The sequence below is a fragment of the Campylobacter armoricus genome (assembly GCF_013372105.1).
Classification (GTDB): Bacteria; Campylobacterota; Campylobacteria; order Campylobacterales; family Campylobacteraceae; genus Campylobacter_D; species Campylobacter_D armoricus.
In genome coordinates, this window is sequence record NZ_CP053825.1 from 691360 (window position 1) to 749030 (window position 57671).

At 27.7% G+C, this 57671-nt stretch carries 48 protein-coding genes (2 of these 48 only partly in view); 37 read left to right on the forward strand and 11 right to left on the reverse strand.

Annotated features, from left to right (window positions below):
• The 6 genes in view from CARM_RS03640 to mrdA are tightly spaced (at most 17 nt apart) and all read left to right on the forward strand, a layout consistent with a single transcriptional unit that may run on beyond the window.
• Positions 1-318, forward strand: the 3' portion of a protein-coding gene (locus tag CARM_RS03640) for an HAD hydrolase family protein (protein WP_139425125.1). 171 nt of this gene lie to the left of the window's left edge; 318 of the gene's 489 nt are visible here — the last part of the coding sequence; the start codon falls outside the window, past its left edge; it ends in the stop codon at positions 316-318.
• Between the two features lie 17 nt (positions 319-335).
• Positions 336-812, forward strand: a complete 477-nt coding sequence (locus CARM_RS03645; RefSeq protein ID WP_176300994.1) for a hypothetical protein — start codon at positions 336-338, stop codon at positions 810-812.
• Positions 797-1255 carry a lipopolysaccharide transport periplasmic protein LptA gene (gene lptA / locus CARM_RS03650; RefSeq protein ID WP_139425129.1) on the forward strand — a complete coding sequence of 153 codons (459 nt, stop codon included), beginning with the start codon at positions 797-799 and terminating at the stop codon, positions 1253-1255. Before CARM_RS03645 ends, lptA begins: the two co-directional genes overlap by 16 nt.
• Positions 1252-1851, forward strand: coding sequence for a ribosome biogenesis GTP-binding protein YihA/YsxC (gene yihA / locus CARM_RS03655; RefSeq protein WP_139425132.1), 600 nt, complete (start codon positions 1252-1254; stop codon positions 1849-1851). The genes lptA and yihA overlap by 4 nt, the downstream gene beginning before the upstream one ends.
• Entirely contained in the window at positions 1841-2332 is a 492-nt protein-coding gene (locus CARM_RS03660; RefSeq protein WP_139425134.1) for a hypothetical protein, read from the forward strand. The genes yihA and CARM_RS03660 overlap by 11 nt, the downstream gene beginning before the upstream one ends.
• Complete coding sequence (gene mrdA, locus CARM_RS03665) at positions 2333-4159, forward strand: penicillin-binding protein 2 (RefSeq protein WP_139425136.1); 1827 nt, start codon at positions 2333-2335, stop codon at positions 4157-4159. It begins immediately after the preceding gene.
• Here the strand turns inward: mrdA and queA are convergent.
• Genes queA through tatB form a run of 3 tightly spaced genes read right to left on the reverse strand, consistent with a single transcriptional unit; the run spans position 4152 to position 6305 of the window.
• Positions 4152-5183 (reverse strand): tRNA preQ1(34) S-adenosylmethionine ribosyltransferase-isomerase QueA, encoded by a 1032-nt coding sequence (queA, locus tag CARM_RS03670; protein ID WP_139425138.1) that lies wholly within the window; start codon positions 5181-5183, stop codon positions 4152-4154. The two genes, mrdA and queA, sit on opposite strands and share 8 nt — an antisense overlap.
• Entirely contained in the window at positions 5170-5910 is a 741-nt protein-coding gene (tatC, locus tag CARM_RS03675; RefSeq protein WP_139425140.1) for a twin-arginine translocase subunit TatC, read from the reverse strand. Before tatC ends, queA begins: the two co-directional genes overlap by 14 nt.
• A gap of 2 nt (positions 5911-5912) precedes the next feature.
• Positions 5913-6305, reverse strand: a complete 393-nt coding sequence (tatB, locus tag CARM_RS03680; protein ID WP_139425142.1) for a Sec-independent protein translocase protein TatB — start codon at positions 6303-6305, stop codon at positions 5913-5915.
• A gap of 156 nt (positions 6306-6461) precedes the next feature.
• Between tatB and CARM_RS03685 the strand changes: the two genes are divergently transcribed.
• Positions 6462-7970, forward strand: a complete 1509-nt coding sequence (locus CARM_RS03685; RefSeq protein ID WP_139425144.1) for a class I SAM-dependent methyltransferase — start codon at positions 6462-6464, stop codon at positions 7968-7970.
• Here CARM_RS03685 and hemW read toward each other — a convergent pair.
• Positions 7962-9008: a radical SAM family heme chaperone HemW gene (gene hemW / locus CARM_RS03690; RefSeq protein ID WP_139425146.1), complete on the reverse strand. Its 1047-nt coding sequence runs from the start codon at positions 9006-9008 to the stop codon at positions 7962-7964. The genes CARM_RS03685 and hemW overlap by 9 nt on opposite strands.
• 81 nt (positions 9009-9089) lie before the next feature.
• On the opposite strand from hemW, the gene CARM_RS03695 reads away from it, so the two are divergent.
• The 11 genes from CARM_RS03695 (at position 9090) to CARM_RS03745 (ending at position 23291) form a co-directional block, all read left to right on the forward strand.
• Positions 9090-9560, forward strand: a complete 471-nt coding sequence (locus CARM_RS03695; protein ID WP_139425148.1) for an RNA pyrophosphohydrolase — start codon at positions 9090-9092, stop codon at positions 9558-9560.
• Positions 9560-10762 carry an aspartate kinase gene (locus CARM_RS03700; RefSeq protein WP_139425150.1) on the forward strand — a complete coding sequence of 401 codons (1203 nt, stop codon included), beginning with the start codon at positions 9560-9562 and terminating at the stop codon, positions 10760-10762. Before CARM_RS03695 ends, CARM_RS03700 begins: the two co-directional genes overlap by 1 nt.
• A complete protein-coding gene (locus CARM_RS03705) occupies positions 10762-11298 on the forward strand; it encodes a HobA family DNA replication regulator (protein WP_139425152.1) in 537 nt (178 codons plus the stop codon). Before CARM_RS03700 ends, CARM_RS03705 begins: the two co-directional genes overlap by 1 nt.
• A 41-nt stretch (positions 11299-11339) precedes the next feature.
• Entirely contained in the window at positions 11340-11942 is a 603-nt protein-coding gene (locus CARM_RS03710) for a DNA polymerase III subunit delta' (protein WP_236633101.1), read from the forward strand.
• Positions 11939-13081 (forward strand): dihydropteroate synthase, encoded by a 1143-nt coding sequence (folP, locus tag CARM_RS03715; RefSeq protein ID WP_139425156.1) that lies wholly within the window; start codon positions 11939-11941, stop codon positions 13079-13081. The genes CARM_RS03710 and folP overlap by 4 nt, the downstream gene beginning before the upstream one ends.
• 2 nt (positions 13082-13083) lie before the next feature.
• Positions 13084-15039 (forward strand): NAD-dependent DNA ligase LigA, encoded by a 1956-nt coding sequence (gene ligA, locus CARM_RS03720; RefSeq protein ID WP_139425166.1) that lies wholly within the window; start codon positions 13084-13086, stop codon positions 15037-15039.
• Complete coding sequence (tlyA, locus tag CARM_RS03725) at positions 15029-15751, forward strand: 23S rRNA (cytidine-2'-O)-methyltransferase TlyA (protein WP_139425158.1); 723 nt, start codon at positions 15029-15031, stop codon at positions 15749-15751. The genes ligA and tlyA overlap by 11 nt, the downstream gene beginning before the upstream one ends.
• Positions 15717-16568, forward strand: a complete 852-nt coding sequence (locus CARM_RS03730) for a bifunctional riboflavin kinase/FAD synthetase (protein ID WP_139425160.1) — start codon at positions 15717-15719, stop codon at positions 16566-16568. Before tlyA ends, CARM_RS03730 begins: the two co-directional genes overlap by 35 nt.
• A complete protein-coding gene (cmoA, locus tag CARM_RS03735) occupies positions 16558-17274 on the forward strand; it encodes a carboxy-S-adenosyl-L-methionine synthase CmoA (protein ID WP_139425162.1) in 717 nt (238 codons plus the stop codon). The genes CARM_RS03730 and cmoA overlap by 11 nt, the downstream gene beginning before the upstream one ends.
• Positions 17275-17412: 138 nt before the next feature.
• On the forward strand, positions 17413-21393 hold the full coding sequence (locus tag CARM_RS03740; protein ID WP_176300995.1) for an autotransporter outer membrane beta-barrel domain-containing protein: 3981 nt from the start codon (positions 17413-17415) through the stop codon (positions 21391-21393).
• 134 nt (positions 21394-21527) lie between these two features.
• Entirely contained in the window at positions 21528-23291 is a 1764-nt protein-coding gene (locus CARM_RS03745; protein WP_139427272.1) for a tetratricopeptide repeat-containing glycosyltransferase family protein, read from the forward strand.
• A gap of 5 nt (positions 23292-23296) precedes the next feature.
• Here CARM_RS03745 and ychF read toward each other — a convergent pair whose 3' ends face one another.
• Genes ychF through rpiB form a run of 6 tightly spaced genes read right to left on the reverse strand, consistent with a single transcriptional unit; the run spans position 23297 to position 27742 of the window.
• Positions 23297-24397: a redox-regulated ATPase YchF gene (ychF, locus tag CARM_RS03750; protein WP_139427270.1), complete on the reverse strand. Its 1101-nt coding sequence runs from the start codon at positions 24395-24397 to the stop codon at positions 23297-23299.
• The gene (locus CARM_RS03755) at positions 24394-25845 is read right to left on the reverse strand and encodes a leucyl aminopeptidase (protein ID WP_139427269.1); all 1452 of its coding nucleotides are present in this window, start codon (positions 25843-25845) and stop codon (positions 24394-24396) included. The genes ychF and CARM_RS03755 overlap by 4 nt, the downstream gene beginning before the upstream one ends.
• Positions 25842-26435: a DedA family protein gene (locus CARM_RS03760; RefSeq protein ID WP_139427267.1), complete on the reverse strand. Its 594-nt coding sequence runs from the start codon at positions 26433-26435 to the stop codon at positions 25842-25844. Before CARM_RS03760 ends, CARM_RS03755 begins: the two co-directional genes overlap by 4 nt.
• Before the next feature lies 1 nt (position 26436).
• Positions 26437-26976, reverse strand: a complete 540-nt coding sequence (gene apt, locus CARM_RS03765; RefSeq protein WP_167507503.1) for an adenine phosphoribosyltransferase — start codon at positions 26974-26976, stop codon at positions 26437-26439.
• Entirely contained in the window at positions 26976-27308 is a 333-nt protein-coding gene (locus CARM_RS03770) for a hypothetical protein (RefSeq protein WP_139427262.1), read from the reverse strand. Before CARM_RS03770 ends, apt begins: the two co-directional genes overlap by 1 nt.
• Complete coding sequence (rpiB, locus tag CARM_RS03775; protein WP_139427261.1) at positions 27305-27742, reverse strand: ribose 5-phosphate isomerase B; 438 nt, start codon at positions 27740-27742, stop codon at positions 27305-27307. Before rpiB ends, CARM_RS03770 begins: the two co-directional genes overlap by 4 nt.
• Before the next feature lie 128 nt (positions 27743-27870).
• Here rpiB and CARM_RS03780 point away from each other — a divergent pair, with 128 nt between their 5' ends.
• Both CARM_RS03780 and CARM_RS03785 read left to right on the forward strand, forming a co-directional pair.
• The gene (locus tag CARM_RS03780; protein WP_139427259.1) at positions 27871-28422 is read left to right on the forward strand and encodes a CheB methylesterase domain-containing protein; all 552 of its coding nucleotides are present in this window, start codon (positions 27871-27873) and stop codon (positions 28420-28422) included.
• Between the two features lies 1 nt (position 28423).
• Positions 28424-29215, forward strand: a complete 792-nt coding sequence (locus CARM_RS03785; protein WP_236103568.1) for a CheR family methyltransferase — start codon at positions 28424-28426, stop codon at positions 29213-29215.
• Here the strand turns inward: CARM_RS03785 and CARM_RS03790 are convergent.
• Positions 29212-30405 carry an MFS transporter gene (locus tag CARM_RS03790; RefSeq protein WP_139427255.1) on the reverse strand — a complete coding sequence of 398 codons (1194 nt, stop codon included), beginning with the start codon at positions 30403-30405 and terminating at the stop codon, positions 29212-29214. The genes CARM_RS03785 and CARM_RS03790 overlap by 4 nt on opposite strands.
• A gap of 100 nt (positions 30406-30505) precedes the next feature.
• On the opposite strand from CARM_RS03790, the gene CARM_RS03795 reads away from it, so the two are divergent.
• The 17 genes from CARM_RS03795 to CARM_RS03880 form a co-directional block, all read left to right on the forward strand.
• Positions 30506-31552 (forward strand): dehypoxanthine futalosine cyclase, encoded by a 1047-nt coding sequence (locus CARM_RS03795; protein WP_139427253.1) that lies wholly within the window; start codon positions 30506-30508, stop codon positions 31550-31552.
• Positions 31552-32772 carry a M16 family metallopeptidase gene (locus CARM_RS03800; RefSeq protein WP_139427251.1) on the forward strand — a complete coding sequence of 407 codons (1221 nt, stop codon included), beginning with the start codon at positions 31552-31554 and terminating at the stop codon, positions 32770-32772. Before CARM_RS03795 ends, CARM_RS03800 begins: the two co-directional genes overlap by 1 nt.
• The gene (recG, locus tag CARM_RS03805; RefSeq protein ID WP_139427249.1) at positions 32762-34579 is read left to right on the forward strand and encodes an ATP-dependent DNA helicase RecG; all 1818 of its coding nucleotides are present in this window, start codon (positions 32762-32764) and stop codon (positions 34577-34579) included. Before CARM_RS03800 ends, recG begins: the two co-directional genes overlap by 11 nt.
• Entirely contained in the window at positions 34572-35174 is a 603-nt protein-coding gene (locus CARM_RS03810) for a Crp/Fnr family transcriptional regulator (protein ID WP_139427247.1), read from the forward strand. The genes recG and CARM_RS03810 overlap by 8 nt, the downstream gene beginning before the upstream one ends.
• Before the next feature lie 43 nt (positions 35175-35217).
• Positions 35218-35865: an amino acid ABC transporter permease gene (locus CARM_RS03815; RefSeq protein WP_139427245.1), complete on the forward strand. Its 648-nt coding sequence runs from the start codon at positions 35218-35220 to the stop codon at positions 35863-35865.
• A complete protein-coding gene (locus CARM_RS03820) occupies positions 35858-36517 on the forward strand; it encodes an amino acid ABC transporter permease (RefSeq protein ID WP_139427243.1) in 660 nt (219 codons plus the stop codon). The genes CARM_RS03815 and CARM_RS03820 overlap by 8 nt, the downstream gene beginning before the upstream one ends.
• 1 nt (position 36518) lies before the next feature.
• Entirely contained in the window at positions 36519-37256 is a 738-nt protein-coding gene (locus CARM_RS03825; protein ID WP_139427241.1) for an amino acid ABC transporter ATP-binding protein, read from the forward strand.
• 106 nt (positions 37257-37362) lie between these two features.
• Entirely contained in the window at positions 37363-38160 is a 798-nt protein-coding gene (locus tag CARM_RS03830; RefSeq protein ID WP_412842212.1) for a cysteine ABC transporter substrate-binding protein, read from the forward strand.
• A 2-nt stretch (positions 38161-38162) separates the two neighbouring features.
• Positions 38163-39395: an MFS transporter gene (locus tag CARM_RS03835; protein ID WP_139427237.1), complete on the forward strand. Its 1233-nt coding sequence runs from the start codon at positions 38163-38165 to the stop codon at positions 39393-39395.
• Between the two features lie 218 nt (positions 39396-39613).
• On the forward strand, positions 39614-42226 hold the full coding sequence (locus CARM_RS03840) for a hypothetical protein (RefSeq protein WP_176300996.1): 2613 nt from the start codon (positions 39614-39616) through the stop codon (positions 42224-42226).
• A gap of 32 nt (positions 42227-42258) precedes the next feature.
• Entirely contained in the window at positions 42259-49053 is a 6795-nt protein-coding gene (locus tag CARM_RS08425) for a two-partner secretion domain-containing protein (protein ID WP_244948522.1), read from the forward strand.
• Positions 49054-49167: 114 nt separating this feature from the next.
• A complete protein-coding gene (locus CARM_RS03855) occupies positions 49168-51111 on the forward strand; it encodes a ShlB/FhaC/HecB family hemolysin secretion/activation protein (protein WP_139452620.1) in 1944 nt (647 codons plus the stop codon).
• A gap of 72 nt (positions 51112-51183) precedes the next feature.
• Positions 51184-52590 carry a COG3400 family protein gene (locus tag CARM_RS03860; RefSeq protein ID WP_139425168.1) on the forward strand — a complete coding sequence of 469 codons (1407 nt, stop codon included), beginning with the start codon at positions 51184-51186 and terminating at the stop codon, positions 52588-52590.
• A 7-nt stretch (positions 52591-52597) separates the two neighbouring features.
• Positions 52598-53656 carry a 3-dehydroquinate synthase gene (aroB, locus tag CARM_RS03865; RefSeq protein ID WP_139425170.1) on the forward strand — a complete coding sequence of 353 codons (1059 nt, stop codon included), beginning with the start codon at positions 52598-52600 and terminating at the stop codon, positions 53654-53656.
• On the forward strand, positions 53653-55179 hold the full coding sequence (locus CARM_RS03870) for a mechanosensitive ion channel family protein (RefSeq protein WP_139425172.1): 1527 nt from the start codon (positions 53653-53655) through the stop codon (positions 55177-55179). The genes aroB and CARM_RS03870 overlap by 4 nt, the downstream gene beginning before the upstream one ends.
• On the forward strand, positions 55176-56432 hold the full coding sequence (gene mtaB / locus CARM_RS03875) for a tRNA (N(6)-L-threonylcarbamoyladenosine(37)-C(2))-methylthiotransferase MtaB (protein ID WP_139425173.1): 1257 nt from the start codon (positions 55176-55178) through the stop codon (positions 56430-56432). The genes CARM_RS03870 and mtaB overlap by 4 nt, the downstream gene beginning before the upstream one ends.
• Positions 56422-57671, forward strand: partial view of an AAA family ATPase gene (locus CARM_RS03880; RefSeq protein WP_139425175.1) — the 5' portion only. It continues 355 nt past the right edge of the window; only the first 1250 of its 1605 coding nucleotides appear in the window; it begins with the start codon at positions 56422-56424; the stop codon falls past the right edge of the window. The genes mtaB and CARM_RS03880 overlap by 11 nt, the downstream gene beginning before the upstream one ends.

Below are 57671 nucleotides of genomic sequence, written 5' to 3' on the forward strand. Positions count from 1 at the left end.
TGTGTGTATTTTAGAGCTAGAGATTTAAAGATTGACCTAGTATATCAAGGAATTAGTGATAAACTTGCTTGTGCTAAAGAAATTTTAGAGAAGTTAAACTTAGATTTTTCTCAATGTGCGGCTATTGGGGATTATTATAATGATATGAGTTTGCTTGAAGCAGTTGGATATAGCTTTAAGCCAAAAGATGCACATAAGGCTTTAAAAACTGATAAAGTTTTAAATAGAAAAGGTGGCAGTGGAGCGGTGAGTGAAATGATAGAGATTTTAATAGAGTATAATAATATGCAGGCTCAATGGGATAAACTTTGGCGATAAAAATTTTTGCTACATTAATGAGCTTATTTGTTTTTGTGATGGTTATTTTAAGTACTCAAGATCCTTATCTTTTTACTATAAAGCCACAAAAAATTGATATGGCTAATATGCAAGCATTTGATATATTTGATTATGAGCTTAATACTACTACCACAAAAGCAAGTTATCAAGCAAGTCGTTGGGTAAAATACCAAGATAAAGATATTTTTGATAATTTGAAAATACAAGCAATTGATTATAATTTAAGTTCAAATCTACTCATTAAAGACGAAGAGCAATCTATTTTAGAAGGCAATGTTACTTATGTTGATAAAAACCAAACAAAAATTTCAACTCAAAAGGCTATTTATGACACACAAAAAAGAATTTTATTCTCCAAAGAACAATTTAAAGCTTATGTTGGGTTGAATGAAATTATTGGCGATAATTTTATTTATGATATTAATCAAAAACAATTGAAAATACAAGGAATAAAAGCATGGTTTTTAGAATAATAATTTTTTTATGTATGATTAATTTATTTGCTTTTAGTGCACAAAAAATTGAAGTTTATGCAAAAGATTTTTATTTAGATGAGAAAAGTGAAACAAGTATTTTAACAGGTGATGTTGAAGTAAAAAAAGGAAAAGATATTTTAAATTCACAAAAATTAATTATCTATATGAAAAATAAACAACCACTAAAGTATATAGCTACAAATAATGCCAAATTTAAAATTACTATGAAAGATAAAACTTATCATGGCAGTGGTGATGAATTTATATATAATGTTAGTAAAGATACTTATGAAATTAATGGTCATGCTAAAATTATAGAAGAGCCAACCAACAAAGAATTATTTGGCGATAAAATCATAGTTGATAGAAAAAATATGACTTATAGGGTTTTTAGTAAAGATAAAAAACCTGTTAAATTTGTTTTTGAAGTAAAAGAATGATTTTAAGTGCTAAATTTTTAACTTCTGCTTCTAAAATAGATGAAGCACCACAACCAGCACTAACAGAGATTGCATTTTTGGGTCGTTCTAATGTGGGTAAAAGTTCTTTAATTAATACACTTTGTAAAAATAAAAATTTAGCCAAAAGTTCTTCAACTCCAGGTAAAACACAACTTATTAATTTTTTTGAAGTAGAGTGTAAAAATGATGATGATAAATTTAAATTGATGTTTATTGATTTACCTGGTTTTGGCTATGCAAAAGTAAGTAAAAAAACTAAAGCTATTTGGAATAAAAATTTGGATGAATTTTTAAATGAGCGTAGTTCTATAAAACTTTTTATTCATCTTGTAGATTCTAGACATGATAATTTAGAAATAGATAATAATTTAGATATATATCTAAATTCCTTTTTAAGAGCAGATCAAAAAAAAATAGTAGTTTTTACAAAAGTAGATAAGCTTAATCAAAGTCAAAAAGCTAAGATTTTAAATACAAATAAAAATGCAATATTGGTTTCAAATTTAAAAAAACAAGGCATAGAAAAATTAGAAAAAAAGATTATTTTAGAGAGCCTAGGAATCAATGAGGAGTAAAAATCTAGTAAAAAATAAATTTGATTTTTCTTATTTATTTTTTTATTTATCTTTGATATTTTATCAAGTATTAAGTTCTGTATATTATTGGATGCCACCTTTATTTGGTGTATTTTTTTGTTATATGATAGTTCTTTTAAAAGAAAAAGAAAGAACTTTAAACAAACTTGATTTTAGATGGTATTTTTCGTTATTTTATCTTTTATTTATAGATATTATACATGGTTTTTATCTTTTTAGCTCTTGGATAGCTTTTTTTGTCTTTTATCATTTTTTTGTAGATTGGTTTAAGAGCAAACTTAAATTAGGACATTATTTATTGATTATTTTTACTTTTTGTGCTTATGCGTTTATTTATTTTTTTGATGTTTTTTTGGCTTATTTAGATAATAATAAAATTTTAAATTTTGGTGTGGAATATCTATGGTTTTTTCTTATAGAGGCTTTAGTTTCTTTTGTCATTTTTAAAGGAAAAATTTAAATGCGTATGCGTTTGGTAATGGGTTTTATAGCTTGTTTTTTCTTGCTTTTACTTGCTAGAGTATATTATATTAGTATAAAATCAAATGTTTATTATGATGAAATTGCTAAACAAAATGCTATAAAAATACAATATCTAGCACCAGTAAGAGGGCAGATTTTAGATATAAAAGGAAGGCCTTTAGCGGTTAATAAATTAGGATTTTCTATATCTATAAAACCTTATTTGTATATTAAAAAAAATAATAGAATTTTTTTAAAACAAGAGTTGCAAGCTATAGTGCAAGCTTTCCCTGATTTAAATATCACTAAATTAGAAAGAGCTTACATAAAGGGTGATTCTTATTATAATCAAGATTACATAGAAGTAGTTCCTTTTGTTGAATATGATGCTATGATTAAGCATTTTACTAAGCTTAATTTGCGTGAAAATATGCAAGTTAAATCCACAACCCAAAGATTTTATCCTTATAATGATTTAGCTAGTCATGTTATAGGCTATGTTGGCAAAGCAAATTTAAATGATATGAATGAAAATGAAATAGCAAGACTTACTAGTTATGTGGGTCGCAGTGGTATTGAAAGATCATATAATGATATTTTGCAAGGTCAAAAAGGTGAAAAAACTAGTAAAGTTGATGCCTTAAATAAAGAAATAGAAGAACTTTCTTACAAAAAACCCATCTCAAGCAATATCACATTAAGTATCGATCTTGATTTGCAAGAGTACCTAGCCAAGCTTTTTGAAAATTTAGCAGGAGTTGCTATTATTATGGATATAAAAAATGGTGCTATTTTAGCTGCTGGGAGTTTTCCAGAATACAATTTAAATCCTTTTGTAACTGGTATTAGTCAAGAAGAGTGGGATAAACTTTCTAATGATTTAAACCATCCTTTTACTAATAAGCTTACTAATGGGCTTTATCCTCCAGGCTCTGTTGTTAAAATGGGAACAGCATTAGCTTTTTTAAATAGTGGAAGATTTAATGAAAAACAAAAATTTCTATGTGATTCAAATTTTGAATTAGGTGGTAGAAAATTTAGGTGTTGGAAAGCAATAGGGCATGGTTTTGTAGATATGAATGATGCTATTAGAGAAAGTTGTGATGTATATTTTTACAAAGGTGCTTTAGAAGTAGGTATTGATACCATTAGTTCTGTTTTTGAAAGAATTGGTTTTGGAGAAAAAACAGGAGTGGATTTGCCTAATGAATTTATTGGAACTGTTCCTAGTAGAATATGGAAAAAAGAAAAATATAATCGACCATGGTATCAAGGGGAAACTTTAAATACTAGTATAGGACAAGGAGATTTTTTAGCTACTCCTATACAAGTGGCTAAATTTACAGCTATGATAGCAACAGCAAAAAATATCACCCCGCATTTTTTACATAGTATAGATGATAATATCACAAAAGTAAATTTTGATAATAATAAAAGTATTTTTACTACATTCGAACTCTCAAAATTGCCACTTTTAAGGCGTGCAATGTATGAAGTTGCTAATGAACAAGGTGGTACAACCGCAAGATATTTGAAAAATTTACCTATAACCATAGCAGCAAAAACAGGAACAGCTCAAGTGGTAGGAATTTCACAAAGTGAAAAAAAACGCATTAAAGAAGAAGACTTAGAATATTTTTTAAGATCACATGCTTGGATTACTTCTTATGCTCCTTATGAAAAACCTCAATATGTTGTGGTTATTTTGATAGAGCATGGTAAAAGTGGTAGTAGCACAGGTGGTCCTATGCTTGCTAAAATTTACCAAAAACTTGTAGATTTAGGGTATGTAGATAAAAAATATGTTAAGAAAAAGATTAAATAATCAACATTCCATCGCCATATGAATAAAATCGGTATTTATTTAAAATGGCTTCATTGTAAATTTCTAAAGTTTTTTCTCTACCGATGAAAGAAGCTACAAGCATAATAAGGGTTGATTTTGGTAGGTGAAAATTAGTTAGTAAATAATCAAGCCTTTGCGGGGTATTTTGTGGGTGAAGAAATAAATCACAAAAACCTTCTTTAATTTTTTTTCTATAATAATATTCTATGCAGCGAGTAACAGTAGTACCTACACCTAGTATTTTCTTAGAAGAATTAATTAAAGTACAAGTTTTATCATTAATATAAAAAAATTCTGAATGCATTTTATGATCTTTGATATTTTCACATTCTACGCCTTTAAAAGTTCCTGCACCAACATGTAGTGTGATAGTGTGGATATTATGATGAGTTTTTTTAAGTTCATCTATCATTGTTTCATTAAAATGCAAACTAGCAGTGGGTGCGGCTACTGCTCCTTGATTTTTTGCAAAAATACTTTGATAGTTAATGTTATCTTGTACTTCATCTGCTCTTTTGATATATGGAGGTAATGGTATATGTCCTATTTTTTCTAAAATTTCAAAAACTTCATGATGATTGAGTTTTTTTTCATTATTAAAAAATTCTACCTCTCTTGTGCCATCATCATGTAATTTTTTGATTTTAACTTTTAGGGAATTTTCAAAATATAAAATTTGACCTTCTTTAATCTTGCCTCGAATTTGAACTAAAAAATCATTATGTTTTAAGGGGTTGTTGATAAAAAGCTCTATTTTACTTCCATTTTCTTTATTTCCATAAATTCTTGCTTTAATCACTTTTGTATCATTAAAAATAATCTCGCAAGGTGGTAAAATTTTAGCTAAGTCTTTAAAATATAAATGTGAAATTTGATCTTTATATCTTTCATAAACTAAAAGTTTAGCATTTTCCTTAGGTAAAATAGGGAAATTTGCTATGAGATTGTTTGGCAAATCATAATCATAACTAGAAAGTAAAAGATCTTTATCAATCATTTTCATCATCTTCTTTTTGACTAGGATTGACTTTTTTTGCTATATAAATAGAAATTCCATAAAGCCCGCATAAAGGCACTGCCATTAAAAATTGTGAGATAACATCAGGTGGTGTCATCATAGCTGAAAAAACAAAAATCACTAAAACAGAAACTCTAAAATGCTTTTTTAAAAATGTATCATCAACAAGTCCAAGTTTTGCAAAGAAAAATGTAATTACTGGCATTTCAAATGCTAAACCAAAGGCAATTACAAGTTTAGTAAAAAATCCCACATATAAACCTATGCTAATTAAAGGTTTAAAATCTTGAGTTTGCACACCAAAGTCAATTAAAAATTTAAAAGCCAAAGGTATAACTATATAGTAACAAAACAAAGCCCCAAGAGCAAACATAATACTAGCAAAACTTACAAAAGGTATTACTAATTTTTTTTCATTATCATAAAGTCCTGGTGCTACAAATTTCCAAAATTGCCAAAAAATTACTGGTAGTGAAATCAAAAAAGCTGTAAAAAATGAAACTTTCATCGCGGTAAATAAAGGCTCTTGTAGCTCAACGAAAGTCATTTGTTTTGAAATCTCAGGTAAAGCAGCTTCAACTGGAGCTTTAAGTATGTTTATAATATAACTATTAAAACTAAAGCACACAAAAAACATTACAACAACACAAGATACACTTATAAACAATCTTTTTCTAAGTTCTACTAAATGTGGTTTTAATTCTTCAAACATTCTTAATTTTCCATTTTTTGAGTATTTTTTTCATCTTTTTGAGCTTTTTCTTCTATGCGCGAAAGCTCTTGTATATCTTTTTCTAAATCATTGATTTCTGTTTTTAATTCTTTGGTGTTATTTAAAATATCTTCTTTGAGTTGATCAAATTCTTCAAAACTTAATTTTTTTCTGATGTTTTCATTAGTTTGTGAAAATTCATCTTTATATTTTTGCGCTTCATCTTTTAATTCTGCTATTTTTAGTTCTTTATTAATACTTGCTTTTGCATCATCAATATTGCTTTTAATGGCTTTTAAAATTTTTGCAATCTCTACAATAGTTGAGGGTAATTTTTCAGGACCAAGAACTAAGATTGCCACAACTAAAATGACTAAAATTTCACCAAAACTCATTGTATCTTCTTTCAAGTAAATATAATAAATACATTTTACATAAAATTACTTAAAATTTTTATTACTCTTAAAGCTGTTAGTTTGTTTTGATTTTATTGCATTGGATTTTAATTTTTAATTTTAATATAATTAAAATTATTTTTAAAAGGAGATGTGATGAAAGGTCTTAATTGGAATGATGGATATATAGTAGATTTAGAATACAATGATTTATATATTCACCAGATTAATCCTACATTTATTAATCTTAATTTAGTATTTGCTGGAATTAAACCAATAAAAGATACTAATTTTAACTATCTTGAATTAGGATTTGGCAAAGGTGCAAGTTTATTTACTCATGCCATGGCTAATGATTCTAAATTTTATGGTGTTGATTTTAATCCAAATCATGTTGTAGTGCTTTCAAATTTGATTGATAATTTTGATGTTGATTTGCAAATATATGATGATAGCTTTGAAGAGTTACTAAGGAGATTGGAAAGTAAAGATATTCAGTTTGATTTTATTTGTTTGCATGGGATTTATAGTTGGGTTAATAGAAAAAATCAAAAAATTATATTAGAAATAATTAGAAAATTTTTAAAATGGGGGGGGGTATGTTATGTAAGTTATAATTGTTTGCCAGGTTGGGATGGTAAGCAAAGTGTTAGACATCTTTTAAAACAATATAGTGAATTTTATAAAAGCGATCAAATGAAAGAAGCTGCCAAAAATGCTATCGATTTTTTTATAGATTTTAAACAAATTAATCCTATGTATTACCAAAAAAATAGCATTTTAGTAGAATCTATGATTGAAAAATTAAGTGATTCTAATTTGACTTATTTGTTACATGAATTTTTTGGAGATACTTGGGACAATAAATACTTTACAGATGTGGTAAAAGATTTTGATGAAGCAAAATGTGAATTTGCTACTTCTGCAGATATTATGAGGCATTTTGTTGATATGCAATTAAATCAAGAAGAGAAAAACTTTTTTTCGAGAATAAATAATCCTATCTTTGCCGAACAAGTTAAAGATTATCATTTTAATACTCAATTTAGAATGGATCTTTTTGTAAAAGGAAGGGTAAAATTAAACCAAAAAGAATTATTTGAGCAGTTTTTAGAATTTGATTTTATACTTACAAAATTGCCAAATGTTTTTGATGAAAAAACAATAACAAACCTAGAACAAAGAAAAAAATATAAAAATATTTTAGATTTTTTGCAAAAAGATTCTTTTAGTATGAAAAAAGTAAAAAGTATTCAACAAGAGTTTGATTTTGAAATTTCAGAATTAGCACAGATTTTATCTACATTGATTTCACAAGGTATGGTATATCCTGCTAAAAAACCGAGTAAAAAAGTAATAGATAGAGTAAAAAAATATAATCAACAAACTTTAAAAAAATTAGATAAAAATGCTTTTATATCTGCACCGACTGGGATTGTTATTGTTGTTAATAAAATTGATAAATTGTTTATGAGTTTATATTCTGAGGAAGATTTTGTCTATACAGATGATAAAGTTTATAAACAGATGAAATTAATGGATATAAATTTATATGAAGAGGATCGTTTGTTAGAATATAAAAAAGCAGTTGAAGAATTGAGGAAATTTCATAAAGCATTTTTAGAGAATTTATCATTTTTTAAAGCACATTATTTTTTAGCTTAAAAACAAAGCTAGCTCATCACTTAAAAGATAATTAGTATTATAAAAAAAACCATTTTTATAGACTAATTTTCCTTTTTTGCTAAGGAAAAATGCTTTTTCTTTTTCCAAGGGTTCTAATTTTTTTTCATTTATACCTATAATACTTCTAAGTCCTAAAAAAATATGCTCTAAATGCAAATCTTGTAAATTTAAATTTTCTATCTCTCTAAAAGTAGGATTTGCTATATAATCTTTCAAATTTTTTTTGGTATAAAATCTTTGATTTTTTAAAAATCCTACTGCACTCAACCCACAACCTATATAATCTTTCCCTTGCCAATAAGCAAGATTATGCTTACAAATTTGACCAAAGTTACTAATTTCATATTGTTTATATCCAAGATTTTCAATGGCTTTTATAAAGTATTTTGCAAGGCGAGGTGCATTTTTTTTAAAATGGTATTTTGTAGCAAATTTTGTTTTTTCTTCTATGGTTAAATTGTAAGCACTTACATGATTGATATCTAATAAAGCTAAATTTGAAATTTCATAATCAAGCATTTTTTTATCATCAAGTTTTGTGTCATAAATTAAATCTAAATTGATATTGTTAAATCCTGCTTTTTTAGCATTTTCTATACTAGTAAAAATACTTTTTTTATCATGAATGCGTCCGAGAAATTGAAGTTTTTTTTCATGAAAACTTTGCGAGCCAAAAGAAATGCGATTAAAGCCCAAATTTTTCATCTCTTTAAGCCATAAAAAATTACTTGAATTAGGGTTAGCTTCAATAGTAATTTCGCATTCTTGTTTTAAATACTCTTGTAAAAATATAAAAATTTTTTCATAAAAACTAGTTTCCATTAAACTAGGAGTGCCACCACCTATAAAGATAGTTTTTATAGAATTTTTATTAACTTTGAAAAAATTTAGTTGATATTTTATATCTTGCATTAATGCGTTTAAATAATTTTTTTCAAAATCCTTTTTTTTGAGCGAAGTGAATGAGCAATAAAAACATTTGCTCTCACAAAATGGTATATGTATATATAAATGCATAAAACTTCTTTTAAAATATAATTATAAATTCGTATTTTTTTGTTAGAATTATATTATTAAAAAGTCAAGGATAAGAAAATTATGGAAAGAGAAAAAAAATATAGGCCAAATGTAGCTGCTATCGTGCTATCATCAGCTTATCCTTTTGAATGTAGATTTTTACTTGCTAAACGCAATGATATGGAAGATATATGGCAATTTCCTCAAGGTGGCATTGATAAGGGTGAAGATGCTAAGAGTGCTTTATTTAGAGAATTAAAAGAAGAAATAGGTACTGATGAAATTGAAATTTTAGCTGAATATCCTGAATGGATTAGTTATGATTTTCCAGCTAAGGTAGCCCAAAAAATGTATCCATATGATGGGCAAAACCAAAAATATTTTTTGGTAAAGCTAAAAAATAAAGCAACAATAAATTTAAAAACAAAAAATCCTGAATTTGATGCTTTTAAATTTGTATCATCAGATGAGGTTTATAATTTGATAAATCATTTTAAAAAACCTATATATGTTAAGGTTTTAAAGCATTTTAAAGAAAGGGGGTATATTTAATGCTGATCGTACAAAAATATGGGGGAACGAGTGTAGGGACACTTGAGCGTATTGATGAAGTTGCTAAAAGAGTAGCAAAAAGCAAGAGAAATTGTGATAAGTTAGTTGTAGTAGTTTCTGCAATGAGTGGAGTTACTAATGAGCTTATCGATTTTGCTCACCATTTTAGTAAAAATCCTTCAGGTCGTGAAATGGATATGCTTTTAAGTAGCGGTGAGCGTGTAACTTCATCTTTGCTTGCAATAGCATTAAACGAAATGGGTTTAAAAGCAACTGCTTTTTCGGGTCGTAATGCAGGTATTTTTACAGATGATGTATATACTAAAGCAAGAATAGAATATATTGATACAACTAATATAACAAAAGCTTTAGATGAAAATTATATAGTAGTAGTTGCAGGTTTTCAAGGCATTGATAAAATGGGTAATGTTACTACTTTAGGTCGTGGTGGTAGTGATTTGAGTGCTGTTGCTTTAGCAGGGGCATTAAATGCTGATTTATGTGAAATTTATACAGATGTTGATGGGGTTTATACAACAGATCCTAGAATTGAACCAAAAGCTAAAAAGCTTGATAGAATTTCTTATGAAGAGATGCTCGAGCTTGCTAGTTTAGGAGCTAAAGTTTTGCAAAATCGCTCTGTAGAACTTGCTAAAAAATTAAATGTAAAATTAGTTACTAGAAGTAGTTTTAATGAAAATGAAGGGACGATTATTACTAAGGAGGAAAATATGGAACAAGCTTTGGTTAGCGGTATAGCACTAGATAAAAACCAAGCAAGGGTTACTTTAAGAAATATCGACGATAAACCAGGAATTGCAGCTGAAATTTTTGGAAATTTAGCAAATGAAAATATAAATGTAGATATGATTATACAAAATGTGGGTATAGATGGAGCTACAAATTTAGGTTTTACCGTGCCTGAAAATGAGCTTGATTTAGCAACCAATGCAGTAAAAAAAGTCTTAGGAGCTAATGCTCTTATAGAAACTGATAGTGCTGTAGTAAAAGTTTCAGTTGTGGGTGTGGGTATGAAGTCGCATTCTGGGGTGGCTTCTGCAGCTTTTAAAGCATTAGCAAACGAAAATATTAATATACAAATGATTTCTACAAGTGAAATAAAAATTTCAGTTATCGTGCATGAAAAATATGGAGAATTAGCTGTAAGAGTATTGCATGAAGTATATAAGCTAGATATATAATGAGTAATAGTTTTTTAAAATTTACCTTAGAACAAATCCGAGAAAATGGCACTTATGTAAGCTGGCTAGAAGAAAGGCGTCTTGAATGGTCGCCTTTGATAGCTTCAAAGCTTTCTTTGCTTTTGCAAGGATATACTTTTATAATTATTACTGATAGTCAAAGAGCTTGGTTTGAAGAGTATTTTTTAAGTCATATTAATGCAAATTCTACAAAACCTTTAGTGCCTTTTATCTCTTTAAAAGGAATTTATAATAAGACTTGCAATACTCAAGAAGATATAGCTTTACTTAATGATCTTTTAAATATTTCCTTTCCTAATGGTTATGCATTTTTTTATATAGGAATTAAAGCTCATTCTAATTTTAAAATTGCAAATTCCAAAGAAGATAGTATGCTATGGCTTTTTGATGAACAATTGCAAAATAGTTTTTATCTTTCTTCCAGAGATAAAGATTTAGATTATAAATTAATCTCTTTATATAAAGTGTTTGAGCAAAGTTTAGATGCTGTGCTTTTTTCTAAGGTAGAAATTTGAATCTAAAAAATAAAATCATTATCCACAATGATTTTGAGTTTATGCAAGAAAAACTTATAGAAGAATATGGAGTAAAAAATCTTAGATTTTTTATACCTAAAAATCCTGATTTAGAACTAAGACTTAATGATCTAACCTATGATAAAAATGCTCAAGCTACTGCAAGGGCTATTATGAAAGAGAGTTATATAGCTGAATCAAATGCTAAGATTATTGTTATACTAGCTAAAACTTTTCGAGAAGAAGCACAAAATTTTTTGTTAAAACTTTTCGAAGAGCCACCTAAAAATGTTTATTTTATCATAGTAGCACCTTCAAAAAATGTTTTTTTACCTACTATACTTTCAAGATTTATCATAGAAAAATATAAAATTCAAAAAGAAAAAATGAATTTAGATTTAAATCTTAAAAAAATAGATCTTGCTGGTATTTTAGATTTTTTAAAAAAATACGAAAATATAGATAAGTATGAATGCTTAGAGTTAATCAGTGCTTTAAGCTATGAATGCTTTAAACAAGATATAAAGTTAAACGATGAAGAAATTGATTTTTTTTATAAAGCTTATGAATTGGCTAAATTAAATGCAAAACCTGCTATTTTATTAAGCACTATAGCTTTACTTTTACTTGAGAAAAATAAATGAAAATCATTAAAATAAATCCAAATACAAATTTTGAGCAAATTTCTAAATATATAAAGCCACACAAAGCAGGTGAGAAAATTATGAGTGAAAAAACTCAAATACATTTTTTTCTTATCAAAGAATTAAGAGCACCTGCTGCAAATATTTTAAAACAAGACGCATTAAGAGTTGGAGCTGAACTTGTAACGCATAAAGAAGTTATATTAGGTAAAGAACAAACTAATGCTTTGCTTATGGTAACACAAGAACAAGCTAGAAAGCTTATAGAAAAAGAAAAACTACAAGATTTTAACCTTAAAAATCTAGCACTTTTTTTAAAATCTAAATTTATTAAACCCAAACAAGCAAAAATTATGGGTGTGATAAATATAAATGAAGATAGTTTTAATGCTCAAAGTAGAGTAAGCGAAAAAGAAGTTTTGGAAAAAATAAATCTTTTGATTTCCCAAGGAGCTGATTATATAGACATAGGTGCGGTTTCTTCAAGACCTGGTAGTGTGTATTGCGGAAAAGAAGAAGAATTTAAACGCTTAAAAAATACCCTAGATTTAATTCACAATGAAAAGCTTTTTGAAAAATGTATATTTAGTTTGGATAGTTTTGATGAGTATTGTTTAGAGTATGCATTAAATAAAGGCTTTAAACTTATTAATGATATTACGGGTTTTAAAAATGAAAATTTAGCCAAACTAGCTTTAAAATATAAAGCTACTTATACATTAATGCATATACAAAATACTCCGCAAAATATGCAGGAAAATCCACATTATGAAGATGTATTAGTTGAAATTGATGGTTTTTTTGATCAAAAACTAAAAAGATTAAGTGAGCTTGGCTTAGAAGATGTGATTTTAGATGTAGGTATTGGTTTTGGAAAAACTCCGTGGCATAATATGATACTAATTAAACATTTAGAGCATTTTTTACGCTTTGAAAAAAAACTTTTAATTGGAGCTAGTAGGAAAAGTGTAATTGATGCATATTTTAAATCAAATGTAGAACAAAGACTAGCAGGAACGCTTTATTTGCACTTAGAAGCTTTTAAAAATGGTGCGAGTATTATAAGGGTGCATGATGTGTATGAGCATAAGCAAATGTTTGAACTTGCAAAAATTATGGATGAACTTTCTTTGGAGTGATGATGATATATCAAGAGTATTTAGAAAAAGTAAAATTAGCAAAAGAATGGATGAGAGCTTATTATGAAGATGATGAACCTTTAGCAAGTGATGAAGAATACGATAAACTTATAAGAGAATTAAAAGAATTTGAAGCATCTCATAAAGAAAAAATTGCCAAAGATTCTCCTACGCAAAATGTAGCCCCTACTATACAAAGTGAGTTTCATAAAATCTCGCACAGCGTTAAAATGTGGTCTATGGAAGATATTTTTGATGAAGCTGAGCTTAGAGCTTGGGCAAAAAGAGCTAAATGTGAGTTTGATTTTTTCATAGAGCCTAAATTTGATGGAGCTAGTTTAAATCTTACTTATGAAAATGGTATTTTAATTAGTGGTGCTACAAGGGGTGATGGAGAAATAGGTGAAGATATTACTTTAAATGTGAAAGAAATTGCAAATATTCCAAAAATTATACCTTATAAAGAAAAAATAGAAATTCGTGGGGAAGTAGTAATTTTAAAAGAAGATTTTGAAAAAATCAATGAAAAAAGAGCTAAAGATGGTTTGAGTTTATTTGCAAATCCACGCAACGCAGCAAGCGGTTCATTAAGACAGCTTGATACAAGTATCACAAAAGAAAGAAATTTGAAATTTTATCCTTGGGGAGTTGGGGATAATTCTTTGAAATTTAACAAACATTCTGAAGTGATGGAATTTATTAGAAATCTTGGGTTTTTAAAAGATGATTTTGTTTTTTGTGTAAAAAATTTAGATGAAGTTTTAGAAAAATACCATGAACTTTTAGCTCAAAGAGATCAAAAGCCTATGATGATGGATGGTATGGTTGTAAGAGTTGATGATTTAGCTCATTGTAGGCTTTTGGGTTATACGGTGAAATTTCCAAAATTTATGGCGGCTTTTAAATTTCCTGCTTTAGAAAAAACAACGACTTTACTTGGAGTAAATTTGCAAGTTGGAAGAAGTGGAGTAATCACCCCTGTGGCGGTTTTAGAACCTGTAAATTTAGATGGAGTTATAGTTAAATCAGCCACTTTGCATAATTTTGATGAGATAGCTAGACTTGGAGTAATGTTAGGTGATAGCGTAAGTGTGATAAGAAGTGGTGATGTTATACCAAAAATCACCAAAGTTTTTACCCAAAGGCGTGATGGTTTAGAAAGCAAGATTGCTAAACCAACTCTTTGCCCTGAATGTTCAAGTGAGCTTTTAGATGAAGGAGCTTTTTTAAAATGTCAAAATCTAGATTGTAAAGCAAGGCTTGTAAATTCTATCATACATTTTGTATCTAAAAAGTGTTTAAATATAGATGGTCTTGGAGAAAACATTGTCGAGCTTTTGTTTAAAGAAGGAAAAATCACCAATCTAGAAAGCATATTTTTCTTAAAATATAGTGATTTTGAAGGCTTAGAAGGTTTTAAAGAGAAAAAAATCAACAATCTTTTAAATTCAATCAATGAAGCAAAAAAATGTCCTTTATCAAGATTTATCACTGCTTTAGGTATAGAGCATATTGGCGAAGTAGCAGCTAAGAAACTAGCTCAATCGTTTGGCTTTGAATGGTTTATGCAAAGTTATGAAGCTTATGTAAATTTAGAAGGCTTTGGCGAACAAATGGCTAAAAGTTTAGAAGAATTTACTCATGTAAATGCAAACCGCATTAAGCATTTTTATGAAATTTTGTATTTAGAAGATGAAAAAAAAGAAGTGGTTTTAAATGAAAATATTTCTAATAAAACATTTGTTATAACAGGCACTTTAAGTAAGCCAAGAGATTATTTTAAAGAGTTAATCGAAAATTTTGGCGCAAAAGTAAGTTCAAGTGTATCTAAAAAAACTGATTTTGTATTATATGGAAGTGAAGCTGGTTCAAAGCTTGAAAAGGCTCAAAGCTTAGGAGTTAAATGTATTAATGAAGCTGAATTTATTGCTCTTTTGAAAGGTGTTGATGAGATTTGATGTTTTTGTAAGCACAAAATTAAACATTTCTCGCAATAAAGCTTGTGAGCTTATAGAAAACAAGCAAATTTTATTAAATGGTGAGTTTAAAAAAACTTCTTATAAAATTATAAGCCAAAATCCACTTAAAGATGAGAGTTTAAAACTCACGCTTTTAGAAGAACTTTTTGTAAGCAGGGCTGCTTTTAAGCTCAAATATTTTTTGCAAAATAATGCTTTTGTTATAAAAGATAAAATTTGTTTAGATATAGGCTCTTCCACTGGAGGTTTTGTACAAATTTTACATCAAAATAAGGCTAAACACATCACTGCTTTAGATGTAGGCACCAATCAACTTCACGAAAGCTTAAGAAATTTAGAAAATATTCAAATTTGTGAAAATACTGATTTACGAGAATTTAAAAGTGAAAAATTATATGATGTGATTACTTGCGATGTGAGTTTTATATCTTTAATGCATTTGATTTTTTATATAGATAAACTTGCTAAAAATCTCATCATTTTGCTTTTTAAACCTCAATTTGAAGTAGGCAAAGAAACTAAACGCGATAAAAATGGGGTTGTAAAAGATATAAAAGCTATAAATCAAGCAAGGGATAATTTTGAAAAAGTTTGTGCAAAACTTGGGTGGATTTTGCAAACTACTCAAGAATCACATTTAAAAGGAAAAGAAGGTAATGCTGAATTTTTCTATGCCTATACAAAAGCTTAAAATTACAAATTTAGCTATAGGACATTTTGATGGTATGCATTTGGGGCATTTTGAGCTTTTTAAACATTTAGATCAAAATGGGGCATTGTTTATCATTTCTAAAGATGAAACAAATATGCTAACGCCTAAAAATTTTAGAGCAAATTTAATCAATCTTCCTTTGATATTTTGTGATTTTTATAAAATCAAAAATTTAGACGGAAAGGATTTTTTAGATCTTTTAAAACAAGAATTTCCAAATTTAGAAAAAATCATAGTAGGGTATGATTTTAAATTTGGCAAAGAAAGAAAATATAGTGCTAAAGATATTCAAAATTTTAGCACTTTAAAAACCACTATAGTAGATGAATTTAAAATTCAAAACAAAAGCGTTCATACAAGTTTGATTAAAGACTTACTCAAAGAAGCTAAGGTAAAAGAAGCTAGAACTTTTCTTGGTAGATTTTATAATATACAAGCTAATGTCATCAAAGGTCAAGGTTTGGGAGCAAAAGAGCTTTTTGCAACTTTAAATTTATATGCCAAAGGATTTTTTTTACCTAAAAATGGAGTATATGCAACTTTAACTCAAATCAATGGACAAATTTATAAAAGCGTGAGTTTTATAGGTATTAGATCTAGTGATGAAAATTTTGCTTTAGAAACACATATTTTAGATGATAATTTAACCAATGTAAAAATAGATAAAGTAATTTTAAGTTTTATAGATTTTATAAGAGAAAATGAAAAATTTAGTGATTTAAGTCTTTTAAAACTACAAATTTCAAAAGATATTAAAAAAGCAAAAGAAATTTTAGGAAATTTAAATGAGAGATGAAATTTTTAAAAATCCATTAGAAAAACAATTTGAATTTGATAAAAGTGTTGCAAGTGTTTTTGATGATATGGTATCAAGATCAGTGCCATTTTATACTCAAAATTTAAAACTTATAGTTGAACTTATAAGTCATTTTACAGCACAAAATGCGAAAATTTGTGATCTTGGCTGTTCTACGGCTAGTTTGTTGTTAGCTCTTTATGAAAAAAGAAATGATTTTATTTTAAGCGGGGTTGATGAAGCAAGTGCTATGCTAGAAATTGCCAAAAACAAATGTAAAGCTTTTGGAGCTAAGATTGATTTTTATCAAGAAAATTTAGATGATTTTTGTTTTTTTAAAAATGATGTTTTTATAGCAACTTATACTTTGCAGTTTATCCGCCCACCTAAAAGACAAGAATTAGTAGATAAAATTTATCAAAATCTAAATGAAAATGGTATGTTTGTATTGAGTGAAAAAATTCTATATGAAGATGTAAAAATAGCTAAAAAAATGATACAAATTTATGAGCAGTATAAACTAGATCAAGGTTATAGTAAATTAGAAATAGCTACCAAAAGACAAGCTTTGGAAAATATACTTATACCTTATACTCAAAGTGAAAATATAGCTATGCTACAAAAAGCAGGTTTTTCAAAAATAGAAAGTGTCTTTAAATGGATAAATTTTGAAACATTTGTAGCTTTTAAATTACCAAAAACATAAACCAAACCTAAACCAATACCCCCCCCATATTGACTATATAGTCTTTCACTATACAAAAGATATATTTAATACTTATTTAATAAATGATATTATAATTTCGATTTTATTTTAAATTCATTTATTAATTAAGGAGTTTATATGTCTTATTTCACGGGGGGGGGTATTGATTTTCAATCAAACCAAACTTCATCTTTAACTAATTCTTTTAATTCGTTTGTTTTAAACAAACATATTACACATAATAATCTTTCTTTTACTAAAAAAACTTTTTTATCTTTAGCAACCATATCTTTTTTAGCTACCTGTGCTAATGCTAGTATTACAACTATTAATGATAAAGTTTCTAATGGTAGTATAACTATTGCTAATGCTAGAAGCAATATATCAAGAAATATTAGTGGTGGTGGTTGTAGTGGAACAATTTGTTCTATAGATACTTCTAAAAATAATGGAGTAACTATAAGTGGCAGTGGTAATCAAACTTTAACTATTACTAACAATGGAACTATCAATCCTAATAGTGGTAAAGGTATTACTATAAGCCCTAATGCTAGTATAGAAAATATTAGCAATAATGGCTCAATAACTGGTAGTAATAAACAATATGCTATAGAAATAGGTGGCAATAATAAAAATGGTGCCACTATTACTAACTTTACTAATAATGGAACTATAGGTAGTTCAAATTCTAATTATGCCATAGTGGGTTGGGCTAATGGTGGTAAGAAAACCACTATTGCTAATTTTACTAATAGTGGTTTAATACAATCAAATTCTAATGAAGCAATATATTTAAATAATACCACTATTACTAACTTTACCAATAGTGGAACAATTACTTCATCTAAAGGTTCTGGTTTAAATTTTGGTAATGTAACTATAGATAACTTTAACAATAGTGGAAATATAAAAAGCATTAGTAGTACTGGTAATGTAAAAACTTTTGAAAATAGTGGGTTTATCGGATGGATTGATGTTCGTGGCACTATAGATAACTTTAACAATAGTGGAAAAGTAGGTAATATTGCTGTAAATGGTGGTAATAAAGTTACTACTTTTACTAATAGCGGAACTATAAATGGCGGTTATATTGCATTGAATTTACAAGGACATATAGGAACTTTAAATATAAACGAAGGTTCTCGTATATCCGGTACTTTTGGTATAGTCATTCAAGGTGGTGGAAAACTAAATAACCTCAATATAAATGGAGGTGTTTTGAATACAAATCGTAGTTCTGTTGTATTTCAAAATTCTAAAGTTGATACAAATATAAATATAGAAAATGCAAAAATAACTACAAAAGATGCCGGTTTGTATATGTATAATTCAACGATAACAGGTAATACTTTTGATATAAAAAATTCTACTTTTACAGCTGCAGTAGATGGAATAGCAATATCTAGTTCTAAAGTAAATTCTAGTATTAATTTAGATAATTCTAAATTTAATGCTGGTGATAATGCTATTTTATTAGATGGAAATTCAAAATTAACTGGAAGTATAAGCATAAAAAATAATTCTAGTTTATTTGGTAGTGCCAATGGAATAAGAATTAGAGATAATTCTAAAATTGCCTCTGATATAAACATAGAAGATGAAAGTTTATTAGGTGGGAAAATAGGTATAACACTAACAAAAAATGCTGGCATTGATGGAAGTATCAATCTAAAAAATGGCGCAACCATAGCTAGCCTAAAACAAGAAAAAGATGTCTTAAAATATGATGAAAGTGGCACAGCTATACTTAATGAAGGAACTATCAAAGGTAATATCTCTTTAGATAAATCTTTCATTTATGGAAGTGTTTATAATAAAAACACCATAGGTGGTAATATATCTTTAAATAATAAATCTTATATTAGCTCTATAAACAATCAAAAAAATATTCAAGGCTCTATAGACTTAAAAGAACAATCTCACATTAATAGTATTTTAAATAATGGAACTATAGAAAAAGGAATAAGTCTTGATAAAAGTACTATAGGCTCTATAGAAAATTCAGGCATTATAGGTAATGGTGGTATTAAATTAAATAATGAAAGTAAAATAGGCTCTATTACAAACAATAAAAATGCTAAAACTGATTTAGATTTAAAAAACAATTCCATAGTAGATTTAGTAAAAAATGAAGGCACTATGGAAATAACTAAAGATGAAACTAGTTCTATAAATGCCTTTGATAATAATGGTAATTTATTAAGCAAATTTGAAAACAATAGTCAAATGCAAGCTATTATAAATAATAACAATGCTATTATGGAACAAGGCTTAGAAAATACTGGCTCTATAGCTGCTATTAACAATGCAGGAACTATAACAGGTATAAATAATACCTTTAATAAAATAACTAAAGATGATATAAAAAAAGGCACTATAGGCACTATAGTAAATACAGGCATTATAGGTAATGAAGCTAGTCCTTTAGCTACTCAAGATATTACTTATGGTATTAATAATAGTGGCACTATAGAAAAACTTATCAATTCTTCAGGAGATATTAACAATCCTAATACTGATAAAGATATTCATATATATGGTGGTATTAATAATAGTGGTTATATAGATATATTTAATACAGGTAATATTCATGGTGGTATTACCAATAGTGGAACTTTAATCCTTAGTAATGGACACATTCATTCTGGAAATGGTTCTACTCAAGCTTCTTGGCATGGAGGCTTTATAGGTAAAAATAACAATGGCTACCATATAGAAAACAATGACAATGGTAAAGTTAGTATAGATGGTTGGTATTTTAATGATTTAGAATACAAAGGAACTACTCAAGAAGATATAGCAAATAGATTAGAAAATGCCATTATAGTAGGTGGAAATAATATAGGTGGTATTAGTGCAGATAAAATCTATGTAAATACAAGCAATTTAAAATTAAATACAATCTATGAAGGCAATACTTTCTTTATTGATGAAAATGGTAAAGTAATAGGTGATAAAATAAACAATAATGCAGGTGTAAATGCTAATAACATACATAGCTTATCAGGAATTTATGACTTTTTAGGTTTAGGTGAAGGTCGATATATAGCTAATGTTAATGTATCAGAATTAAGTGGTAAAACTCTAGCTAAATCTATGGTATATTCAGCTAGATTAAGAAATATAAATATTTCTAATATATTAAGAGATACTACAGCTAAAAACTTCCAAACAGAATTTTCTCAAGTATTAGATATGGAATTATCTAAAAAAGGTGAAGCTTATGGTAATGATGCTGATTTATTAGCTGAATTAGAAGATATATTTATACCAAATAAAAATCCAAATGCAAAAAACCATTCTTTCTTAATTCCTTATTATAATCATTCATCTATTAAGATAGGAAATAGTGTAGGACAATTAAGTGCTAATACTACAGGTTTAATAGGTGGTTCTTTAAGAGAATTACCAAATGATTATGGTACTATAGGTTTTTATTTAGGTTATGAAGATGCTTCTAAAGAACAAGCCACTCAAAGATTAAAATTTGATGATAAAACTTATTATGGTGGTTTAACTTATTATGGAGTATTAGCAAGAGATGGTATAGATCAATACTATATTAGTGCTAGTACAAGATTTGATTATACTACAACAGATATAGAAAAAACTTATAAAAATATACCTGCTACTATAGAAAGTGATACTCAAACTTATGGTTATGGGATAGATGTAAAAGTAGGTGCTAATTATTATAATACCTTAGAAATAGCTAGAATAACTCCTGAAATTGGTTTGAGTTATTATGGTATGAGTAATAAAAACTTTAGCTTAAAACATATAGATGGTCTAAGAGAGCATTATTTAGCAGAACAATTTAACTTTATAGATGCAAGTGCTGCTTTAAAATGGTATAAACCTTGGAGTGATAAATTAAGATCAAATGTAACTATAGGTGCTATAGTAAATCTTTATGAAGATGCTAAAGGTAATTTAAGATTAGGTGCTAATCATTTTACTACAGAAGTACAAACTTCTAAGTATTATGGCTTTGGTCAATTAGGACTTTCTTATAATATAGCTAATAATGCTGATTTATCACTAAATTATGCAGGAGCATTTACATTTGATAATACTACCTCTCATACTATGTTTTTAAAACTAGGTTTATGGTGGTAATATACACACTAGCTATTTAGCTAGTGTGATTTTATTTGCCTAGAGTTTATATCAGTATAAAGTAATTTGTTTTTATGGTAAATATAGATTAGTTGGGTTATAATGGTTTTTAAAATTAAACTGGATTAGGAAATATGCTAGATAAAATATTATATTATTACCATAATAGTAATTATTATAAAAGTTTAGAATATAGTGAAATGTATCTAAAAGAAGATCCTAAAAACGCTTTAGAATATGCTGTATTATCTTCTTTTAAAATAGGAGATTATACTAAAACTTTACATTATGCTAAGCAACTTTTTGACTTATATCCTACGACTTTTTATGGATTTATATTTGCAAAATCTTTATTATTTAATGGATCGTTTAATGAGGGTATTGTTTTATTAGAAGGGCTTTTAAAAAGAAATGATGCTTTAAATGATGAACTTGGCTTAGAGCTTGCTTATGCATACCAAAATATCGGTTATTTGGAAGAATCTGAGAAATTATATAAGATTGCTTTGCAAAAAGATATGTATAATTTAGATTTATGGAAAAACTATGTAGAAATATATTTTAAAACTGATTTTGAAAAAGCATTAAAAGCCCATAATGAACTTTATGATTTTGCACAATTAATGATAAAAAAACTTGATAATAAAGAGTTGATAGAAAAAAATTTTACAAATAATATAAATTTACAAGATAGACTTCAAGAAAAAACTCAAGAAAATCTTACTATTGTTAAAATACAAGAATACTTAAATACACTAATTTTGCCTCAAAAAGCATATTTGCTTTTTAAACTATTAAGATTAGAAGAATCGTTAGAATTATTTCAAAGTTTATGTGATTATAATCAAAACAATGCGCAGTTTTGGCAAAACTATGCAAAATCCTTAGAGCTTAATGGAAATTATCAAGGTGCTTATAATGCATATCAAAAAGCTTTAAGTTTGCATTCGCATGCAACCTATCAATTTGATTTAGCTTATTTGCTAATGCGTATGGGTGAAAGTGATAATTTTGAAGAAGGTAAAAAGATATATGAAAGTAGATTATTTTATGCACATAATGAGACTTTTTCACCTTATCACTACAATAAAACTTTACAAGCTTTTAATAAAGATGGAATGCATGCTTTTAAAGAAAAAACTATTTTAGTGTTTTGCGAACAAGGATTTGGAGATACTATAATGTATGCTAGGTGCCTAGAAAAACTTTGCAAAATAGCTTATAAAGTTTTATTTGCTCCACAAAGTGCTATGTATTCTATGTTTAGAAATCAACTAAAGATTATAAATAATCAAAGTGATAAATTTAAGAATTTAAAAATTCTTAAAGATTTTCCAAGCGAATTTGACTATGCTATTCCTATTTGTTCTTTACCATTTTTTTGTGATATAAAGCTGAATGAAATTTCAACATTGAAAGCTCCTATCATATCTTTAGAAAAGCCAAATAATAATATTAAAAAAGTTGGAATTTTTTGGTTTACACCCAATGCTATGAATTCGGATTTATTAAGAAATGTGGATTTTGTATTTTTATATAATACTTTAAAAGATTTAAATTGTGAAATTATTTCTTTTCAAGTTGAAGGGATGGATAAGATTAATCTTCCTAAAGAAATTGAAAACAGGGGAGTTAAATTTAAAAACTGGGATGACACTTTAAATAATTTAAAAGATATTGATTGTATCGTTAGTATAGATAGTGCAATAGCTCATTTGTCTTTAGCCTTAGATATACCTACAATAGTGCTTTTAGCTCCTAGGTTTGATTGGCGTTGGGGTAAATTTGAAAATCCTAAAAGTTATTTTTGGCCAAAAGCAAAATTAATCACTTATACAAACGAAAGTGATACTAAAAATAATTTACAAAATATGATAAAAAAACAATTCAATGTTTGATATTATCAAACATTGAATCTAAAATGCATCACATCTCCATCACAAACAACATAATCTTTACCTTCAAGGCGTAATTTCCCAGCTTCTTTTGCTCCATTTTCACCTTTGTAGGTAATATAATCTTCATAAGAAATTACTTCAGCTTTTATAAAGCCTTTTTCAAAGTCGTTATGAATTACACTTGCTGCCTTAGGAGCTTTCCAGCCTTTTTGGATAGTCCATGATCTAACTTCAACTTGCCCGGCTGTAAAATAACTAATCAAATTCAGTTTTGAAAAAGCTGTGCGTATAACTACTTCAAGACCACTTCTTTCTACACCTAAAGATTTTAAAAACTCATAATTTTCTTCATCACTTAGAGCAATCATTTCTTCTTCTATTTTAGAACATAGTTTAATTACTTCATGACCTGATTTTGCAGCAAATTCTTTAAGTTCTTTTACAAATTCATTATCTTCTAAAAGCGAATTTTCATCAACATTTGCTCCATATATAACTTCTTTAGCAGAAAGTAATCTTAGTTCTTTGATAAGAGCTTGATAGACTTCATTTTTATTAGCAAAAGAGCTTGCGCTATTGTTTTGGTTTAAATGCTCTAAAAGCTCATTTGCTAAGGCTAAGCTTTCTTTAGCGCCTTTTTCGTTTGCTTTTGCACCTTTGGTGAGTTTTTCAATTTTTTTACTAAGTTGTTCAATATCTGCTAATATTAGCTCTGTTTCGATGATTTGAATATCACGCACAGGATCAACACTTCCTGCTACATGAGTGATATTTTCATCATCAAAACAACGCACTATATGTAAAATCATTTCTGTTTCGCGTATATTAGATAAAAATTTATTACCCAAGCCCTCGCCTTTGCTAGCTCCTGCTACTAATCCTGCTATATCTACAAATTCTATATTTGAGCGTATTATTTTTTGAGGATTGACTATTTTTGCTAATTCTTTTAAACGATAATCAGGCACAGGAACTACAGCTTTATTTGGCTCTATGGTGCAAAATGGATAATTTGCACTTTCAGCATTTTGTGCTCTTGTTAGTGCATTAAAAGTTGTAGATTTTCCAACATTTGGAAGTCCTACTATACCTACAGATAAACTCATTTTTTATTCCTTGAAAGATAAAGTAAATAAGAAAGACACATTCTAACTCCAGCTCCAGTTGCACCAAAGCTATGATAACCCCAAGCTTTTTCTAAATATGCAGGTCCTGCTATATCTAAGTGTAGCCATTTGTCTTTGTATTCATCTCTAATGAAAGAATTTAAAAATAATCCTGCAGTAATAGCACCACCATAACGACTTGAAGAAGTATTGCTTATATCAGCAATATTTGATTTTATAAGTTCTTTTAAATATGGATTAAAATGAAGTATAGTTGCTAAATCACCACTTTTTTTGCTTATTTTAAAAAATTCATTTTGTAAATCTTCATTATTTCCCATTATGCCACTTGTATATTCCCCAAGACCTACTACGCAAGCACCTGTTAGTGTAGCAAGATCGATGATTAAATCAGGTTTTAGATCTTGTGCAAAAGAAAGACAATCAGCCAATACTAATCTACCTTCAGCATCTGTGTTTCTTACTTCTATACTTACACCTTCTCTTGAGATTAATACATCATCAGGTTTATAAGCATTTCCGCCTATCATATTTTCAGTAGCACCTATGATAGAGTGAATTTCTATATCAAGATTTAATTCACTTGCACCCTTAATAATAGCCATAGCAGCTGCTCCACCACTTTTGTCTGATTTCATAGTAAGCATATAATCAGCCGGTTTTAGACTAAGTCCACCACTATCATAGGTTAGTCCTTTGCCTACAAACACTACTTTCATTTTTGCATTTTGTGGTTTATAAGAAAGATGAATGAGTTTTGGTGGATGAATCGAAGCACGATTTACCGCTAAAAATGCTTGCATTTTTTCTTTTTCTAAAAAATCGCTTTCATATATTTGACATGAAATTTTAGGGTCATTTTTGCTTAAATTTGTAGCATCTTCAGCCATTTTAGCTGGAGTGTAAATTTGTGGAATTTCATTAACTATATCTTTAGCAAAATCACAAGCATTAGAAAAAATTTGCCCATAGCTAATACCTATGCGAGCTTCTTCTATATTGTAAGTCTTTCCATTAATTTCATCTTTTGAGATAAGTATGTTTTCTAGCTTACCTTGCGTTTTTTCTTTTTTGTATTTATCAAATTCGTAAGCACCAAAGGTAAATCCTTGTATCATAGCATTAAAGCTATTTACTACACATTGCCCAACAACACATTTTGTTTTAATACTTTGAATTTCAAGTTTTTTTAAAGCCTTGTATGCGTTTGCAAAGGCAAGTCTTATATCCTCATAATCTAAACTTTTTAATTCGCTATAAAGAATTTTATTTTGCATATCTATGCAAATTCCTTCGCCCTTGTATTTTGAAATTTTAAAAAGCTCTTGACTTTGGGTATATTTTTCTAAATTTTTATTTTGAATTAAAATGATTTCAAAATCAGCATTAATAAAATCAATATTTTCTTCTTTAAAATTAAAAATCATTTATGAGTCCTTTTTCTAAGTATAGATTTTTCCATTTGTTTCATACCTAAAAATAAAGCAAGTAAGAAACAAGCTATAATAGGCACAGCAAAATACCAATGTGCTCCAGCCCATTCAACTGCAAGCCAAATTTCTTTTCCGAAAAACCATGCGAGTAAAATAGTTATAGCAGCCCAAGCCCATGCACTTATAAGATTAATAAAAGCAAATTTTTTTGCACTATAACGAGTTAATCCTATACTCATAGGTATGATAGTTCTAAAACCATACATATATCTTTGTATGAAGATTATAGGCCAACCAAAACGCTGTAAAAGTAAATGTGCTATAGCAAATTTACGCCTTTGGGTTCGGAGTTTTTTTTGGATATATTTTTTATTATATCTTCCTATGTAAAAATATATTTGATCACCTACAAAACCACCTAATCCAGCCACAAAAATAATCAAACCTAGATTAACATGTCCTTCATGGGCAAAAATACCTGCTAAAATAAGCGCTAATTCACCTTCTAATATGCACCATAAAAAAACTATGATATAAGCCCAATTTTTATAATCATATAAAAGTTGTTTTAAAAATTCTTCCATATCATACCTCTAAAATACTATAAACTGAAGTTAATTTGGCTAATTCTTTAGCTCCATCAAGATCTTTTAATTCTAATAAAAAGCAAGCTTCAATGCATTTTGCATTAAGCTTTTCTATAAGCCTTATAGCTGCAATAGCAGTGCCACCTGTAGCTATAAGATCATCTATAAGTAGCACTTTTGCATTTTTGCTATCATTAAAAGCATCTGTGTGAATTTCTATACTATCTGTACCATACTCTAAACTATAAGATTCTTGTATGCATTTAAAAGGTAGTTTGCCAGGTTTTCTAATAGGCACAAAAGGTAGTTTTAATCTTGCACTCAACGCTGCACCAAAAATAAAACCTCGACTTTCTATGCCAACAATATAATCAAGCTCTTTGTTTTGGTATTTTTCAACCAAATGATCCATTAAAAATGCAAATGCATTTTTGTTATTTAATAAAGTGGTAATATCTCTAAAAATAATTCCTTTTTTAGGAAAATCTTTAATAGCTCTTATGCTGTCTAATAAATATTTTTTATCCTGTTCTTTCATCATAACAACGCCTCAATTTTTGCTTCTAATTCTTTAATTCTTTGTCTTAATTTTTCATTTTCTATACGATATTGTGAATTTCTTGTTCTAAGAGAAGTTAAATCAGCTTTGCTTTTGTTAAGTTCTTCTGTAAGAATATCAATATTTCCTAAACTTCTTTGGAGTTGTACTTGTAATTTTCTAATAACAATTTCAGTATCTTCAAGATTGTTTTTTATAAATTCTTTTGCAACTTTTTCTTTATGTAATAATGTTTTATAATACAACAACATAATAGTCATATAAATACTAATACATATTAATATAGTTAGTACAAGCCAGCTTAATATCATAAATTTTCCTCTATTTTACTAATTCTTACACAATGCCTACCTCCGCTAAAAGAAGTATTGATAAAATTTGTAATGATTTCAAATGCCATATCTACCCCTGTTAATCTTGCACCTAAAGCTAAAACATTAGCATCGTTGTGCTCTCTTGAGAGTTTAGCGCTTAATGGTTCATTGCATAAAGCACAGCGTATATTTTTATGACGATTTGCTGCTATACTCATACCAATTCCAGAACCACAAACTAAAATTCCAAAGCTATTATCATTGATTTTTGAACTTAGTAAATGAGCATAATCAGGATAATCGCAGCGTTCGTTACAAAATGGTCCTAAATCTTCTAAAATAATATTTTGTTTATTTAAAAAGTTAGTAATTTCTTGCTTTAAAGCAAATCCTGCATGATCGCTTGCTATATAAATTTTTTCTCTTAACATTAATATTCACTTTTGTTGTTAATTTTTAAAGTATTTATTTTATCATATTTAATTAAAATTTTTCTTTCTTATATATAATGTTTTTAAATATTTATTTGATATAATAAATCATCGTTTTAAGGTAAAAAATGAAACTTATATTAATTGGTTCTTCAACCGGTGGTCCAAGCCAGCTAAAATTTTTACTCAATGATGTAGAATTAAAAGATTGTGCGGTAGTGATAGCTCAGCATATGAATCCAGCTTTTATTCCTTCTTTTGTAAATCAATTTAATAAAGAAGCTGTAAGTGAAGTTATTATACCAAGCGATAAGGAAATTTTGAAAAGTAAAATTTATATTTGTCAAAAAAATATGGTTTTAAGTGGAAATAATGCTTTAGTATTAAATGTTACAGAGCAAACAAGTAGTTTTAATCCTGGTATTGATGTTTTATTTTCCTCTGTTGTAAATCTTTGCAAATATCATAAAATTTTGGCTTTAATTATGACTGGTATGGGAGATGATGGTGCTAAATCTTTATTTGAGCTTTACAAGGTTGGAGTAAGGTGTTTATGTGAGAATGAAGCTGATTCTATAGTTTATGGTATGCCAAAAAAGGCTAGAGATACAAATCCAAACTTAAAACCGATGAGTTTAATTGAGCTTAAAAAAGAAATAGTAAATTTCTTAAAATCATAGGATAGAAAAAATGATAAAAATTACAGAAAACGAAATGCTTGAATTTGTAAAAATAGTAGAACAAATAAGTGGAAATAATTTAAACACAAAAAAAGATATATTGCTTATAAAACTTCCTAAATTTTTACAAGAATTAGGATTAAAAAGTCTTAGTGAGTTAAATGAAAAAGTCCAATTTCAAAGAAATTTAAAACAAGAAACAATGGATTTTATCACAGTTTGTGAAACTTATTTTTTTAGAGAATTAGAGCAATTAAAAGATGTGATTTTTTATATAAAATCTCTTGATCGTCCTGTGAATGTTTTGTGCGCCCCATGTTCAAGTGGTGAGGAGGTGTATTCTTTAGCTATATTAGCAAGTGAGAATTTTGTTAAAGGAATGAATATCATCGGTATTGATATTAATAAAAAAATGATAGATAAGTGTAATGATATGATTTATTCAGAGCGTTCAGTAGCTAGACTAAACACTATGCAAAAAACGCGTTATTTTGATATAAAAGATAAAATGTATCATCTTAAAAAAGAAACTCTAGCTTGTAGATGTCGTTTTGAGCTTTGCAATGTTTTTGATGATTCTTTATTTAAGCTTGGAAAATTTGATGTGATTTTTTCAAGAAATATGATGATATATTTTGATCAAGATTTTAAAATTAGACTTATGGAGCGTTTTTATAAAATCTTAAATAAAGAAGGTAGAATTTATCCAGGAAAATCAGACCTTGTTCCAGAAACTGCTTATTTTGATAAAAACTTTTCAGCAGGTGGAGTTTATTATTATAAGGTGGATTAATTATATTTTTTATTAAACCACCACCAATAAATTGCTGCAAATATAAAACATACTCCTAGTCCAAAGGTGAAATAATTTAGTTTTAATCCATAAAATTCAAATAAATATCCAGTAGAAAAAGCAATAATTGCACTAAAAGTTAAATATACCATATCATTGTAGGCTATTACTCTACCATAATATTTTTTATCACAATCATTTTGCAAAAGTGTATAAGTATAGCTCCATAAAGATGAAGTGCAAAATCCTGCCATTATAAGTCCTATAAATGCAATATAAAAATTAAATTGTAAGCAAGCCCAAAACATTATACCTATACCTTGTGCTAGATATAGATATACTAGAGTATTTTTATTGATATAAGGGCTAAGCACATAAGGTCCTATGAGTAAAGAAATAGCTCTTATAGCATTAGATATTCCTATGGCTAAAGGTATCGAAATAATTTTTGCGTATTCATATTCAGCTAAAAGGGTGATTAAAACATCATAAGCTGTTATACCTACTACCCCATGAAGTAAAATTAAATGAATGATTTTTTTATTGCTAAAAACATAGATTAAACCTTCTTTGATAAGTATTAAAGGATTATTTTGTGTAGTATTTTTCTCATTTGGTAGAAGTAGTGTTTTTAGTATAAGCATAGCACAAAATAGCATTAAGGTATCAGCTATGAAAGCTGGTTTTACTCCAAAAATATCTATAAAAAGCCCTGCAGCACCCATACCTAAAGCATAAGAAACAGCCCATATAATACTATGAAGTTCATTTCCTAGTTTTAATTCTTGCTGGGTTAAAATTTTAGGTAAAACTGACATTTCTGTTTGAAAATACATACTTGCAACTGCCATACGGATAAATGTTAAAAGATATAAAAACCAAAGCATCGCTAAAGAATTTACAAAAATTAGCATAAAAATAGAAATCATTTCAATGCTTATCATAGTTAATAATAAATTTTTAGGTTTAAATCTATCTACTATTATTCCGTTTATGGGTGCAAGTATAATAGAAGGTAAGAAAACAAAAATAGCTGAAAAACCTATAATGTTTGCGGGTGCTTGAAGTTCTTTTGTTAAGAGAGTGAAAACTCCAACTTGAGAAAACCAAGCTCCAAAATAACTTATAAATTGAACAATAGCCAAAAGTCGAAAAGTTTTGTTAGTTTTAAGTAAAGATCTATAAGTCATAATGATCCTAGAAAATATGAAAATTAAAGGTTTTGATTATATCCTTTTTAAGATTATTTTACATTTAAATGTTATAATAATCTTTTTAAGAGGATTAAAAATGAATAGATTAAGTAAAGAAGAAGCTTTAGAGATACTTCAAAAAATGCCTTTATATGAACTGGGAGAAAAAGCTTATAATAAAAAATTACAACTTCATCCTGAAAAAATAACTACTTTTGTGGTAGATAGAAATATCAACTATACAAATATTTGCTGTATTGATTGTGATTTTTGTGCTTTTTGTAGAAAAGAAAAAGATGATGATTCTTATATTTTAAAATATGAAGAAATAGGGCAAAAAATAGAAGAATTACAAGCCATAGGTGGAACGCAAATTTTATTTCAAGGCGGGGTGCATCCAAAGCTTAAAATAGAATGGTATGAAGATTTACTTTCATATATAAAAACAAATTATCCTGCCATAACCGTGCATGGTTTTTCAGCAGTAGAGATAGCTTATATAGCAAGAGTTTCTAAAATTTCTATTGAAGAAGTTTTAAAAAGATTGCAAACTAAAGGACTTTTTTCTATACCTGGAGCAGGAGCTGAAGTGTTAAGCGATAGGGTAAGAGATATCATAGCACCACATAAATGCGACACGGCTACTTGGCTTAAAGTGCATGAGAGCGCACATAGTATAGGTATGAAAAGTACTGCTACTATGATGTTTGGTACGGTTGAGAGCGATGAAGAGATTATAGAACATTTTGATCATTTAAGAAACTTACAAGATAAAACAAATGGTTTTAGAGCTTTTATTTTATGGTCGTTTCAAAGTGAAAATACACCTTTGATTCAAAAACATCCTGAAATTATCAAGCAAAGCTCTAATAGGTATTTGAGATTGTTAGCTTTGGCAAGACTTTACTTGGATAATTTTAAAAATTTACAAAGTTCTTGGGTTACACAAGGCTCGTTAATAGGCCAACTTGCTTTAAAATTTGGAGCAAATGATTTAGGTTCAACTATGATGGAAGAAAATGTTGTAGCTGCTGCTGGTGCAAAATATAGAATGAATCAAGAGCAGATGATAGAGCTTATAAAAGATATTGGAGAAATTCCAGCAAAACGCGACACAGCTTATAATATCTTAGAAAGGTTTTAATGTTACATTTAGATTTTGATAACACCAAAATAAACATAATATATGAGTATGAAAATGAACTCCCTATAGTTTATTTTAAAGTAATTTTTAAAAATAGTGGCAAAATAGCAGAAAAATATAATGCTGGTTGTGCGAGTATGCTTGCGAGAATTTTAAATGAAGGAAGCAATGATGAGTTTTTTAAAAGTTTGGAATATCGTGCCATAGAACTTTATGCTAAATCTAGCTTTGAACATTTTCAAATCAATATCAAATGTTTAAAAGAGCATTTTGAATTTGCTATAGAAAAACTTCAAGAGTTATTTTTAAATATTCGTTTTGAAGAAAAAATCTTGCAAAGATTAAAAACTTTAGCTTTGGGAGAGCTTGCAAGTTTAAATACTGATTATGATTATCAAGCAAAAAGACTTTTAAATAAAAATGTTTTCAAAGAAGAAATTTTTGCTAGCGGACTTGATGGAACTAAAGAAAGTATAGAAAAAATCACATTAAAAGAATTACAAGATTTTATGAGTAAAAATTTAGTACTTGATAATGCTTTATTTGTTTTTGGTGGTGATATTAAAGAAAATGAAGTAAAGATTAAAGCAGAAAAAATTTGCCAAATCCTAAAAAGAAACACTCCAAATCAAAACAAAAATTACAAACTCATTGATGAGAGTATAGAAGTAAGTGAGCAAAAAATCACCGAGCAAGCTTATATATACTTTTGCTCTCCATTTAATATACAAATTAATGATGAGAAAATGCACCTAGCTAAACTTGCTTTGTTTATATTAGGACAAGGTGGTTTTGGTTCGCGTTTAATGGAGGAAGTGCGTGTAAAAAGAGGTTTAGCATATTCAGCATATGCTATGCTTGATGTTAATTTAAATTATAGTAGAGTTTTTGGATATTTGCAAACTAAAAATGAAAGTGCAAATGATGCTAAAATTTTAGTAAAAGAAGTTTTTGAAAATTTTATTCAAAATGGGGTAAATGAAAAAGAATTTCAACTAGCAAAGCAATTTTTAGTAGGTTCTATGCCTTTAAGATATGAAAGTTTAGCTAAAAGACTAGATATAATGCTAAATGAATACTTACATGGTTTAAAACTTGGAAATTTAAAAGAGGAAGTGCAAAAGATTAAAAATACTACTTTAGATGAATTGAATGATTTTATAAAAGCACATAGTGAAATCACCAAAGTGAGTTTTGCAAGTATAGAAAATGAAAGTTGATGAAAAGGATTTAGAATTACTTCATACTTTAGGGGTTAAAAATTGTATTGATTTGGCTTTGATTTTACCTAAAAAATTTGATGATTTTAGAATTTCAAAGTTTCCAAAAGATACATTTTGTACCCAAAATGTTAAAATCACCAGCATACAAAATCACCACTCTCAGCTTTTTATGCTTTGTGAGTGTTTAGAATGGGGTATAAAAGCAAATATAGTGATTTTTCATCCTAATAAATGGCATTTTAAAATTTTTAAATATAATGCTTTGGTTTGTATATATGCAAAAATGAATTTTTTTAATGGAATTTGGCAGTTTATAAACCCAAAAATAGTAAAAAATATAGGTCAAATAGTGCCAAAATATCAAATAAATGGTATTAAAGATGAAAATATACAAAAACTTATATCAAAATATGTAAATGAAGCTAATTTGCAAGCATTAAAACTAGAACAAAAATACATAAATCTTCTTTTAAATTTGCATAATTATAAAGACTTGAAAATTTATGAGAATTTTAATATTTTTATAAAAGACTTAAAATATATAGAAATATTCAATCATCTAAGACGACTTAAAGGTAAAAAGATAGAATATAAATCTTATAAAATAGAGCTTTTTGATATTTCTTCTTGGATAAAAAATTTAGATTTTGCTCCTACAAATGATCAACTTTTAGCTATTGAAGATATAAAAAAAGATTTACAAAGCAATAACGCAAAAAGGCGTGTAGTGGTGGGAGATGTAGGATGTGGTAAAACTTTAGTTTTACTTGCAGCTAGCTTGCTTGTATATCCTAAAAAGTCTATTTTGATGGCACCAACTAGTATTTTAGCAGAGCAAATATACAATGAAGCTAAAAGACTTTTACCTGATTTTATGAATGTTTTACTTTTAAAAGGTGGTAAAAAAGATAAGAATTTAGAAGAGTTAAAAAATCAAGCCCATTTTATCATAGGAACGCATACTTTAATTCATCAAGATAAATTAGAATCAGTTTTAGTAATGATAGATGAGCAACATCGTTTTGGCTCAAATCAAAGACAAAAAATAAACGAACTTAGTAAAGGTTTATATAGCCCACATATTATTCAATTTTCCGCAACTCCTATACCTAGAACTCTTTCTATGATACAAAGTGAGCTTGTAAATTTTAGTTTTATTAAACAAATGCCTTTTAAAAAAGATATTAAAACCTTTTGTATTCAAGACAAAGATTTTAAATATTTGCTTAAAAAAATAGATGATGAAATAGCTAAAAATCATCAAGTTATTATTGTTTATCCTTTAGTTAGTGAAAGTGAAAGTATGGATTATCTTTCTTTAGAACAAGCACAAGAATATTGGATTAAAAAATATAAAAATGTTTATATCACTCACGGCAAAGATAAAAATAAAGATCAAATTTTACAAGAATTTAGAGAAAAAGGCACGATTTTGCTTTCAACCACCGTGGTAGAAGTTGGCATTTCTTTGCCTAAGCTTAGTGTGATTGTTATAGTTGGTGCTGAAAGGCTTGGACTTGCCTCTTTGCACCAACTTAGAGGAAGGGTTGGTAGAGTAGGGCTTGAGAGTTTTTGTTATTTATATACTAAGCAAAAAGAAATTCCATCTCGTTTGTTAGAATTTGCTAAAACTTTAGATGGATTTAAAATAGCTGAGCTTGATTTAAAAAACCGACTAAGTGGGGATTTGCTTGATGGAAAAATTCAACATGGAAATCATTTTAAATTTTTTGATTTTTCAGACGATGAAGAATTGATTATAAAAGCAAAAAATTATATAAAAAATATGGAAAACAATGGATAAATATTTTGAAATACTAATTTCTTTTGGTAAAAAAATGCATTTTAAAAAGGGAAGTATTTTGTTTTTTCAAGGTGAAAAAGCAAGAAAAATTTTTATTTTATTAAGTGGTAAAGTGCGTATTTATAAAGTAGATATTAAAGGATTAGAATTAACCTTACACAGCTTAACTCCTGTAAATTTTATAGCAGAAATGCCTGTTTTTAAAGGTATTGATTATCCGGCTAATGCTATTTGTGAGCAAGATTGCGAAATTTGTGTATTAGATTTTGAAGAATTTCAAAAATTATGCGTAGAAAATAGTGAAATTAATATATTACTTTTAAGTTCTTTGTTTGATAAAATTCGTATTTTAGAAAATTTTATTAGACAAAAATCTTTAGATTTAAAATCAAGACTACTTAATTTTTTATTAGAAAATGAAGAAAAATTAAATTCTTTAAAGCAAAGAGAAATAGCAGTAATTTTAAATTTGCCACCAGAGTCTTTATCGCGTTTATTAAAAGAATTAAAACAAAAAGAACTTATTTACACAAATAAGGGTAAGATAATTATTTTAAATAGAGAAAAAATACAAAATTTAATTAAGTCTTTTTAAGTCTTATTTGTTACAATAATGCATTTTAACAATGGAAGGTTTTATGGATGTTGATTTTTTAATCAAGTTTAGCCCTATGTTTTTACAAGCTTCTTGGCTTACTTTAAAACTTGCTATATATGGTGTGTTTTTTTCATTTATAGTAGGATTGTTTTGTATTATAATAAGTTATTTCAAATTTTCTTTTTTAAATTTACTTTGTAAAACATACATAGAATTTTCAAGAAACACTCCATTATTAATTCAACTTTTCTTTTTGTATTATGCTTTACCTGAATTTAATATCCATCTTAGTTCTTTTGCTTGTGCTGTGGTTGGGCTTAGTTTTTTAGGTGGTTCTTATATGGCTGAAAGTTTAAGAGCAGGTATGGAAGCTGTAAAAAAACAGCAGTATGAATCAGGACTTTCTTTGGGTTTAAGCAAATGGCAAAATTTTCGCTATGTTATCATGCCTCAAACTTTGGGTATAGCTATGCCAAGTATTAGTGCAAATATTATCTTTTTACTTAAAGAAACTTCAGTAGTAAGTATTATTGCTTTAGCAGATTTGGTGTATGTGGCTAAAGATCTTATAGGGCTTTATTATAAAAGCAATGAAGCTTTATTTGCCTTAGTGTTTTGCTATTTGATTTTAATTTTACCTTTGTCTTTAGTCTTAAATCGTATAGAAAAAAGGTTAAATTATGTTTGAAATTTTAAATCAAGATACTTTTTTTAGATTAGTGCAAGGTTTAAAAGTTACCTTGGAACTTTCATTAATTAGTGTTTTGATTTCATTAATAGGTGGGATATTTTTTGGAATTTTAATGCATTCTAAAAATAAATTCCTTTATGCTTTTTGTCGTTTTATGCTTGAATTTGTGCGTATTATGCCTTTAATTGTTTGGCTTTTTATAGTGCATTTTGGTTTAGCTAAATGGTTTGGATGGCATTTGAGTGCTTTGGGTTCAAGTATTATTGTATTTAGTATTTGGGGCGTGTTTGAGATGATGGATTTGGTTAGATCATCTTTAGCAAGCATACCAAAACACCAATATGAATCAGGACTTTCGTTGGGGTTTAATAAATTTGAAGTTTATCTTTTTATCATCATACCTTTATCGTTAAGAAGATTGTTGCCAATGAGTATTAATCTTTTTACAAGAATCATCAAAAGCACTTCAGTGATTTATCTCATCGGCGGTATAGAGCTTATTAAAGTAGGCCAACAAGTGATTGAGTTAAATTTATTTCAAAACTCTTACGCGGCTTTTGTGATTTATGGTTTGATATTATTGATTTATTTTATACTTTGTTATCCTTTATCGGTGTATTCAAAGTTTTTAGAGAAAAAATGGAGCTAATATGAGCATTTTAAAAATACAAAATTTACAAAAATACTATGATGATCATCATGTTTTAAAAGATATAAATTTAGAAGTAAATCAAAAAGAGGTAGTGGTTATACTAGGTCCAAGTGGTTGTGGGAAATCTACGCTTTTAAGATGTATTAATGGCTTAGAAGAAATGGCTGATGGAGCTATTTTTATAGATAATGAAAAAATTGATAAAAATTATAAAAAATGGACTCAAATTCGCCAAAAAATAGGTATGGTGTTTCAATCTTATGAGCTTTTTGATCATTTAAATGTAGAACAAAATATACTCTTAGGGCCTTTAAAGGTGCAAAAAAGAAAAAAAGAAGAGGTTTTAGAAGAAGCAAAATACTGGCTTGAAAGAGTAGGGCTTTTGCATAAATTAAAAGCCTATCCTAAAGAATTAAGTGGAGGACAAAAACAGCGTATCGCTATAGTTAGAAGCCTTTGTATGAATCCTGAAATTATGCTTTTTGATGAAGTCACAGCTGCACTTGATCCAGAAATTGTGCGTGAGGTTTTAGATGTGATTTTAAATTTAGCAAAAGATGGTATGACTATGCTTATAGTTACGCATGAAATGGGTTTTGCAAAAGCGGTTGCTGATAAAATAGTTTTTATGGATGATGGTAAAATAGTAGAAATTTCAAATCCTAAAGATTTCTTTGAAAAACCAAAAAGCGATCGTGCGAAAAAATTTCTCAATTTGTTTGATTTTCATCGTTAAAATTAACTTTTAAAGAATTTGTTTAAAAAAATAATATAAGGTTTAAAAATTCAAATTTTAATCATAAGGAAAAAATATGAAAAAAATTTTTCTTTTATCATTTTTAATGGCACTTTTTTTTAGTGCATGTTCAAATTCAAGTTCTAATGAAAACTCTATAGAAAAAATCAAACAACAAGGCATAATTCGCATAGGTGTTTTTGGTGATAAACCCCCATTTGGTTATCTAGATACCCAAGGAAAAAATCAAGGTTATGATGTATATTTTGCTAAACGCATTGCTAAAGAGCTTTTAGGTGATGAAACTAAAGTGCAGTTTGTATTAGTTGAAGCAGCAAATAGAGTGGAATTTTTACAATCTAATAAAGTTGATTTAATTTTAGCAAATTTTACCAAAACACCAGAAAGAGAAGCTGTGGTGGATTTTGCTTTGCCTTATATGAAAGTAGCACTTGGGGTAATAGCTCCTAAAAATTCAAATATTTATGGTATAGATGATTTAAAAAACAAAACTTTGATTTTAAATAAAGGCACTACAGCTGATGCGTATTTTACAAAAAATATGCCAGAAATAAAAACAATCAAATTTGATCAAAACACAGAAACTTTTGCCGCTTTAATTGGTAAAAGAGGTGATGCGTTAAGTCATGATAATGCATTGCTTTTTGCTTGGGTTAAAGAAAATCCAAATTTTGAAGTGATTATTAAAGAACTTGGAAATAAAGATGTTATAGCACCTGCTGTAAAAAAAGGCGACCAAGCTATGTTAGATTTTGTTAATGATTTAATTATGAAATTAGAAGGTGAGAATTTTTTCCACAAAGCTTATGATGCTACATTAAAGCCGTTTTTTAGCGATGATGTTAGTGCAGATGATGTGGTTATTGAAGGTGGTAAAATTTAGCTATGAAGGCTTTTAAAAATACCATCTATGCATCTTTAGGTGGTATTTTAGAATTTTATGATTTTGTTTTGTTTATCTTTTTTGCAAATGTATTTGCTAAAATCTTTTTCCCGCAAAATGATGATTTTTGGCCATTAATATATAGTTATATAGCTTTTGGTGCAGGATATTTAGCTAGACCTTTTGGTGCTATTATATTTGCTCATTTTGCAGATACTAATGGTAGAAAAAATGTTTTTTATATAAGTATGCTTTTGATGATAGTGCCTAGTTTTATTTTGGCATTTTTGCCAACATATGAAAGCATAGGGTTGCTAGCCACTATTATGCTTTTTATAATACGAATTGCACAAGGATTTGCCATAGGAGCTGAAGTGAGTGGAGCATGGATTTTTGTGAGTGAATTTGTAAGTAAAAAAAGGCTAGGTTTAGCACTAGGTTTTATTTCAGCAACTTTAACTTTGGGTTTATTGCTTGGAAATGTAGCAACCTTAAGTGTATATGCGTATTTTGGTAAAGAAGAAGTAGAAAATTTTGCTTGGAGAATTCCTTTTTTTATAGGGGGATTTTTTGGTATTTTAGCTTTATTTTTACGCACAAGACTTAATGAAACTCCAGCTTTTAAAAATATAAAAAATAAAGAAAAAATTTTAAATTTTCCATTATTACAAGCTATAAAAACTCATAAAAAAAGTATGTTAATATGTGTTTTATCGACTATAGTATTAACCAGTGGTGTAGCAACTTTGATGATTTTACCTCAATACTTTGAAGCTTTATTAAAAGTAGATAAAACAACAGCATTGATATATCAAAATCTTGCAATAGTTATGATTATTTTAGGAAGTTTGCTGCAAGGTTATTTAGCTGATAAATTAGGACATTTTAAAATTTGTGTAATTTTTACATTGTTATTTGGTTTTTTTGGGATTTTGTTTAGCTCTTATGATAAATGGTTTTTAATATTTTATTTATTTGCTTGTTTTGCTCAAGGTATTATAACTTTTGCACCTATTTTTATGACTCAAATTTTTAAAACAGCATTAAGATCAAGCGGACTTTCTTTTGCTTATAATATCTCTTATGCGATTTTAGGTTTTTTAACCCCTTTTGTAATAAATTTTTTGTATAAGGATTTTATGTATATTTATATTATATTTATTGTGTTATCTAGTTTGTTAAGTGTAATTTTAGTTAAACTTTTCTATACAAATATTTTCAACCAACCATCTTAAAATCTCATACCATAAAACCTTATTCTACTTTTACAATATTTTTTGATTATTATAATATTTTATTATTGTTTATATTTAAGCTTAAATTTATAAACATAATATTAACATTCTAAGTATATTTATAAATTATTAGTAGTTACATTACTAATTTACTTAAAAAAGCAATAAAAGCAATAAAAAACAAAAAAAACATTAACAAATTTATAAAAGGATTTTTTATGTGTAAAATTAACTTACACCCTATGGGGGGGGGAAATGGTAATTTTTGTTTTAACCTACATTCTTTAAGTAATAACTCTTTTAAGTCTTTTAAAAACTCTAAAATTTTAAAACTTTCTTTACTAACCATTCTTTCACTAAGCTCTTTGCAAGCAGCCACACAAGCAAATTATGATAATGCTTTAAAAGCTTATGTAATTAAAAAGCATAGTTTTAATGATGAAAGTGTATATGATAGTATTAATAATACTTATAAATACTTAAATGGTATAAACTTTTATGGTCAAATGGCTACTAATAAAAATCTTTCTAATATCACTTTAATTTATGATAATCCCAAATCTAAAGCTATGAATTATAGTGATATGAAATTAAAACAAGAAATCCTTACTCCAAGTATTAAAGAAGATATCTTTGTAGTAAATGGCTTTCATGGGGCATATTCAATAAATGAAACCATTAATCAAGTAAGCTATATACCTTTTTTAGCTTCTGCTTATGTATTTAATGCTAAAGCAAACAATAACACCTTAACCTTAAAAGCAGGAGAGCTTTCTTCAGTATATTATTTAAAACCTAGCAATAAAGAAGTAATGAATCCTAAAGCTACAGGTTTAGATAATAAATATAATTTTTTAATCACTCCAGCTATAGCAAGAAAAGGTGAAGCTAGCAATAATACTTTAAATTTTTTAAAAGATGCTTATGTGAATATGGGTGTTGAAAACACCTATACCTTACCTTTAAATGGAGCTCCTTATGTAGTGGGTGCTTTTGGTATAGATGCAAATACTAATAATAATAGTGTTATTTTAAATAAGGGAGTAAAGATAGACTTTCATACTACCCCTTATAGACAAAGCTTAATGGGTAAGAGTGTATTTGATGAAAGAATGACTCATATATTAGGTGCTATTACTTATAATGGGAATGCTAAAAGAAATAAACTTATTATAGATGGAGCTTCTTTAGTAGTTCATGGACCAAGTGGAGCATATTCAACTTCAGCTGCTACACATTTGGGTGGAGCCTTTGTAGATGTTAATAATAATCAAAACTATGAAGTTAGTGAAAACTCTATTTTAATCAATGATTTAAAACTTGATTTAAGAGTAGATACTAAAAATACCCCATTAGCTTATAATGCTATATTAAATGGAGAAATCTATGGTGGTAAAATCATACAAGGTAGTGCTAATAAAAACACTATAGAGATTAAAGACTTACAAACCTTATTAGCTTTAAATACTAATATAGAAGTAAAAGCACTCCTAGACTTTTATGCAGGATTTGCAAATAATGGTTATGCTAATGATAATACTATTAATGTTCATCTTAAAAAGCCTTTTGAGATTAATGCTAATTATACAGGTAAGAATGAATTTAATCTTTATGGAGCTTATGCTAGTAAGGGTGCTAATAGAAATAGTGTGAATATAAAAGGGGATTTAACCCAAGAAAGTGTAGTAGAAAACTATCAAGATCAAATCCAAATTACAGCTGCTAAAGTATCAAGTGGTAAAGCAGATAATAATAAAATTAATCTAAGCTCATCTAATGTATCTATACCTTTATATATTTATGGGGTTAGTAAAACTACTTTAGATGATAAAGATTATTATGCTAAAACAGCAAGTAATAATTCAATCAATCTAAAAGAAGTAAAATCAGGTAAAAACCTAACCACTATTATAGAAGCTGATAATTTAGAAAAAAATACTATCAATTATGATTTAGTGCAATCTTTATCTAATGCTTCTAATATAGATAAAGGCTCTAAAATCATTTTAAGAGCTAATGAAAATGCTAATGAAAATACTTTAAATATTAAAGATTATTCAAGTGCAGCTCATGATAATATATATATTATTAGAGCTTATAACGAAAGTGCTAATAATAATATGTCTTTTATAAACCTTGCTTTAGGAACAGCTTCTGATACAAGAGAAGGAACAGCTGTTATTAGTGCAGGTATTGCTAAAAACACTCATGATAATTATACTCATATAGCTAATTTAAATATAGATGAGTATAAAAACAATGATGCTATTTTTATAGGTGCTTCAGCTATTTATCATCAAGATGATAAAAGCTATGATAATACTTTATATTTAAGTGGTAATACTAATATATTTAATAATACTTATATAGATGTATTAGCAGGAAGCTTTATACATACTCAAGATGATAATAATAAATTTTACTCAAAAGCTCTTACTCATAAAAGTGGCACTAATAATCATCTTTATTTAAATACTAATATAAAAGCTAAATTAGTTAATTACTTTGATCATTATAGCTTTATATTAAAAGATAATACTAAAAATTATCTAAATACTAAAGAAGCTATTCATCTAAGTGAAAAAACTTCTATTAATGTTTATACCAGCAATACTTTAAAAAATAAAAGCTTTATTCTAATGCAAAGTGAAAAAGGCTTTGTAGATGAAAACAATAAACACTTAAATCAAAAAGATTTACAAAGCTTATTAGACATTATCACTAAAAACCATCAAAGCTTACATAAAAACATTAAAACAAAAGTTCAAAAGGCTAAATACACTCTAAGTGTAAGTAAAGATGCAAAAAGCATAGTAGTGAATTTAAATTAAACAACAAAGATAAAAACTAGAAAGGATTAATTATGAAAAAGTTAGCAAATCATATCATACTTTCAGGTGTAACTGTATCAATGCTTTTTTCTCCACTAATGGCTCTACCTAGTGGAGGTAAATTTACTCATGGAACAACAGGAACTATAAACAAACCAAACAACAATACTTTAAATATACATGGTAATGGAACAAACTCTGTTATTCAATGGGGGGGGGGATTTAGTATAAATCAAGGTGAGAGCGTGAATTTTAAAGGAAACAATAAAAACTACCTAAACATTGCTCATGGAACAAGTAAATCTACTATAGATGGATTATTAAATGCAAATGGTAATAATGTATTTTTAATCAATCCTAATGGAGTAATCATTACTAAAAATGGAACCATCAATGCTAATCGCTTTGTAGCTTCTACTTCATCGATGAGTAATGAAGATATGCAAAGATTTGCTAATATGAGTAATTTTAATGATGGCTTAAGCTTTTCTCCAGTATTTAAACCTAACCCTAAAGGTGGTAATGTAGTCAATATGGGTAATATTAATGCAGATAATGTATTGCTTATAGGGAATAAAGTAGATATACAAGGTGGTAAGCTAGGTAATGCTAGTTCTACTACACATTTAGTAGGAAATAATGTATATATAGATGCAGATAGCACTAATTTAAATTCAACTATTAATGTAACAGCTATACAAGGTGGTTACATACAAAGACAAATGAATAAATTTGCTAATGATAATTATAATTTTGGAAATAATGTAAATATAAATAAAGTAAATTATACAGATAGTGCTAATACCACTCATAATGGAATTTCTTCTAACTTCAAAAAAGCCCTAACTATAGGTAATATGGGAAATGAAAAAGCTAATGCTACAGAATGGTTTTACTTTGCTAAAGGATGGAATGAAGATTTAGGTAATACGCGAAATATTGATGAGTTTAGATTAGTAGGGAATGTGGATTTTAGCGGCAACAAAGGACAAGGAGTAGAAGGTAAAGACTGGCAAAACTATGCTAATTATTGTTTAAGTACAGGTAATTGTACTAATATGATAGTAGGATTTAGCGACAAAACTATATTTACCAAAACCTTTGATGGACAAGGTTATACTTTAAAAAATATCAATATAGACACAACCAAATTAAGTGATGAGCTTAGATATATTGGATTATTTGGTGATGTGCGAGATACTATTAAAAATGTTAATGTAGATTATATGGGTGGTGGTATAAAGACTGATATTAAGCATTTTTATATTGGTGGTTTTGCTGGCTATGCTGGTAGTGGAACTTTAACAAATATTTCTTTAAAAAATATAGGTAGTATTGATGGTGGTCGTTATACTGGTGGCTTTATCGGTGGTACTTATAAAGGAAATTTATCTAATATTTCTTTAAATAATATAGGAGATATTAGTAGTAAAAAAGGTAGTGCTGGTGGTTTTGCTGGTGATGCTGGGGGAACTTTTAGCAATATTTCTTTAAATAATATAGGAAATATTAGTAGTTATGGTAGTGCTGGTGGTTTTGCTGGTGATGTTGAAAGAGGAATTTTTACTGATATTTCTTTAAATCATATAGGAAATATTACTAGCAAAAACAATGGAACTGGTAGTTATGTTGGTGGTTTTGCTGGTTATGTTAGTGCTTGGTATGATGATGGTTTAGAAGCCAATATTTTTACAAATATTTCTTTAAATAATATAGGAGATATGAGTAGTAGTGCTAGTAATTACACTCGTTCTGGTGGTTTTGCTGGCTGGATTAAAACAGGGACTTTTTCTAATATTTCTTTAAATAATATAGGCAATATTTATAGTGGTAGTGATAATAGTGCTGCTGGCGGTTTTGCTGGTACTATTTTGAATGGAAATTTTACTAATATTTCTATAAATGATTTAGGAAATCTTGCTGGTGATCCAAGATGGCCTTTTGCTGGTTTTGTTGGTGATGTTATTTATGGAACTTTTAAAAATATCTACATATATTTTAATCCAAATATGAGCATAGGTGAATATTCAAAATTAGCAGGCTTATTCTTTGGATATGGAATTAGTGGTGATAATGGTGGTGGTCATGTTAGCTTTGACAATGTCCATATCTACCATAAATATGGAGAATTAGCTAATGCAAATAAAGATCAAAAACACTGGAATGATTTTAACCAAAACGGCTATAAACAAGATAAAATAAACATTCATACTTATACAGATGAAACTCAAGAGAGTTTTTATCAAGACTTTTTATCTAAAGCAAACACTATAGAAAAACCTAATATAACACCACCATCTAAACCAACAGATCCAACTGATTCAGAAGTTATCTTAGGTAGTGATGATTTATATTCTGATATTATTATGGAATGGATTATCAATGAAATAAGAAATGAAAAATATACTATAAGTATTGAAAAGCTAGTTGGTTTGATTAATGCTTTTAAGGGATTAAGCAAAAATTCTAGCGAAGATGAGATTAAAGCTATTGTAAAAACACATTTAGATATAAAAGATGATGATAAAGCTTTAAGTATGGCTCAAGGCATTAGCTTTTTACTAAACTATAAAGAACACAATTTTGATAAAAGATTAAATAATGAAGCCTTAGTTACTTATAATGGTATTATTAGACCTAATGTTAGCAATACTTTAGAGATAATCTCATACTTAGATAAAAATAAAAATGAACTCCAAAAACAATATGATGATTATCTACAAATTAAAGATAATTTCAACAAAGCTTATCAAGCTTATAAAAATGCAGAAACTGAATTTAATAAATTATTAGATTTAGTCAATAAAGGCGAATTAAAATACAATGATCCTAAATTCACTCAAGCTTTTGATAATTGGACTAAGGCTTATAATGATTACAATGCTTTGTCAAATGATATTACTAAGCTTAATGATAATGTTTTAAATATTGCTAGTGTTATTACAGATAAAGATAAGGGTTTAGGTTATACAAATTTTAGTTTTGCTAAATTTGATGATATTACTAAGATTGATTTGATTAAACCAGAACTTCCTGATATAGATAATTCTCAAGGTGGAGATTTGCCTGTATTCGAACAAACAGCCTCACTTAATCTAATAGGTGATGAAGCTTTAGAAGAAGAAGATGAAAAAGAAGAAGTAGAAGAAGCTTCTATGAAACAAAGATCAAGAACTTGTATAGTAAGTGATAATTATAAAACTATGAATCCTTGTGTGGTAGGGGGGAATGTAACTATGAAAACAACAAAACTTTCAAACCATATCTGCCTTTCAGGTGTAGTAGTATCAATGCTTTTTTCTCCACTAATGGCTCTACCTAGTGGAGGTAAATTTACTCATGGAACAACAGGAACTATAAACATTAATGGCAACACTATGAATATTAATGGTAATAAAGTTAATTCTGTCATTCAATGGGGTGGTGGCTTTAGTATAGGAAATAAAGAACAAGTAAATTTTAATGGAAACAATAAAAACTACCTAAACATTGCTCATGGAACAAGTAAATCTACTATAGATGGATTATTAAATGCAAATGGTAATAATGTATTTTTAATCAATCCTAATGGAGTAATCATTACTAAAAATGGAACCATCAATGCTAATCGCTTTGTAGCTTCTACTACTTCTTTAGAAGCAAGACATTTTGAAGAATTTAAAACACAAGGTGCAAATTTCTCCCCAGTATTTAAACCATCTAAAGCTGGTAATGTAGTCAATATGGGTAATATTAATGCAAATAATGTATTGCTTATAGGGAATAAAGTCTTATTACAAAGTTCTTTTAATACAAAGAATAAAACTTTCAATCAAATCAAAGCTTCAAATATACATTTAGTAGGTAATGAAATACATGCTGATATTGCTACTTTAAAAGATATAAATAAATTATATATCACAGCTAAAGATAAAGGCTCACTTTATTTAAATGCTACTGGATATTATTATAATCCATCTTCATTTAGTAATTTTGATTATGAAAGTAAAGCTTATAATGGAATAAATCATAATAATACTAATTTTTCTAATGCAAAATATGTAGGTATAGGTTCTGATATAGATTGGTGGCATTTTGCTAAAGGGTGGAATGAAGATAAAGCAGGATTTAGAGATACAGCTAGTGAATATAGACTTACTAATGATATAGATTTTAAAGGTAACAAAGGACAAGGAGTAGAAGGTAAAGACTGGCAAAACTATGCTAATTATTGTATAGATGGTTTAGGTTGTACTTCTATGATAGTTGGCTATGATGCTTATAATGCTTTTAACAAAACCTTTGATGGACAAGGATATATTTTAAAAAATATCAATATAGATGCAAGTTCTTTAGATAATAAACCTGAATATGTTGGTATATTTGGTGAAATTAAACATGCAACTATTAAAAATATCAATGTAGATTATATGGGTGGTGGTATAAAGGTTACTAATGATGATGGTAGCTATGCTGGTGGTTTTGCTGGTTGGGCTAGTGGTGGAACCTTTAGCAATATTTCTTTGAGTAATATAGGGGATATTAGTGGTGGCAGTGGTTTTGTTGATTATGCTTATGATGGAACCTTTAGCAATATTTCTTTAAATAATATAGGGGATATTAGTGGTGGCAGTGGTTTTGCTGGTAATGCTAATGGTGGAACTTTTTCTAATATTTCTTTAAATAATATAGGGGATATTAGTAATAGTGATAGTTATGCCGGTGGTTTTGCGGGTATTGCTGGTGGAACCTTTAGCAATATTTCTTTAAATAATATAGGTAATATTAGTAGTGGTAGATCTGCTGGTGGTTTTGCTGGTGAAGCTAGAGGAACTTATACTAATATTTCTTTAAATCATATTGGCAGTATTAGTAGTAATAGCAACAATGATGATGGCTCTGCCGGTGGTTTTGCTGGTGATGTTGATGAAAGAGGAATTTTTACTGATATTTCTTTAAATCATATAGGAAATATTAGTAGTAGTAGTAAGTATAATAGCTATGCCGGTGGTTTTGTTGGTTATGTTGATAAAGGAGGAACTTTTACCAATATTTCTTTAAATCATATAAGAAATATTAGTAGTAGTGGAAATTATAGCTATGCTGGTGGTTTTGTTGGTTGGGCTAGATATGTTAAAGGTAAAGATATAACTTTTACAAATATTTCTTTAAATCATATAGGAAATATTAGTAGTAGTAGTAGTAAGTATAGTAGCTATGCCGGTGGTTTTATTGGTAATGCTAGTGATGGAACTTTTAGTAATATTTCTTTAAATAATATAGGAAATATTAGTAGTAGTAGTAGTGGTGGTGGTGGATATTCTAATAGTAGCTATGCCGGTGGTTTTGTTGGTTATGCTGGTAGAACCTTTAGCAATATTTCTTTAAATAATATAGGAAATATTAGTAGTAGTAGTGGTGGTCGTAGTAGCTATGCCGGTGGTTTTGCTAGTGTCATTAATAGACAAACTTTTTCTAATATTTCTTTAAATCATATAGGGGATATTAGTAGTAGTGGCGGTAGTGAATATGGTAGCTACGCTGGTGGTTTTGTTGGTGGTGTTTTTGATAGTGCTACCTTCAAAAACATTTATATATTTTTTAATCCAAATATGAGTATAAGTGCAAATGGTGGTAATCAAAATTATGCTGGTAAATTCTTTGGTTATAAAAATAATTATAATCCTACCTTCGACAATGTCCATATCTACCATCACAAAGACGATTTGGCTAATGCAAATAACGATAGTGATTACTGGGGTAATAGCAATAATAAAATCCAAATTCACACTTATAATGATAATGATAAAAACCAAGCCTATAATCAATTCAAACAACAAGATAACACCATAGCAAGACCTATAGTGCAACTTCCTAACATAACCCCACCATCTAATCCATCTAACCCACCTGATCTTACAGATACTAATGTAAAATTAGATGAAAATGATTTACACCAAGATATAGTCAATGAAATCATAAATGATATTACTAATAATCATTATGAATTAAATATAGCTAATTTACTTAATATGCTTAAAGATAAAACTAACTATACTAATATGAATGAGGAACAAAAAACTAACTTTATAGCTAAATACTTTCTAAAAGGAGATACAACAAAAGCTTTAGAAGTAGTTCAAAGTTTAGACTTTCTTTTAGCTTATGAAAACAATGGCTTAAGCACTGCAAGTAATGATAAATTTGAAGCAAATGGTTTAAGTGTTAAAAACACTTTAATAGCTAATACTAAAAAAACAATCAAAAACAAAAATGATTTATTTGATTTTTTAAGTGATGATTTAAAAAATTTAGTTGTTAATTATAATCAAAACATAACAGATTTAAAAACAGCTCAAGAGCAATTAAAAATAGCCATAGCAAAATACAATGACTATGTTAAAAAAGTCAATGAAAATCCTAGTATAAAAAATGATGCAACTTTAAATGCTTTAAAAGCTGAAGTAGATAGATTAGATAATCTTAGTAAAGAGCTTTTTGCTAGTATAAATAATAATCAAGAATTATTACAAACTTATCAAAATAAAACTAGCACTGATTCAAATAATCACTTTAAAATAATAGGTAAATTTGATAATGTAGCTTTACTTACACCTAATTTAGATGAAATAGTAGTTGATGGTAATGAAAATGAAGATTATAAAAAAGTATCACGCCAAGTAGCTAATGCTCAAAAACAAACACCTACTTTTGAATATGAAGAAGATGAAAAAGAAGAAGTAGAAGAAGCTTCTATGAAACAAAGATCAAGAACTTGCATAGTAAGTGATAATTATAAAACTATGAATCCTTGTGTGGTAGGGGAATGTAGTCTAATAAACATATAAAACAAACACTAGGATTTATCCTAGTGTTTATAATAAATATAAGCATAATTGTGTTTATCAACTAATAATAAAAACAATAATTTTAATTTAAAGAATATAAAATTAAGGAAAACCATGAAAAAACTTTTACTTAGCACCATAGCAATTAGCTCTTTAATCTATGCTAATGAAGGAAGTATTAGCATAGCTAAAAATGATATAGAAAAAGTTATAGAATTATCCCCTGATAGAAACCTCCCTCAAAACAAAGCCATCAAAGAAAATCTAAAAACCAAACAAGACTATATAAAAGGGCAAGAAGCTAAAAAAGACTTTGAAGAAAAAAAAGAAGAATTAAAAGAAAAGCTAAAACAAGAAGATGAAGCTAATGAAAAAACTAATAACCAAAGCACTAATACTACTAATAAAAACTCAACTAACCAAAGCACTAAAACAAACAATAATAAAACTAACACCAACTCTAGTATAAAAGATAAAACAAATAATAATTCTAACTCAACTAATAATAGCTTTAATACCAATCATAATTCTAACAACAACCCAACTAGCCAAACTAATACCAATACTACTACTAATAAAATAGCTATAACCAAATATAAGTTTGTTCTTACTAATAAAGATACTAGCTTTGAAAAGCTAGGTATTAAAGAAGAAGATTTACAAAACTTAGTAAGTGAATTTAGTGCTAGAAAATTTAGCCTACAAGATTTACAAGATATATCTAATATCATTGCTTATTATTTCCAAGTAAATGGTTATCCTGCAGCAACAGCTTATGTTCCTCAACAAGAATTTGATGAAGAAAGTATTCAAATAAATATTTCTTTAGGAGTATTAGGCAAATATATTATTAAAAATAAAACTACTATCAAAGATCATTTTTTAGAAAGTAAGCTAAATCAAAGAATCAAAGGTAAAATCATTTCTACTAAACTCATAGAAGATAGTGTATATAAAGTCAATGAAATGTATGGAGTTCAAACCCTAGCAGGCTTACAAGCAGGAGAGAATGTAGGAGAAACTGATATAGTTATAGAAGTAGAACCTGATAGCAAGGCTAATGTATTATTATATGCTGATAATTATGGTATTAAGAGTGCAGGAGAATATAGAGCTGGTATTAGTATGGGATTTAATTCTATACTTAATATGGGAGATTATTATAATTTTTACTTACAAACTAGTGATGAAAGACAAATCAATTATGGAGCAAGTTATACTTTCTTTATAGGAAATTTAAAAGTTACTCCAAGCATATCTCAAGGTTCATATTCTTTAGGTGGAGAATATGAAGGTTTAGGTTTTAGTGGTACTTCTAGGAATTTTGGTATAGACTTTTCTTATCCTGTATGGATAAATACAAATTCATCTTTATATTTTACTTCTAGTATTTATCATAAAATACTTAGTGATGTAACCTTAGATCTTTTAACCTTTGATAAAAGCTCTAATGTAGGAAGTGTAGGTTTAGAAGGTTTATTTAGAGGATTTGAAAACAATACCTTAAGCTATAGTGCTAAGATAAGTGTAGGTAAGGTTAATGATGATGGAACTACTATATTTGGAGATACTTCTAAAAGTGATTCTAAAGGCTTTGGTTGGTTTAGAAAACTTAATGCTAGTGTGAATAATTATTATAGTTTTAATGAATACATTACCCATACGATTAATATAAACTATCAAAAGGTATTAGGAAATTTTGAACTTGATTCTTCTGAGAGTTCATCTTTAGGTGGAGCTTATGGAGTAAGAGCTTATGATAATGGAGATGGTGATGGAGATAATACTATCATAGCTAACTTTGGTGTAAGAATAAATATACCAAATACGAATTTTTACTTTACTCCTTTTTATGATGTAGGTTATGCTTGGTATGAAAAAGATTCAGGTAATAGAAGAGATGATGAACATTTCTTAGATGCGCTAGGTTTGCAAATACTTTATAATAAAGCTAATGAGTATTATATAAAACTTGATGGAGCAAGAGCATTACATAAATACAAACACGATGATGAACATAGAATGAAATTATATTTAAGTGGTGGGGTGTATTTTTAAAGTAAAAAATTCAAACTCTAAAATATAAACTATAACTTTGCTATAATTATATTTTGTATTTTAGAGGTATAGATGAATAAAATTTTATTATTAGCCGATGGTGTTTTTGCAAAAGATTTTTTAAAAAAAATTCATAACAATAAAACTTTTAAAGAATCTTTGAGTGTTGTGTATTATAACGATGAAAGCGTGGATTTGGATTTAGAAAATGAACAAATATCTTTTTATAAATTCGATCCTACTAGTTTGGTTAAACTAGAAAATTTATTTAAAGAAGATTATCATCAAGCTATTATTTATATGCAAGAAGAAGCTGATACTTTAGCTTGTTATTATAATTTAAGAAAGATACACCCAAGGCTAAATATAGTTATCATGGATTTGTGGAATATACAAATTGATGATAATTTTTGTGAAGTTGTAAATATTTATGATACTTTGAGTATAAGACTTACTGGATGTTTGGATAATATGCCTTCTATGGCTCAATTTATAGGACTTGGGCAAGGTGAGATAATGGAAGTAAGAATTCCAGCAGGGTCAAGCTTTGCCTATAGGCATATAAGCTCTATTAGTCAAAAACGCTTTAAAATTGTAATGATTTATAGAAATAATGAATTTATCCTAGCACGACCTGGGCTTATTTTAATGCCAAATGATAGTATTTTAATCGTGGGCGATCCTAAGGTTTTACAAAGTGTTTTTACAAATGTAAAAACAAGCCTTGGGCGGTTTCCTTCGCCTTTTGGAGATAATATACTTTGTATTGTTGATATGAAAAAAATGAGTGAGTTTGCTATAGAAAAACTTATTTTTGCAAGTTTGCTTTTGCATATAAGAATAAATAGTAAAAAGCTTTATTTTAAGGTTATTAATCCTACTTTAACTCCGATGTATTATAAGCTTAAATCTTTACATAAAAATAGCATAGAAGTGATGTTTGATTATGATAATACTAATGTAAAAAATATTAAATCATTTGTTGAAAATACAAACATAGGTTTGATGGTTGTAGAAGATTATCTTTTTGAAAAAGAAAAAAATTTCTTTTTTACTTTAAAAATTCCTGTTTTAAAAGCAGGCAAGGGTGATTTTGCGGATTTAAAATCTTCTGTGGTGTTGAGTTCAAATTTTGAAGATGTTGAAGGTATCGCTTCTATTATGTTAGATTTTAATAAGCAAATTCAATTAGGGCTTTCGTTGTATTATTATGCTTTAAAATTAAATAAAGCAGAAATTTTTGAATATCATCAATATTTTGAAAGCCTTTCAAAGCTTCACGATGAAAAATTACTTTTGATAGAAGAAAAAGAACATAATCCTATTAATAAATTTTCATATAAAGAAAATGTATTGCATTTTGTGCCATTTAATGAAAAAATTTTAGGGAATAATTTCAATAAAATTTTAAAAACAGACTTAAATACGATATATTATAAAATGAGTAAAAATTATCAATTATTTATACCATCATTGTGAGAAGATTATGCAAGTTAAGGTAAATTTAGATAAAAATACAAGTTATAATGTCTATATAAATGAACTAGAAGAGTTGAATTTTGATACTAAAGTAGTGATTTTGACTAATGAATTAATAGCAAACCTTCATCTAAATACACTTTTAGAAAAAATTCAAGCCAAAGAACTTTTTATCATAAAAATAAAAGATGGTGAAGAGTATAAAAATTTAAAAACTATAGAATATATCCTAGATCAAATGTTTGCTTATAAGCTAGATAGAAAAAGTATGCTTATAAGCTTTGGCGGTGGAGTGGTATCTGATATGGGTGGTTTTGTGGCAAGTATATATCAAAGAGGGATAGATTTTATAAATATACCAACAACTTTACTAGCTTGTGTTGATGCAAGTGTAGGTGGAAAAACTGGAGTTAATAATAAATTTGGAAAAAATTTAATAGGTAGTTTTTATCAACCAAAAGCAGTGTATTGTGAGAGCGAGTTTTTAAAAACTTTACCTTCAAGAGAATTAGCTGCTGGTATGGCTGAATTTATCAAAATGGCTGTGATTTTTGATGAGAAAATTTTTTCATTTTTAGAAAATTTAGATGAGAACAAATTTCTAAATGCTAATTTAGATGATGAAATTTTTGCAAAAATTATCCAAAAAAGTATAGAGCTTAAAGCTAATATAGTTTCACAAGATGAAAAAGAAAGTGGTGTAAGAATGTTATTAAATTACGGACATACTTTTGCCCATGTGATAGAAAATCTCACTCAGTATAAGATATATTTGCATGGTGAAGCTGTAGCCATAGGTATAAATATGGCAAATACTTTAGCCGTAAGATTGGGATTATTAGACGAAGTTAGGTGTAAAAGAATTCTTAATTTGCTTAAAAAATTTAAACTACCAACTTCTTATAAAATTTCTAATACAAATGAGTTTTATGAAGCATTTTTTTTAGATAAAAAAACACACCATCAAAAAATAAATTTTATTTTACCTTGTGGTTTGGGTAAAGCGTGTATTAAAAATGATATTTCTAAAGAAGATATTATGCAGACTTTAAAGGCTTTTGTATGAAAAAAATACTTTTAATTTTATTTTTACCATTTTTTTTATTAGCACAAGAAGATATAAAGCGTTTAGATCAAAAATTAGATGAATTGCATAATAGTTTATCTTATAATACTTGGGTGGTTAAGTATAATAATTTTAATATTTATAAAAAAACATTAGATGAAATTATATCTTTAGAAAAAGAAAGTTTAAAGGCTAATGAGCGTAATAAAAATATCATAGAAAAGCAAATTTTGATTTTAAAAGAAAGATTAGAACTTTTAAGTGAGTATAAAACTACTAATTTTACTAAAATGATATTAGCTCCTGAAGAAGTAGAAAAAATGGAAAAAATTACTAATCCTTTAGCTATAGTTTCTGCTTATTCTCATATAAAAAAATTAAAACGCGACAAAGAAGATTATATAAATTTATTAAATAGCTTTAAACAAACTTTACAAGAACTTGAAAAAGAAAATATTTTAATTACCGAGATAACTAAACTAGATCCAAGCAAAGAACATAACAATCATTTAAGAATTTCTAATCAAATGGTTAAAGATTTTACACAGACTTTGCGTTTTGGCGAAATTTCTTATTCTGTTTATGAAAAGAAAATTCAAGAAGAAATAGACATAACCACCGCTTCTATTAAAATTCAAGGTGTAAGAGCTTTTAATATAGTTTTGGCTATTTTTATAGTGATAGCCATAGCATTTTTACTCAAATTTATAGCAAGAAAATATATAGGTGATAATGATCGTTTTTATACAGCGAATAAAATTATCAATTTTATTAATATTAATGTGATTATTTTAATTTTGCTTTTTGGATATATAGAAAATATTAGCTATTTGGTTACCGTGCTTGGTTTTGCTTCTGCTGGTTTGGCTATTGCAATGAAAGATATGTTTATGTCTATGCTTGGTTGGTGTGTGATAGTTTTTGGTGGTAGTTTTAGAGTGGGTGATAGAGTGAAAGTTTTTCAAAATAATACACATTATATTGGAGATATTATAGATATTTCTTTTTTGAGAATTACGCTTTATGAGGATATTTCGTTGCTAACTTATACTGATAATCGAAGAGCAGGTAGGATTATTTTTATTCCAAATAATTTTATATTTACAAATCTTATATCAAATTATACTCATCATGGTGTAAAAACCATTTGGGATGGACTTGATATTACTTTAACTTTTGATTCAAATCATCAAAAAGCTTTAGAAATTGTAGAAGAAATCGTTATAAAAGCTTCTAAGGGTTATACTAGAATAGCTAAAGAATCTATGAATAAATTAAGAAATGAATATAGTATTAGAAATCCTAAAGTAGAACCAAGATTTTTTATTTTTTTAGAGGGCTATGGTATGAGAATTTCTGCGTGGTATATGACAAATTCTTATGCGGCTTTGATTTTAAGAAGTAATATTAGTAAAGAAATTATTAATGAATTTAATAAACATGATGATATAAAAATAGCTTATCCATCACAAAATCTTTATATGGCAAAGCATGAATTTATAGAAAATAAGGAAAATGTTTGAAAAAAAAGGTATATTTTAAAACTTTTGGTTGTAGAACAAATATCTATGATACGCAATTGTTAAAAACATATATCAAAGATCATGAAATTACACAAAATGAACAAGATGCTGATGTGATAGTGATAAATTCATGCACGGTTACAAATGGTGCTGATAGTGGTCTTAGAGCTTATATTAATAGTGTGAAAAAAAGTGGTGTTAAAGTTATACTTACAGGTTGTGGTGCTATAAGCAAGGGTAGAGATTTTTTTGATAAAAATGAGATTTTTGGAGTATTAGGCGCTTCAAACAAAAATAAGATTAATGATTTAATTTCTCAAGATAAAGCATTTTATGAAATAGGGGATTTGAAATTTATTGATACAAAAATAGTAAGTAATTATGAAAACCACACTAAAGCTTTTGTGAAAATTCAAGAAGGTTGTGATTTTGCTTGCAGCTATTGTATAATCCCTAGTGTTAGAGGTAAATCAAGAAGTGTGCCAAGTGAAGAAATCATCAAGCAAATCAAACTTTTAGCACAAAATGGCTATAGCGAAGTCGTATTAACAGGGACAAATATAGGAAGCTATGGTTTAAAAGATAAAACTACCCTTGGAAAATTACTCCAAGAAATAGGTAAAATTAGTAGCATTAAAAGGGTAAGGCTTGGGAGCTTAGAACCTGCTCAAATTGATGAAAGTTTTAAAGAAATTTTAAATGAAACTTGGTTGGAAAAGCACTTGCATATTGCTTTGCAACATACCCATGAAAAAATGTTACGCATTATGCGTAGAAGATCGCATACTCAAAATGATTTAGCTTTGTTTAATGAATTAAGCCAAAAAGGTTTTGCTTTGGGGACTGATTTTATAGTAGCTCATCCTGGAGAAAGTGAGATAATATGGCAAGAAGCCTTAGAAAATTTTAAACACTTTAATTTAACACATATTCACGCTTTTATCTTCTCTCCGCGTGATAATACTCACTCTGCTTCCATGAAAGAGCGTATAAACGGAGATATTGCTAAAGAAAGATTAAATATATTAAAAGAAATTGTTGCAAAAAATAATTATAAATTTAGAAAAAATCAAAAAGATACTTTAGAAATTTTAGTTGAGAGTAAAAAAGATGGTTTTTATGAAGGCTATGATCAATTTTTTAATAAAATCAAAATTGCTAGCAAAGAAGATATCGCAAAACAATGGATAAATATAAAAGATTATGATTGTTTAGAAGAATATAATTTTACAAGGTTAGATGATGAAAAATAAAAAGATTATTTTAGCTTCATTTTTATTGCTTTGTGTTTTATTGATTATAGGTATAGTTAAAAATCAACCTGAATACATTAGCAAAGGTGTGTATGATGAGCTTTTGGAAAATGATTTAATTCAAAAAGCAATAGTAGATGATAATGAAGTATTGCTTAAAAGCAAGGAAGGAAATTTTTTAATTACTAAAGATGTAGTGGATTTAAATGCTTTATGGCAAAAAATTCCTTTAGAATACACAAAAGATTATAATTTAGGCGAAATTGCCCTAATACTGATTTTACTTACTTTTCTTGTCAGTTTTTTACTTTTTTTAAATAAAAGAAACAAAGACAGGCAAAATTTACTTTCTTTAGAAAAAAATATTTTAGAAAAAAATGAACATAAAAATACCATACAAGCTGTTGTAAGTGATGTAAAATTTAAAGATGTTGCTGGAGTAGATGAAGCTAAAGTAGAGCTTTTAGAGATTGTGGATTTTTTAAAAAATCCACAAAAATACAAAAACTTTGGTGTTAAAATGCCAAAAGGTGTTTTGCTTGTAGGTCCTCCTGGTGTAGGTAAAACTCTGATAGCTAAAGCTGTAGCAGGTGAAGCAGGTGTGCCATTTTTTTATCAAAGTGGAGCAAGTTTTGTCGAAATTTATGTAGGAATGGGGGCAAAAAGAGTAAGGGAGCTTTTTTTAAAAGCTAAATCACAAGCACCCAGTATAATTTTTATAGATGAAATAGATGCAGTTGGTAAAAGTAGGGGGGATTTTTCCAATGTAGAAAGAGATAACACTCTCAATCAACTTTTAACACAAATGGATGGATTTGAAGATAATAGTGGTGTTATAGTAATGGCTGCTACTAATAAAATTGATCTTATGGATAATGCTTTATTAAGATCAGGTCGTTTTGATAGAAGAATTTTTATATCTTTGCCGGATTTTAAAGATAGAATGTATATTTTACAAAACTATATGAAAGAAAAAAATTCTAATGTTAATTTAGAGAAAATAGCAAAAGTTAGTGTAGGTTTTAGTGGGGCTGCTTTGGAAACTTTGGTTAATGAAGCAGCGATTAATGCTATAAGAAGAAAATCTGATTTTATAGAAGAAAGTGATTTTTTTGCGGTTTTAAATAAAGTCTTATTAGGTAAGAAAAAGATTTTTTCGCTTAATGACAATGAAAGAAAAATTCAATCTACTTATCAAGCGGCAAAGGCTTTGTGTGCTTTTTATTTTGATATTAAATT

Bases quoted from the DNA above. Each gene is read 5' to 3' on its own strand.
- CARM_RS03710 (WP_236633101.1), top strand. From the start codon at position 11,340: ATGCAAGAAAAACTTATAGAAGAATATGGAGTAAAAAATCTTAGATTT.
- mrdA (WP_139425136.1), top strand. From the start codon at position 2,333: ATGCGTATGCGTTTGGTAATGGGTTTTATAGCTTGTTTTTTCTTGCTT.
- yihA (WP_139425132.1), top strand. From the start codon at position 1,252: ATGATTTTAAGTGCTAAATTTTTAACTTCTGCTTCTAAAATAGATGAA.
- hemW (WP_139425146.1), bottom strand. From the start codon at position 9,008: ATGCATTTATATATACATATACCATTTTGTGAGAGCAAATGTTTTTAT.
- CARM_RS03695 (WP_139425148.1), top strand. From the start codon at position 9,090: ATGGAAAGAGAAAAAAAATATAGGCCAAATGTAGCTGCTATCGTGCTA.
- CARM_RS08425 (WP_244948522.1), top strand. From the start codon at position 42,259: ATGAAAAAGTTAGCAAATCATATCATACTTTCAGGTGTAACTGTATCA.
- CARM_RS03810 (WP_139427247.1), top strand. From the start codon at position 34,572: ATGGATAAATATTTTGAAATACTAATTTCTTTTGGTAAAAAAATGCAT.
- rpiB (WP_139427261.1), bottom strand. From the start codon at position 27,742: ATGTTAAGAGAAAAAATTTATATAGCAAGCGATCATGCAGGATTTGCT.
- ligA (WP_139425166.1), top strand. From the start codon at position 13,084: ATGATATATCAAGAGTATTTAGAAAAAGTAAAATTAGCAAAAGAATGG.
- tatB (WP_139425142.1), bottom strand. From the start codon at position 6,305: ATGAGTTTTGGTGAAATTTTAGTCATTTTAGTTGTGGCAATCTTAGTT.
- CARM_RS03800 (WP_139427251.1), top strand. From the start codon at position 31,552: ATGTTACATTTAGATTTTGATAACACCAAAATAAACATAATATATGAG.
- CARM_RS03700 (WP_139425150.1), top strand. From the start codon at position 9,560: ATGCTGATCGTACAAAAATATGGGGGAACGAGTGTAGGGACACTTGAG.
- recG (WP_139427249.1), top strand. From the start codon at position 32,762: ATGAAAGTTGATGAAAAGGATTTAGAATTACTTCATACTTTAGGGGTT.
- CARM_RS03820 (WP_139427243.1), top strand. From the start codon at position 35,858: ATGTTTGAAATTTTAAATCAAGATACTTTTTTTAGATTAGTGCAAGGT.
- CARM_RS03840 (WP_176300996.1), top strand. From the start codon at position 39,614: ATGTGTAAAATTAACTTACACCCTATGGGGGGGGGAAATGGTAATTTT.
- tlyA (WP_139425158.1), top strand. From the start codon at position 15,029: ATGAGATTTGATGTTTTTGTAAGCACAAAATTAAACATTTCTCGCAAT.
- CARM_RS03755 (WP_139427269.1), bottom strand. From the start codon at position 25,845: ATGATTTTTAATTTTAAAGAAGAAAATATTGATTTTATTAATGCTGAT.
- lptA (WP_139425129.1), top strand. From the start codon at position 797: ATGGTTTTTAGAATAATAATTTTTTTATGTATGATTAATTTATTTGCT.
- CARM_RS03685 (WP_139425144.1), top strand. From the start codon at position 6,462: ATGAAAGGTCTTAATTGGAATGATGGATATATAGTAGATTTAGAATAC.
- CARM_RS03795 (WP_139427253.1), top strand. From the start codon at position 30,506: ATGAATAGATTAAGTAAAGAAGAAGCTTTAGAGATACTTCAAAAAATG.
- folP (WP_139425156.1), top strand. From the start codon at position 11,939: ATGAAAATCATTAAAATAAATCCAAATACAAATTTTGAGCAAATTTCT.
- CARM_RS03855 (WP_139452620.1), top strand. From the start codon at position 49,168: ATGAAAAAACTTTTACTTAGCACCATAGCAATTAGCTCTTTAATCTAT.
- ychF (WP_139427270.1), bottom strand. From the start codon at position 24,397: ATGAGTTTATCTGTAGGTATAGTAGGACTTCCAAATGTTGGAAAATCT.
- cmoA (WP_139425162.1), top strand. From the start codon at position 16,558: ATGAGAGATGAAATTTTTAAAAATCCATTAGAAAAACAATTTGAATTT.
- CARM_RS03705 (WP_139425152.1), top strand. From the start codon at position 10,762: ATGAGTAATAGTTTTTTAAAATTTACCTTAGAACAAATCCGAGAAAAT.
- CARM_RS03730 (WP_139425160.1), top strand. From the start codon at position 15,717: ATGCTGAATTTTTCTATGCCTATACAAAAGCTTAAAATTACAAATTTA.
- queA (WP_139425138.1), bottom strand. From the start codon at position 5,183: ATGAAAATGATTGATAAAGATCTTTTACTTTCTAGTTATGATTATGAT.
- CARM_RS03740 (WP_176300995.1), top strand. From the start codon at position 17,413: ATGTCTTATTTCACGGGGGGGGGTATTGATTTTCAATCAAACCAAACT.
- CARM_RS03770 (WP_139427262.1), bottom strand. From the start codon at position 27,308: ATGATATTAAGCTGGCTTGTACTAACTATATTAATATGTATTAGTATT.
- CARM_RS03745 (WP_139427272.1), top strand. From the start codon at position 21,528: ATGCTAGATAAAATATTATATTATTACCATAATAGTAATTATTATAAA.
- CARM_RS03660 (WP_139425134.1), top strand. From the start codon at position 1,841: ATGAGGAGTAAAAATCTAGTAAAAAATAAATTTGATTTTTCTTATTTA.
- CARM_RS03815 (WP_139427245.1), top strand. From the start codon at position 35,218: ATGGATGTTGATTTTTTAATCAAGTTTAGCCCTATGTTTTTACAAGCT.
- aroB (WP_139425170.1), top strand. From the start codon at position 52,598: ATGCAAGTTAAGGTAAATTTAGATAAAAATACAAGTTATAATGTCTAT.
- CARM_RS03825 (WP_139427241.1), top strand. From the start codon at position 36,519: ATGAGCATTTTAAAAATACAAAATTTACAAAAATACTATGATGATCAT.
- apt (WP_167507503.1), bottom strand. From the start codon at position 26,976: ATGAAAGAACAGGATAAAAAATATTTATTAGACAGCATAAGAGCTATT.
- CARM_RS03830 (WP_412842212.1), top strand. From the start codon at position 37,363: ATGGCACTTTTTTTTAGTGCATGTTCAAATTCAAGTTCTAATGAAAAC.
- CARM_RS03760 (WP_139427267.1), bottom strand. From the start codon at position 26,435: ATGGAAGAATTTTTAAAACAACTTTTATATGATTATAAAAATTGGGCT.
- CARM_RS03860 (WP_139425168.1), top strand. From the start codon at position 51,184: ATGAATAAAATTTTATTATTAGCCGATGGTGTTTTTGCAAAAGATTTT.
- CARM_RS03780 (WP_139427259.1), top strand. From the start codon at position 27,871: ATGAAACTTATATTAATTGGTTCTTCAACCGGTGGTCCAAGCCAGCTA.
- CARM_RS03790 (WP_139427255.1), bottom strand. From the start codon at position 30,405: ATGACTTATAGATCTTTACTTAAAACTAACAAAACTTTTCGACTTTTG.
- CARM_RS03870 (WP_139425172.1), top strand. From the start codon at position 53,653: ATGAAAAAAATACTTTTAATTTTATTTTTACCATTTTTTTTATTAGCA.
- tatC (WP_139425140.1), bottom strand. From the start codon at position 5,910: ATGTTTGAAGAATTAAAACCACATTTAGTAGAACTTAGAAAAAGATTG.
- CARM_RS03645 (WP_176300994.1), top strand. From the start codon at position 336: ATGAGCTTATTTGTTTTTGTGATGGTTATTTTAAGTACTCAAGATCCT.
- CARM_RS03835 (WP_139427237.1), top strand. From the start codon at position 38,163: ATGAAGGCTTTTAAAAATACCATCTATGCATCTTTAGGTGGTATTTTA.